A 57,671-nucleotide genomic window follows, 5' to 3' on the forward strand; every position below is an offset into this window, starting at 1 on the left:
ATCTCTCTCGTGGGATTGTAGGCGGATTGCTTGTAGCGGGCAGAAATTATGATGAACTGTTCGCACAGACCGTATCTAATCCTTGGACTGCTGTTATGGCGCAACTATCCTTCATGCTGATTACGATCGTCGTCGTAGGGCAGGGGATAAAGTCCGGGATTGAGCGGGCAAGCCGTATTTTAATGCCGGGTCTATTCATTTTGTTCCTTGTACTCATAATCCGTTCACTTACGCTTCCAGGGATGAGTGAAGGACTTGAATATTTCCTTAAGCCAGACTTTAGCAAGCTGACAGGACAAGCTATATTGAATGCCCTTGGCCAATCGTTCTTCTGTCTCAGTGTCGGTGTATCTGTAATGGTTACGTACAGCTCATACCTGAACAAGAAAGAATCTTTGGTAAAATCGGCGACTTCCGTCGTTATCTTGAATGTGCTCACTTCCTTAATGGCGGGAATTGCGATTTTCCCAGCATTATTCGCTTTGGGAATGAAGCCGCAAGAAGGTCCGGGACTGCTGTTTGGTACTTTGCCGGCTTTATTTGAACAAATGCCTTATGGCGGAATTTTTATTACATTATTCCTAGCGTTGTTTTTGTTTGCTGCATTGACTTCCGCGTTCTCGATGTTGGAAATATTGGTGTCAGGCTTCTCGGGAGGCAACAAAATCAATCGAAAGCGTTTGAGCGTCTTGTTCGGCTTATTGATATTTGTTGTTGGCGTCCCATCTGCGTTGTCCTTCGGCGTATTGTCAGAGATTCAACTCTTTGGTTTAACCATCTTTGAAATGGCGGATTTTGCGGTGACGAATATATTGATGCCGATTGGTGTACTGCTAATCGCTCTGTTCGTCGGTTATCGATTCCCTAAGGCACGATTGAAGCAAGAGTTCCGTACGGAAGCGGTTTGGTGGCAAAAGGGACTCGCAATGTATCTCATGCTGCTACGTGTGGTCATTCCAATTGTCATTGTGCTTGTATTCTTGAATCTTCTGCACATCGTATAAGGAATGTACAAAAATGTTACATGGATATAAGCTTTATCGATGGCATCTAGATTTAACAGCAGCTATACTTGCACCGCATAAAAGAGGTTAGCTAGAAGTAAAATCGAAAAAAGAGCAAACATGAAAAAATCTCCGGTTTTCCAGCCGGAGGTTTTTTGCGTAGGAGGCTATAGAAGACCGATCGCCTGCAGACCGTTTCGAATCCCATCTTCGTTGTGGGAAGTTGTCACTACATTCGCGTATGATTTGACATCGGGGGATGCGTTGCCCATAGCCACTCCTATGCCTGCGAATTGCAGCATTTCAATATCATTGGTGCCGTCGCCAAATGCACAGCACTGTTCACGTGAGAATCCGCCGTATTCAAGCATCTTTTGCAGACCGACGGCCTTTGAAATATTGCCATGCAGAAAATCTACCGCATTCGGATGCCAGCGGTGCTGCTGATAATCAGGGAAATGAACAGCATATTCCTTGCCTTCCTGTTCATTGCAGAACAGCAAAATTTGATAGACAGACTTGTCTTGATCGCTGGCCTGCCGTAAAGGCAAGCGTCCGATCTGGAATTGCTTAAGCGCATCACTAATGGAGTCCTGTCCCATGGAGGACTGCATTGCATCTGCCTGCAAATAGACAAGCGGATGATTGCGTTTCGTTGCCATATCGGTTAAGCGTTCAACCTCAGCGGCCGGCAGCGGATTATCATGGACGACCTTTCCTTCAAAGACGGCGTATTGTCCGTTCATAGAGACGAAGGATCGTATATTGAGTTCTTCGCATACCCATTGGAAGGATGCTGGACAGCGGCCAGTTGCAATGGCCGTATAGACCCCAGACTGCTGCAGTTGAGCAATTGCTTGCTTCGTCGAGGGATTTATTTGTTTTTCTCATTCAATAATGTCCCGTCTATGTCAAAAAATACGATGCTCCTAGTCATCATTATCTCTCCCTCTCTCATCGGCTGCGAGCCATCCTGCCGTAACGCCCTAGGAGATTGAAGCTATCGGTTTTCTCCGTGTGGTGCATCAGGTTACGCCAGCAGGTAACGGCTACAGTCATAACGTATCAGATGAAATGCTTTTCATAGCAAGAGCTTTTTACTTTTTTCAGACATCGGTTACCATACGGTATAATGAAGAAGCATTGGATGAATAGGGGGATCGCGATAATGGCGAATATTAAGCAGATTGCGGAGCTGTCCGGTGTATCTGTCACCACGGTATCCCGTGTGCTGAATAATCATCCTTATGTGAGTCAAGAAAAGCGGAAGGCCGTCATGCAGGTTGTCGAGCAGCTCGATTACACGCAAAACTTCAATGCGGTGCATTTGGTTAAGGGGAGAACCCAGCTTATCGGCATTCTTCTTCCTTGTATGGATATGCCGTTTTTCTCAAGCTTCATGACGGGATTGGCAGAAGAAGCGCTGCGACATAAATATAATCTTGTATTTTTTCAAACGGACTATAACGCGGAAGAAGAGCTGCGTGCGCTCCATATGCTGAAGCAGAGACAAATTGACGGACTGATTATTGTTTCGAAGGACTTGTCATGGGATACGGTTGAGGAATACACGCGCTACGGACCCATTGTATCCTTAGAGCATGCCGGCAATCGTCCGATAACTTCGATAAGCTTTGATTACTATGGAAGCTACAGCTATGCCATGCGCTATCTCATTGAGAAGGGACATCGTCGTATCGGGATATCGGTATGTAGAGAATATAGCTATAATAGTTCGATTCGCTTGCAAGCTTATGTGGATGCCCTCCGTGATATTGGCGTAACCCCTGAGGAGAACTGGATGTTCTATCGGAGCAGCAACATCCAGCATGGAGCGGAGCTGCTCCAGAGATGGATTGCAATGGAAAATCGTCCAACCGCTATCATTGCTTCTGGCGATGAAGTTGCAGCTGGAATGATATTGGAGGGACGGAAGCAAGAAATTCATGTCCCAGAGCATCTATCCTTAATCAGTTGCGAGAATTTCCCGATGGCTTCAGTTATCGGGGTGACTTCAATTGATTATCGCAATGAAGAAGCTGGAGCTGCTATGTTTCAGGCGTGCTTTACACGAATTATGAATCCTGAAGCAGTGCCCGAACAGCGAATTATGCGATTTGAGTTCGTAGAGCGGAGCTCAGTCGCGGATATCAAATAGGACAAGACCCAGGGATGCCCTGGGTCTTGTTCATGATGTGCTCATTACTTCTGATGATGTAGTCGGCAAAATGTATTTGTGACCATGATCTCTTGATGGTGTGGAACACGTGATTTCATTGGCACTACGGACGGAGTTCTGCACGGTTGCTGCCGTACAACGAGAAGCGAGTCCACAACGTATTAAGGAGCAGCAATATTCCTGACATAATAAAAATTCCTTCGATACCGATAACGCCCGAAAGCAATCCGCCGACAATCGGTCCAACCATGTTGCCCAGCGCTAAGGTGCTGCTGTTGAAGCTGTAAGCACGGCTTTCCATACCGTCAGGCGTAAATTTGCGGATAAGCGAATTAACGGAAGGAAGGAGTCCTCCCATGAAGATTCCGAGTGCAAACCGAACGGCGGCAAGCTGCCATACTTGCGTGACGAAGGCTTGTGGGATTAAGCAGCAGGCTGCACCGACTAGGCAAATGGTTAAGATGCGATGCGATCCGATTTTGTCGCTGATTTTGCCGAGTATCGGTGAACAGATCATATTAGACAATCCGGTCACTGCGCTTACGACTCCGGCTAGCAATGCCAGACCCTGCTGTGATCCATGGAGCTCCTGTACATACAGCGGCAATAACGACATGGGACTTAGCATGGCGAATTGCAGCAGGAAGGTAACAGCCAACAACGACTTCAATTGCGGGATGCGGGCCAATTCCTTGAAACCCTGCAGTACAGACATCTCAGACGTTTTGCTTACCTTCTCACGATCGAAGGACTCTTTCACCATGAACATTGTCAGCATGGTTGCCAGAAATAGGAGCGTTCCTGTGATGTAGAAAATAGGACGGTATCCGACCAAGTCGGCCAACACGCCGCCCATTAGTGGCCCCAAAATCGAGCCTGCAACGACCCCGGATTGAAGAACTCCCATCGCGAAGCCCATTCGTTCTTTGGGCGTCGTTGACGATACTAGCGCAACGGCAGCAGGGTTGAATCCGGAAATGGTTCCGTTCAGCATGCGCAGCAGCAATAGATGCCAAGGCGTCTGCGCTAACCCCATTAATGCGGTAACTGCCGCCATTCCGAATCCCGAGCGAAGCAGCATGACCTTGCGCCCGTATTTGTCAGCGAATTTCCCCCATATCGGCTGGAAAATAAATGAGGTGAAGAAATTCGCCGCAAATATGAATCCTGACCAGAGCGCGATTTGATGCGTATCGGTCAGTCCGATATCATGCTGCAAATATAAAGCAAGAAACGGGGTAACCATGGTCATTCCTGCCATGGCAAGAAATGAACCGAACCATAAAATGATGAGATTTAATTTCCATTGCTGCATATCTCTTGTTCACCACTTTCTTCGGTCACGGTCCGTCCGATGTGCCAGCAACTGGTACCAGTATACCATATTGTACTATAACAATGTTGTCATATTGGAAGGCAGTGATGCCAAGCATTGCTACACCTCATTGATTTTGCTGTACGTTACAATACAGCGAATGTTGGACTTCGCAAATCGTTCTGGCCATTCCTCGCCTTTATAAGCAGGATAACCGATCTTATTGCGTACATGTGCACCGATCCCGAGACAATCTGTCTTTTGCTCCTGAAGGAAGCGAATGACCTGCTCGTACTTGCGCTGCAACTGCTTGGTAATGTTGGAGGAGGTACCAACATTATTGTTGCCAAGCTCGTTCAATGATGAGGTGGTGGCTCCCTTGATGGACAGTGTGATTTCCACCTCTGGATAGGGATCCGTTCGGATAACGCGGATTTTCCGTTTGACTTGAGCATTTTCAATAATAAGCGGTTGTTGTTTGTTCATCCGTTCCTCTGGGATATACAGGAGCGCCGTCATTCGGTTGCTTCGTAAAGTGAGCATGAAATTGACATCCTCCTCGGGCAGGGTCGCGACCCAGCTTCCGTTCCGAAACAATGCCATTCCGTGAATTCGAACATCGTTTTTATTAAAACTGGCAATGGAGCAGACAGGCTCAATCCCATCATCGAGATCGTCTCGAATAAAGTTGAAGAGTGAAGATAGGGTCAAGTTTTTATTTTTATGAAGCTTCATCAGCAATTGATACAGGGCGAGGTTCAACTCCCCCTTGGGCGCTTGGAAAATGCCGCTGGCCTTGCCTTTCACCATAAGCAGGTTGGAGGTCAAAGGGAACTTCGAGTCATAGACAAGATGACGGATGGCATTTACCGGTTGCCTCGCAACCTCTTCCCCGAACAAAATGTTGCGCAGTTGTCCAACCACGAGTTGGGATTGTGTCTGCAGATTGAAATGATTCATAGCCCCCTGGAAATCTGGCGCCTCCAGGATAGAATGCCAGATGAGTGTCTTGTTGCCACTAGACTCTTGCGGAAAGCTGATGCCGTATTTGAATGGGTGTTTCTCCCCAACATCGACCGTAATGGTTTGAATGAAACCTGCCTCATTCACAATAATCTTTTGCTGGCATCCGGTTATAGCGATAATGGAGATGATCCATACTCCGGTTAAGAAGAGCTTTCGAATGGATGTATCCTTCATGACACAACCTCCTGTTCACGTTTGCGGTCAGGCGGATTCTTGTATGGACGTATCTTCGCGCTTAGCGGCCGATTGCTGATCAGCATGGACTGGGAGAATCCAATACAGACTAATGAGGATCAGAATGAGTATCCAGTCTCCATATGCGACAAACTCGCTTATCTTGCCAAATTGCTCAACAGTGATGGAAGCAAGCAGCGGTATTGAGCATAATACGCAAAGAAGTACAAAAACAGGCGCTTTGGGTGCTTGATGCCGAATATGCATGACAGCTTGCGAAGCACTCCATATGTACAAGGAAGCAGAGATAACGGCAGAGAACATCATGAAGATGAACAGCAGGTCGGTAATATTCTCAAGCGCTGTCAATCTGGAGCCTCCGTACAGCCGCAGAACCGGGTAAAGGATCGTGCTGGACTGATGAATCGGAAGCATGCCTTGAACAAGCAAACAGTACATCAAGTAGTAGGCGGCAGCGATTCCGTTGAACAAGAGTACAGTGCGGAACCATTTCGTCTTTTTGTCCAATAGCGGAGCCAACATCATCAATAGCTCAAAACCGAAAAAAGAGCTCATGATTTCTGAGATGCCGGCTGCCGTTGGATGGGCTTGATAAAAGAAAAAGGGTGTAAGCCGAGTGAATTGGAAATCATTGAATTGCAGCAGCTCAAGGCCAATGGACCAGAATGTCAAAACAAAAAACAATAGAGGACTTCGCCATTGTGTAGGGGCCTAGCCATGCACAGTACAAAGCTGTTCCTAAAATGATAATGCTCAGCGTATGAATGTTTACTGAGGTATCATTTGTATACTGAAACACCAGCGTATAGGAATGTATCACGGTATATACAATCCCGATGAACTGAATGCCAATGAAGCTGAGGAGAGGAACAGCTGCATATGCCGGAAGTCTCTCCGATATGAGTTGTGGAATAGACTGAAATCCATGTCTTCGCATCCCGTAATACATCACAATAATGTGGAGCAGTGAAAGAATATAAAAAACAGGGATCATAACCCAACTGTTGGTGCCAAATTGCTGTGCCATAACATTGGGCAATTGAAAAAACAAAGCTCCCCGTTGTGTCATATAAATGAGGATACCTACTCCCCAAGCTTTGCATGTTGGTGACAAGGCCGCACCTCCGATGTCATCTCTTGATGGGTTCCGACGGTTATATTTGTCGACGGATGCGTTACCGATTGAGGCACTCGGTTTTGTTTTAAAAACAGATAAAAAGGCACATCATCGATGTAGATATACTCCCGATTGATACTTCGTAAATGGCATAAATGCATAATAAATACAATCAAAAACAACATGAGCCCAAAGTAACCGAGAAATCCGGCTAACAATATCGACATGAAGCGAAGCAGGCGCAATGAAGTTTCCATGGTATAGTTCGGCACGATAAAGGAGGAAAGCGCTCCTGCAGCTACAGATACGATGAGAACATTCCCTGCTAATCCAGCCTGTACGACTGCTTGTCCGATGACGAGACCGCCTACGATGCCGATCGTTTGTCCAATCTTCGTTGGAAGCCGAACCCCTGCCTCGCGCAGCAACTCAATGACGAACTCCATCAGCAGCGCTTCGATCATGGGATCGAATGGAACAGAGGAACGAGAGCTCACAATGGTTTTCAGCAAGGTGGCCGGAATGAATTGATAGTGATACGTAGTGACGGCTACGTAAAATGCACTGAACATAATAGAAAGCATAAAGGCTGCTAATCGAAGCAAGCGGATAAAAATACTGAAATGCCATCTTTCATACATATCCCCTGTTGAAGCGAAAAACTCCAAAAAACGGGCAGGGGCAACCATTGCAGAAGGGCTGTTATCTGTAATAAGCGCTATTTTGCCCAGTGTAAGAAGGTGAACAACTGCGTCAGGCCGTTCTGTGTCATACCACTGTGGAAAGATGGAGAACGGCGAATTCTCCAAATATTTTGCTACTGTATTTCCGTCCAGCACTTCATCGATATGGAGAAGCTGAATCCGACGGTTAATCTCATCAAGTGCAGATGCATCGACTTTTTCTTCTAAGTAAACGAGGTACACAAATTGAGAGTAGCTGTCTCCTACATCTACTTTTTTACTTTAAGATCCGTGGTTCGAAGTCGCCGGCGCAAGAGTGACACATTGGTGCTCCAGCCTTCTGTGAAGGCGTCATGCGGTCCGGTTATTAACGTTTCTTTTTCAGTTGCTTCTACTGATCTGGTGGATCCGCTCCCAGATGACACGGTATACAGTTTCGAACGATACACTGCGCCGATGCGGCCTTTCAAGATATCAGTAATGAAGCTGCGTTCACTCGCGGCTGGACTAGGCTCCTGGATAGCTTGCCAAGTGGATAGCATGCGCATTATGCTCACATCAGTCGGGTTATCTTCGAAGAATGACGTGACAATTTGTTGGAATTGGGCTCCGTCCAACAGGTGATCGAAATAATAAAGGGTCACCTCTCCGTCAGCATAGGAGCGTACGGTTAAGTCATCGCATTCGCGAAATGAATGTGTAAGCTGCTGTTGCAAATCCATGATGCGCGAAATCCTCCTGTTTGTCCCTAATCCATGAGCATATGATGCGCAACATCATAAATTTTATGATGGGGTTTGAACAATATAAGGGCGCATTATCGGCAAAGAAGCGGGTTGTATGATAAAATGTCAAAGTCTGCTCATTTTTGGACTTGGATTGTCAACAGATTGTCATAGCTTCTGCAGATGGTCTGGTTGTGGTCGTTCTGGAAAACGGGCATAATGGAAGCGTTAGGTTGTAACAAATTGCACAATACCGTTCGTTTGGAGGGTATATATGACTTATAATGATCGTTTTATACGTGCATGCCGCAAGGAGCCGGTCGATCGGCTTCCGGTATGGTACATGCGCCAGGCGGGGCGCTATGATCCGGAATATCGCAAGATTAAAGAGAAATACAGCTTGCTTGAAATATGCCGTCAGCCTGAATTGGCTGCGGAAGTGACGATGATGCCGGTGAAGAAGCTGGGCGTCGATGCAGCTATTTTATATTCAGACATCATGAATCCTGTTGCGTCGATTGGAATCGACTTTGATATTGTCGCTCAGGTTGGCCCAGTGATTCATAATCCAATCCGCACGGCTAAGGATGTTGAACGCTTGAAGCCGGTTGATCCAGAAGGGGATTTAGGACATATTCTAGAAACCATTCGGATACTGGATTCTGAATTAAACGTACCGCTGATTACGTTTGCGGGAGCTCCATTTACGATTGCCAGCTATCTGATTGAGGGGCATCCATCGAAATCTTATATACGTACGAAAACGATGATGTACGAAGCGCCAGAGGTATGGTTCGCACTTATGGACAAGCTCGGCGATATGGTCATCCGTTATGTTCGCGCTCAAATTGCGAACGGCGGGAAAGCGTTCCAATTGTTCGATAGCTGGGTTGGATCGCTGTCTCCACGTGATTACGTAAGATATGTTCTCCCTGTGATCGAGCGGATTTATGATGAGCTGTCTGATCTCGGTGTGCCGAGCATTTACTTCCCAGGGGTTAGCTCAGGCGAGCTGCTTCCGTATCTGCATGTCTTGAAGGCCGATGTGATAGGACTGGATTGGCGGGTGTCTATCGCAGAAGGACGGAAGCGCCTAGAGGGCAAATATGCAGTTCAGGGCAATCTTGATCCATTTGTACTTACTGGTCCTATGGACATTATCCAACGTGAAGCGGCTCATATTATAGATGAAGGTGTGAAGGAGCCTGGATATATTTTCAATCTAGGACATGGACTATTCCCAGAGGCATCGCTGGATAAATTGAAGCAGTTGACGGAATTCGTTCATGCCTATTCATCAGAGGCAATTGCTTCCCGCAAATAAAGGCTTAGCAGCAATCTTGATGGAGGTGGCGCATGAGTAAGAGAAAAGTAGGCGTTCTCGTCATGTCCTATGGGACACCATGCAGTATGGAAGAAATCGAGCCGTACTACACGCATATTCGCAGAGGGAACCCTCCTTCTGCCGAGCAATTGGCGGAATTAAAAGAGCGCTATGAAGCGATTGTAGGTGGAGTATTTCCACTTCGCGAAAATACAGATCGTCAAGTTGCAGGGCTGCAGCATACCTTGGATCGTTTAACCGCAGGTATGGATGTGCAGTATGTGTGTTACCAAGGTCTGAAGCATGCTCAGCCATATATTGAAGACGGCGTGGCGGCAATGGCGAAGGATGGAATAACGGAAGCAGTCAGCATTGTGCTCGCTCCGCATTATTCTGTGATGAGCGTTGGCGGCTATAATAAGCGTGCTCAGGAAGAAGCGGCTAAGCATGGCATTCAGATGAAATGCGTCAACAGCTATCACCTGCATCCGGAGCTTATAGATGCGCTGGCTAAGCGTGTAAATGAGCAGCTGGAAGCCTTCGTGACTGAGGGAGCGGTGCGTGGTGAGGTTGAGGTGCTATTTAGTGCACATAGCTTGCCGGCGCGCATATTGGAAATGAATGATCCTTATCCGGACGAACTGAATGCTACGGCAGCAGCTGTAGCCAAGCAGTGCGGGTTAAAGGGCGGACAATGGCGCTTCACTTGGCAAAGTGCGGGCCAAACTGCAATGCCATGGCTCGGCCCAGATATTTTAGATACATTAGCTGCAGTTGCAGAAGAAGGCGCGAAATGGGTACTGTCTGCTCCAATCGGGTTCGTGTCGGATCATTTGGAGGTTTTATATGACTTGGACATTGAAGCACTTCGCACTGCAGAGCAATTGCAAATCGGCTTCAAGCGTATACGGATGTTGAATGACGATCCACAATATATGTTGGTGTTGGCCGACACGATTATGAAGTTGGATCAATAGGGAGCTAGAGAAAGAAGGGGCGTAACATGAACTGTTCGCGGGATCTGGTCATCATCGGCGGGGGGATAACGGGGTTGTCCGCCGCTTACTATGCAGCGAAGAAAGCGGAGGAGAACGGACAGACGCTGAGGATTGCTATCATTGAGCAAACCTCTCGGCTAGGCGGCAAGATTGAAACCTTGCGCAAAGACGGGTGCGTCATCGAGAAGGGGCCTGATTCCTTTCTCGCCCGCAAGATGCCGATGATCGATTTAGCGCGCGATCTCGGACTGGAATCGGAGCTTGTAGCAACGAATCCACATGCCAAGAAGACATACATTGTAAGAAGAGGTGTCATGCATCGCATGCCTCCGGGACTGATTCTCGGAATTCCTACCGAGCTGGCTCCATTCGCGAAGACAGGGCTTATTTCGGTCATGGGCAAGCTGCGTGCATTAATGGATTTATTCAAGAAGCCGCGCATGTCGACCGAGGATGAATCGCTGGGCTCATTTTTAGAACGGCGATTAGGTCATGAAGTTATGGAGCATATTGCTGAGCCGCTGCTGGCTGGGATTTACGCAGGGGATATGAGCAAGCTAAGCCTGCAGCAAACATTTCCGCAATTTGCAGAAGTGGAACGAAAATATGGAAGCTTGATAAAAGGGATGATTGCAAACCGCAAGGCGGGGCAGTCTTTGCCCGGATTGCCGGACGTTGCGCGGGGTTCAACCTTTTTGACTTTCCGCAGCGGTTTGACCTCTCTTGTTGAACGTTTGGACGATGTACTGCGAGAAGCGAATGTAGACATTGAACTAGGTGTTGGAGCAGAACGATTCGAGAAGCTGGCAGATGGAGGGTATCGTATTTATCTCGATAATGGCAATACGATGGAGACGCCATCCATTGTGGTGACCACGCCTTCTTATCACGCCTCCACTTTCTTGAATGATCATGTGGACACCTCTGGATTGGAAGCGATTGAGCATGTGTCGGTTGCCAATGTAGTCAGTGTGTTTGAGCGGAGCGTAGTGACGAAGCCGCTAGATGGAACGGGCTTCCTTATCTCGCGGAAAGAGAAGCGGGCCATTACGGCATGTACGTGGACATCGATCAAGTGGCCGCATACGTCAAGAGGGGACAAGCTTATCGTCCGCTGCTATATTGGGCGCGCAGGCGATGAGGAGCGGGTCGAATGGCCGGATGAGGCGCTTAAGCGCACGGTTCGCAATGAATTGCGGGATCTTATGGGCGTTACCGCTGAGCCTGAGTTCGTAGAGATCACGAGACTGAAGCGCTCGATGCCGCAGTATCCTATTGGTCATGTGCAGGCCATTCAGCGACTGCGTGAGCAAGTCGGCAAGGAGCTTCCGGGTATATATCTCGCAGGTCAGCCGTATGAAGGGGTTGGCATGCCGGATTGTATCCGCAGCGGTCGAATTGCTGGCGAACAGTCCATTGCATTTTTGGCAGACATGTGTTCGGCAGAAGAAGATAAAAGTGGAACATTCGCAGGATAATCCCCTACCATTTCTTGCAGATAAAGTGAAGCATCATGATGAGTTGAGGCAAACCGTGATGTTGAATTCAATGACTTGAAGAAGAGGCCGTGCTCGGACACGGCCTCTTTTTTGTATGAACTTGTTTGGAAAATTGTGCAAAAGCTTCTTTGCCCACGTTATTGTTCACTTGTTATAATGGAAGCAGCGTATATTTCTTTCGAGCAAGCATACCAAAATAATGATAAGAAGGAGAGCCTATGGAGTTATCGAGAACGGAACGACACAAGCAGCGGCGCGAGCAGCAACAGCAGCGGAAACGCAAAGCAGTATGGATATACGTTGTATTCGGAATTATCGTTATTTCAGCAGCGTTATTTGCTTGGCAGGGGAAGTTGTTTGATTTAGGCGGGACAGAAGCCAAGGATGGAATAACGGCTCCTGCAGGAGATAAGTCAGCCGTAGGAGATCAAGAACAGAACGGAGAGGGCGCGAACGACTCTAAGGGTACTAAAGATGCAACGGATGCAAATGACGGGACAACTGTTCCAGAAAACAAGAAGGAGGCCACGGTTCGCTTGACGTTCGTCGGCGATATGATGATGTCAGGTCGAGTCGAGGATGTAGTCAAGGAGAAGGGATATGATTTCCCTTATTATTATGCGAAGTCTCTGCTACAGGATGCGGATCTTGCGATTGGGAATCTGGAGACGCCCTTGACTATAGGCGGAAAGCCAGCAGACAATAAGCTGTTCGTGTATAAGTCCTCCCCGAAGATGGCCCAGGTAATGGCTGATGCTGGAATCGACATCGTCAACTTGGCGAACAACCACTCGATGGATCAAGGTGAAGAAGGGCTTTTGGATACATTCCAAGCATTGAAAGCAGCAAATGTCAGCTACATAGGAGCCGGGAAGAATTCAAAGGAAGCTTATACGCCGTTAATCGTAGAGCGCAATGGGATTAAGCTGGCATTTTTAGGTTTGAGTCGGGTTATTCCCGATGATAGCTGGTATGCGTGGAAAAACAAGCCTGGAGTAGCGACTACCTATGAAGGAACGAAGGAGCGGGCGGCAGAAGCGATTAAGGCAGCGAAGAAGGAAGCTGATATTGTTGTCGTCATTGCGCATTGGGGAGAAGAACGGACAGATGAACCAAATGCGAAGCAGAAGGAGCTGGCGAAGCTGTTCGTGGATTCCGGCGCCGATCTCATCGTTGGCGGACATCCACATGTCGTACAAGGGTTTGAACAGCAGCAGGACAGTTGGATTGCTTACAGTATGGGCAACTTTATTTTCACGCAAGCGGAAAATCCGAAAACGTGGGAGACAATGGCGCTTCAAGCAGAATGTAAGAAGGACGGCAAGTGTGAGCTTAAAATGACACCGTACTTCACAGATGTAGGACAAGCAATCCCGTTAGAGGGTGAGCGAGGACAAAAAGTAATGAAGCGACTACAGGAAATATCGTCAGGCATCCACATTGATCAAAACGGAAACATACGCAAAAAGCAATAATTCATACGTAATCATACTGACAGGAAGACACCGAACAATTGATGGGGGAGAAAGGTATGAATCCACATTTGAGAACGCAAAGCTTGGATAAAAGTAATCATTCCTTCATTCGAAATGTATATTGCATAGGCCGCAATTATCGTCTGCACGCTGCTGAGCTTGGCAACGAAGTTCCTCAGGAGCCGATGGTTTTCATGAAGCCCTCTCACGCGGTTGCGCATATTTCAGAGATGATCGATCTGCCGCTTCCGCTTCATCTTGGATCCGTGCATCATGAAATCGAGCTTGTGCTTCGAATCGGGAAGCCTGTTCAGAAGGGAATGACCGCTGACGAGGTTGTTGATGCCTACGCCTTAGGAATTGATTTTACGCTGCGTGATGTACAGGATATGCTCAAGCGTAAGGGGCATCCTTGGATGGCTGCAAAAGGAGTCTTGAATTCTGCGCCGATTACGTCTTTCCGTCCTTTTCCAGGAACAGAGGCATTGTTGCATTCACCATTTAGCCTGCTTAACAATGGCAAGGAAGTGCAATCAGGTTCGGCGCATGATATGATCTTCTCATTTGATACGCTTATTACCTATATTGCCGATCATTATGGGCTTGGGGTAGGAGATCTGTTGTTTACTGGAACGCCTGCAGGTGTGGGAGCTGTACAGGTTAATGACGAGCTGTCGCTCATAATGGATGGTGAAATGCTTGGCAGATGCCGCATATGTGCTATGGAAAAGGTCATTTAAACGATTGTGGATGTTACCTCGATTTGTTGAAAATAGCATGGACAAAAACCATATTTAGTTTCATTTCTTTAAGCCCGTTTTCGGGCTTTTTTATTATATTTGGGAGAATAACATGATATTTTTTTACGATTAAAAGAAGGATTCGACAATATCTTGGATAATATTTAATTTATATAGAAAAGGAGGAGATTGCATGAATGTTTGCAAGATTGAAGAGCAAATGAATACATAAAGATGTAGTTACATTAACTACGCCTCGAGTAATTTCCAGCAACGACACCGCAGAATAATATCAACAAACTTCACTAATGAGCTCTCTTACGAACTAGACATCTAGATATCATATGTGTTGAGTTATCGATTTCGCAAATAGAACGTCTTATCTGTGTCCTTCATTTTGGAGGAGATTCGTGCAAATACCGTCATGATAAATTTAGGATTTCATATGTTGTGAGGGGGCTAAAAATGAAATGGTATGCATTAAGTGTTGAAACGGGCTGTGAAGAGACTGTTCGATCAATTATACGGCGTGATTTTGATCCGTCCATATTACATGCGATTGTACCTAAGCGAAGATTATGTGAAAAAAAACAAGGCCATATTCATTATGTTGTCAAAACGATGTTTCCCGGTTATCTTCTCATACGAACTACGATGAATACAAAAACCTACTACAAGCTTCGAGAGGTACCGAAGGTCTACAGTATTCTTAATAATTTTCAAATACAACATAAGATATATAAAAACGATGATATTGTTTCTATTTCTAACATTCCTGAAGAAGAAGTCTCTATGTTATTTCAATTGCTTGATAGAAATCATATTATCAATTTATCGGGTGCAATCGTCATAAATTCACGAGTTCAAGTAAAATGTGGCCCACTAAAGGGGATGGAAGGAATTATTCGGAAAGTGGACAAACGGAAAAATCGTGCTAAAATCTCATTAAGTTTTCTTGGATGTGAAAAGCTTATCGATGTAGGAATAGAAATACTTCAATAATAGGTCGATTTTTAATCAAAGGGTTATGTCATTTCTGTTTTTTTAAAAATAATATGTTTATATCGTAAATTTATAGACATTGTCTTAACATGGAAAATGTCATTCCCCCTTCAATTGGGGAATGACATTTTATACGCGTGAGGATCAGTGTAATATTTGTATATATTTGTCAATTTATGAAGCGAAGAATTGTTGAAAATCAACCGTTGTTTCGGCACGTTGATAGATAGGCAAATAAGATAAAGGAACCTAAACAGGGTATTTCGTAATTTGGTATCATTTTTACATCCTCGTATAAGAAAATATCCCAAGATTTGCGATTCTCGTCATATTTGACCGAGGTACGCCTTCTCATTTCCTGGTACCAGGGGAAAAGGTTCAAAACTATTACCGAGCTGTTTCGCATTCTTTACATAGGTCTCCCAAGCATTGTTCATTGGCATGCACTCCTCCTAACATATACTTTATTCACTTAGAGTACTACTATATACTATTTTTACATAGATTTATTACCTACCTTCTAGGTTGTCAGGGATTTGCAAAATAAGGAATATTATTGAGTTCGTTGTGGTAAAATTGGGCACGGACGAAAGGAGGAGAGCCACAATGCTTGCTAGGTGGATAGAAATGATAGATAGCCTAAATCCGTGGCTGATTGGCTTTGTAGGAAGTGCTGTCGTTGCGGGAGCTGCACTTTGGAAGCGTGCCTTGACACGATCCGGGGCAGCAGCCGCTGTGGTCATGGGAACAATTTATTATGGAAGCGGCAACGTAGTCTGGTTTGGGTTGCTGCTTGCCTTTTTCATCACGTCGACCTTCTGGTCGAAATGGAAAAAGCGGAAGAAATCCCACCTTGATCATATTTATGAAAAAACAGGTGAACGCGATGCTGGTCAGGTATTTGCAAATGGCGGGATTGGCATGCTGCTTTGTATGGCGAATGCAATATGGCCAAGCTCTGTATGGCTGTGGCTGTTCATCGGGGTGATGGCGACAGTCAATGCGGATACATGGGCAACGGAAATTGGCAGTTTGAGCAAGCGGCTGCCTCGCTCACTGCTGAACGGGAAGCAGGTAGCGGCCGGTACGTCTGGGGCGATATCGCCGCTTGGCACGTCCGCTTCAGTGGCGGGAGCACTTACGATAGGCTTTGCGGCAGTCGGTTTGATGGTGCTGCAGGATTTAGTGGCAACTCATCCGGCAGGTGACGGATTGAGCTGGATCACTCTCCTTATTGTGATCGTTGCTGCGACAATTGGCGGAACAGTGGGAGCATTGTTTGATTCCCTGCTGGGTGCCACTGTGCAGGCAGGGTATCAATGCAGAACTTGTGGAGTATCCACGGAGCGGTTATTGCACTGCGCAGCAGCGACGAATCATATTCGCGGCCTCGCTTGGTTAAATAATGATCGTGTCAACTTGCTTGCTTCATGTATCGGCGGAATTGTCTCACTTCTTGTCGCTCTGCTTCTGTAGTCGGAAAGAGAGCTTGAATTGTCACGCAATTGAAATCGACAACATTCCTGACTCATGTTATAGTCGAAGCAGAATGTTAGTCTATTTGTTGGGCAGCAGTGTACAAGGAGGTGAACCGAGTGAGTTATGGACAGAGTGACAAGCTGCAGCTAATTATGAACGCAGCTTATGAACTCTTCGGTTCTAATGGTTTTTATGAAACGAAAATGTCGGAAATAGCTGACAAGGCTGGCATAGCCAAAGGAACGCTATATTTATATTTCGAGAGCAAAGAGCAGCTATTTGCGGCTATAATTATGCGCAGCTTCGAGCAGTTTCTGCAGGAGCTGGATCAAGGGCTTCTTGAGCGTGACACCTTCGAAGGAAGTCTTACCTTCATAGCTGAACATCATTTGGAGCATTATTACAAGCGCAGGGAATATACGAAGCTGTTCTTCAAAGCGCCGAATAAGGATCCGGAAATGATGGGAGCGCTGTGCAATTTCATGCAAAGCTATGTGCAGCGGATTGCAAGTACAATGGAGAACTTTGATCTACCAGATCCCCTACTTCACGCCAAATCCTTTATCGGGATGCTTGATATGCTCAAGATGGACATTTTATTTGATCCGACCTTCTCCATTCATGATTTGCGGCGGCGAATTCAATTCGCATCCGAATTATTTCAGAATGGATGTAAGCAAGGCATGCCGCTCTCTTAGCTGCATGAATGTTTTATTCAGAAGGGGAACCGATACAATGGTTCTCCTTTTTCGATGATGGAAAGTGGAAACGAAGGGGCACATTAGTGACCCCTTCGTTCTTTTGCAGTTTGTATTCACCTGAATGGACAAGATCTGTGCATATAAGCTATCGTCTATTGTCAATGAAATGTTATGATAAGGAATAGGTAAAGAAGTAGATTGGAGATGCAGTTGGATTGCGCTGCAACTTCGTTATAGATGGGTTGAGCTTGATTGGAGGAACGGAAATCATGCATGTAATGACGATCGAACAATTAGGTAAAAGTTATGGGGATAAAACGCTGTTTAAAGATGTATCATTTGGAATCGAAGCGGGAGATCGTATCGGTATCGTAGGCGTGAATGGTACAGGTAAATCTACGTTCCTTCGTACGATTATGGGCTTGGAGCCGATAGAAGAAGGTAAGATTATGGTTGGAAACCGTGTTCGCGTGCAATATGTGCCGCAGGAGCCGGAATATGATCCTAACGCTACTGTTTTGGATCAGGTGATGGGCGGGGATGCTCCTGAAATGGTTGCCATTCGAACATATACCGAGAGCTTGGAATCGGCCGCAGCTCATCCCAATGATGAGCAAGTCCAGCAAAGACTTGTACGAGCTAGCGATGATATGGATCGTCTTCAGGCTTGGCAGCTCGAGAGCGATGCCAAGACAATTCTGTCCAAACTTGGCATTCATCGCTTTGACGCCCGTATGGGTGATTTGTCAGGCGGTCAGCGCAAGCGTGTAGCGCTTGCCTCAGCACTGATTCACCCTTCGGACTTGCTGATGTTGGATGAACCGACGAACCATATCGATAATGATACTGTTGCATGGCTGGAGACATTGCTCCAAAAGCGCAGTGGTGCATTAATCATGATTACGCACGATCGCTACTTCCTAGATCGCGTAGCCAATCGTATGATCGAGCTGGATCAAGGTCGCGCTTACTTCTATGAAGCCAATTATACGCGCTTCTTAGAGTTAAAAGCAGATCGGGAGGCGCGTGAAGCTGCGTCAGAGGATAAGCGTCAGAATTTGCTGCGAAATGAGCTGGCTTGGATTCGGCGCGGGGCGCAAGCAAGATCTACGAAACAAAAGGCGCGGATTCAACGCTTCGAGGAATTGCAGACAAATAACCCGCTTGCGAAAAATGGACAAGTGGAAATCTCCGCAATGTCTGCGCGCCTAGGAAAGAAAATTATGGAACTGGATGCTCTTGGATGCTCGATTGATGGTCGTGAGCTGTTCAGGGATCTTAGCTATATTACTGTACCGGAGGATCGTATAGGCATCATTGGGCCGAACGGGAGCGGAAAATCGACACTGCTTCGTGTCATTGCAGGCATGCGCGAGCCGCAACAAGGATCCATCGTGTTAGGGCCAACGGTTCGCATTGGATTTTTCACACAGGAACATGAAGAAATGGATGAGTCGCTCCGTGTCATTGAGTATATACGCGAGGGAGCAGAAACCGTTAAGACTGCTGAAGGGCATACAGTAACGGCTGCACAAATGTTGGAGCGCTTCATGTTCAGCCCAACGATGCAGTGGACTTTGATTGGCAAGCTGTCAGGCGGAGAGAAACGGCGGCTTCAGTTGCTTCGAATCTTGATGGAAGCCCCAAATGTTTTGCTGCTTGATGAGCCAACCAATGACCTGGATGTACAGACGCTTGCAGTGCTGGAGCAGTATTTGGATGATTTCCCCGGCGTTGTCATCACGGTATCTCATGATCGTTACTTCTTGGATCGTGTAGCAGAACGTATCTGGTCATTTGAAAATGGTCATGTCAACCAGCATGTCGGCAATTATTCAGAATATATGGAGTGGCAATCCAAGCATGGAAATTCGACAAATTCGGAAAGCAGCGTAATTCAATCCAAGGTAGCGACTGATGCCACAGAGCCTGGCGGCAAACCAGAACGCAAGCCTAAGCTCAAAATGTCATACAAAGAAGAACGTGAGTATGAACAGATTGAAGAACGCATTATGGAAGCGGAGAGCAATATTGAACGAATCCAGCAGGATATGGAGCAGGCGTTCAATGATTCTGTACGCTTGCAGGAGCTGATGAAGGAAGATGCCGAAGCCCAGAAGCTGTTAGAGCATTTGATGGAGCGATGGACCTATTTGAGTGAGCTTGCCGAGCAAATTGAGGCGGAGAAATCAAAGTAACATTAGTGACATATGAGTTGACATGAAAGTATGAACGATACAGCTAATGAATAACAGCGATGTGAGGGGAAGCGTTCGTATTATGGGGAAGTATGAACCGGTATCACAAGATATTGTTATTTATCCTAGTAAGCGAAAATTAATCTTATTATGTCTATGTTCTCTCATTTTCATTGCAATTGGAACAGCACTGTTAGGAACGGATAAAGGGATTTATGTAATCCTTGGAGCGATAAGCATTGCATTTTTTGGACTTGGCTGTCTGTACAGCATGTACCGCATGCTCATTCCTAAACCTGCAGTAATCCTGACAGTGGAAGGATTCTATGATCAAGCTTCGCTTGGGGCGGCGGGGAAAGTGTTTTGGTCGGAAGTTGAGGAGATTAAGATTTATGAGATGATGGGGCAGACTTTTCTTGGTGTGAGGGTAGTGAATCCAGATCAGTTCCTAGCTCGCTGCCCAGGATGGAAGCGTTCAGCTATGTCAGCAAATCAGGCATTTGTGGATACACAGATTAACATTCCTAAGATTGGAATACGTGGCTCGATTGAGCAGCTTGCACAGGATATGCATGTGCGCTGGGAGCAAGAGAAACTGAATCAGCACTAATATAAAGAGCAGGAAATCTTACTTGAACTGTACCTCCAATCGCTAGATGGTGTCTAACAATTGGGGGGCAGTTCAACTTGGTTCCTGCTCTTTTTCTATGATTTGCTGCTTATCAAATCATGAATGACGAAAGTGCTTGCTATCTATATATCTATCCAAAGCCAATACCATTCTACTCATTGTCACCTATCTTTACGATGGCACGACCATGCGATTTGCCATGAAGAAGCTCAGTGACATAGGCAGGGACTTCTGACAACTGCAATTCACGTATCCAATTCGGGGTATCGATGAATGACTTCCACTGTTTTCCGATTCGCGACCATAAACGCATACGATCCTCATTCGAGACGAATACCGAATCGATGCCGTACAAGGTTGCACCTCTCAAAATGAAAGGAAAGACAGAAGCAGGTAATGCCCCGCCTGCGGTCATCCCGGCTGCAGCTACAGCTCCGCCATAATGCAGAGAAGACAGGACAGAGGCAAGGATAGCCCCGCCGCATACGTCGATTGCACCTGCCCAGCGCTGCTTATCGAGCGGCCTTGGCCGCTCAGGCAGAAGCTCTCTGCGTGCGACAATGTGCTTGGCGCCAAGCGTATAAAGCAGTTCTTCATATTGTGCCTTGCCTGTTGAGGCGACAACCTCATACCCCAGATTGGCAAGCATGGATACGGCAATAGAACCTACGCCTCCCGTTGCGCCGGTTACGAGAATAGGCCCTTGCTCAGGTGTTATTCCGTGGCGTTCCAAGCGTTCAACGGCGAGTGCAGCCGTTAGACCTGCTGTACCGAAAATCATGGCTTCCCGCAGACTGAGCGAATCTGGTAGCGGAACGATCCACTCGGCAGGGACACGGACAATTTCACTGAGCCCTCCCGTATGGGTCACTCCCAGCCCATAACCCGTTACAAGCACACGCTGGCCTGGCGAGTATCGTTCATCCTCAGACTGCATAACGACACCAGACATATCAATCCCTGGAATGAAGGGATATGACTTAACGATGTTGCCTGTAGGCGAGCAGGCAAGTGCATCTTTGTAGTTTAAACCTGAATAAGCAGTGCGAATTGTTACTGTGCCCGCTGATAGTTGATCCGGTGTACATGGCTGAACTTGTATATCTAATGCTCCGTCTGACTGTTGTTGAATCCATAACGCTGAAAATTGCTGTTGCTGTAGCATCTACCTTCGAGCCTCCCTTCTTATTCACTGTTGCACAAGCTAAGATATGTGGAAGATAGGACAAAATCACTCCCATTAGGGAATAAAGTGATTAACAGCATTAATTATATCTGTTCTTGCTCTTATTCCTCTGTGATGTATGCTGCAATCAAGCGTGCTGTGTTCATAACTGCACGTTGATGAGTGCGTTCCATCGCATGTGAGGCATGAACACCTGGACCAATTAGCGCAGCTCGAATGTTGTTGCCTCCGCGAAGTGCCGCAGATGCATCTGAACCGTAGTGTGGGTAAACATCGACTGCGTGTTCGATCCCTTCACGTTCTGCAAGTGCAATCAGTTGGCCTGTCATCATATAATCATACGGACCGGATGAATCTTTCGCACAAATCGACACGTCTGTTTCTTTACATGACAAATCATCCCCCATAGCACCCATATCAACGGCAAGCAATTCTGTTATTTCCTGGGGAATGAATGACGCTCCATGTCCGATTTCTTCATAATTTGTAATAAAAATGACAATATCATGCATTGGCTGCCAAGCATGGCGTTTCATGCTTTCCAGCAATCCGAATAATGCAGCTACACTAGCCTTATCATCTAGGTGGCGAGACTTAATTAAACCGTTTGGCAGGTGTACGGGACGCGCATCAAAGGAAACGTAATCTCCTGTACGGATGCCAAGCGCTTCGGTATCCTTCTTAGAGTGCACAAGCTCATCAATTCGTACAATCATATTTTTCTCTTCGCGTGCGTATTCTCTTGCATCGCTGTATACGTGAACAGAAGGATGATTCGTCATAATTGTACCTGTATATGTATGACCGCTGCGAGTATGAATTTGGCAGTATTCGTTTTCCATCGAGCCAGACATATACCCGCCAAGGGAAGTTAAGCGCAATGTTCCGTCAGTATGTATCGAACGTACCATAGCTCCGAGTGTGTCTACATGGGCGGATAATCCAATGACTTTTTTCGAGCTGCGATTCGTACCGGCTACCTTAATGACGCCACAGCCTTTTTGCGTCAGCTCAAATGAATATCCTAGCTGTTCTGCTTCTTGTCCAATCCGGTTCATAATATGGTGGGTATAGCCTGTCGGACTTGGACTTGATAGCAGTTCCAGCAGGAAGGCTGTTACATAGGTTTCGTCAATTATTGCATGAAATGGTTCAGGTGCGATTGTTGGATATGCAGATGTGGTCATAGGTTACGTTCCTCCTCAAAATCGTTTGTCCGTATATGTATCGTGCATGTGTTGGTGCCATCTTGCTTAATGCTCAGTCTTATTAACGCTGGATGTTGTTGTGAAGCCGGTGAGATCTTCAGTTGAAGGTTCTCCGTTAGGAAGTAAACCTTCTTGGTCACTTAGAGATTCATGGCTCTCTAGCATAGATGAGCCCTCCCCAGTAAGCTGCGCAAGCTGAAGCTCCAATTGCTTAATCTTCTTCTGGGAACGGAACTGTAAGTAAATGCTGTATGAGCCTACAATTACTGCGCCTAGCAGCGTGCAGCCCAAAATAAGTAGAATAAGCGGTACATCGAATGTGCCAAACAGCAGGTTAACTTGAACTGGATTTACATTGATAACGGCAAATATCGCTGTAATCAGCGCAAAAATGAGCCCTGCCAGCAAGGACCATTGAATTCGCATTGCAGGTAGCCTCCTTACCTTTATTTTATGTATCTAATCTCAGTATAATGTTCGACTTCATTCGCCACAAGTTGAATGGTTTCTCCATTTTAAATTCTTTATTGTGGAATTAATATTCATAATAGAGGGTTGCCATGGTATGATCATGGAAAGGGGTTATTTGGAAATGGTAAGGGAGGGATATTCATGAATACGATGAAGTCAGACGTTGTGATTATCGGCGGCGGACTTGGGGGAACACTGGCAGCGTGGACATTGATCAATCGCGGCCTGCGAGTAATCATGACAGAGGAGACGGACTGGATAGGCGGACAGCTTACAAGTCAGGCTGTTCCACCAGATGAGCATCCATGGATTGAACAAACAGGCTGTACTGCTGCTTACCGAACATTCCGCAATCAAATCCGCAGTCACTATGCTTCATTAGTGAAGCCGGAGCTGCTGCAGGATCGATACGCCTATGACAATACATTCAATCCAGGCAATGGATGGGTGAGCCGGCTATGCCATGAGCCGAATGTAGCACATCATTTATTGCTGTCATGGCTTCGTCCGCATGTAGAAGAAGGGCGATTGCAGATTCTGTATCATACGGTACCCATTCATGCGGATACACATGGGGATGCGGTAACGAAGATTGTGGTTCAAAATCGGATTACGCTTGAGAAGTCGGTACTTACAGGCGCTTATTATGTGGATGCAACCGAATGCGGAGATGTGCTGCCATTGGCAGGAATTGAATACGTGGTTGGGGCAGAGTCACGTGCAGTGACAGGGGAGCCTCACGCGTTGGAGGAAGCGGATCCAGCTGATTTGCAAGCGTTTACGGTTGTGATGTCCCTAGAGAAGCTGGATGCGGAGGCTGCTGCGAACAATAAGCCGATCCCTAGACCGGACAGTTACGAACGATGGAGGAGCTTTCATCATGAGGGATCGCCTTATCCACTGCTTAGCTGGTGGGATACGAAGCCAAATGCGACTCATGAATTTCGCAAGTTCATCTGCTTGCCTAACGATGTAGACCCAATGCCCCTATGGACTTATCGCCGTACAATTGATGCCTCGCAGTTCCAGGGTGGAATGTATTCTGGAGATTTGTCTTTAATCAACTGGCCGCAAAATGACTACTCGATTGCATCTCCCGTTGAAATGAGCTATGAGGAACGGGATGCGCTCATCGCGGAAGCAAGGCAGTTGAGCTTGTCTCTGCTCTATTGGCTTCAGACAGAGGCGCCTCGTGAGGATGGGGGAGCAGGTTACCCTGAATTTCGCTTATACGGTCCATCTGTCGGTACAGAGGATGGTCTCGCCAAGTCGGCCTATATTCGTGAATCGAGAAGAATCCAAGCGATGTATACGATTACGGAGCAGGATGTCAGTAAAGAGCTTCGCAAAGCGCAGGGCTTGGGCATACGCCGATATGAGGACAGTGTGGGAGTGGGGAGCTACTCCATGGATTTACACACAACAACAAAGACCGGAAGAAGCTGCTACATTCCAACAATGCCTTATGAAATACCACTTAGTGCCTTGATCCCTAAGCGGGTAATCAATGTTCTGCCTGCCTGCAAAAATATCGGTACGACCCAGCTTACCAATGGATGTTATCGTCTCCATCCAACCGAATGGAATATAGGAGAGGCAGTCGGCCATCTGATCGCTTATTCCATCGCACAGGGTGTCATTCCACGCAGCGTCTATGAAGATAAGCAGCATTTGAAGGCATATCAATCTGAGCTGGATGCGGCGGGTGTGCAGCGTTGCTGGCCGTTTGACGGGGTGGAGTAACTAGAGTGAAGAATAGTGATGATGCCACTTTTATGGATGCTCATCAATCGACTTTGCAAGACTAAAAAGACGCTCGGCAGTCAAGAAAGCAGACTGTCGAGCGTCTTTTTACATTTATTTTGCAAGCTGCTCCATCTCTTCAATGAGGGATTCAAGCAAGCTCATGCCTTCCTCGATTGGCTTAGGTGTGGACATATCAACGCCGGCCTTCTTCAAGATATTAATAGAGAAGTCGCTGCCGCCGCTCTTCAGGAAGCCTGTATAGCGTTCGACTGCCGGTTGTCCTTCTTCGAGAATTTGCTTCGCGAAGCTTTGCGCTGCCGAGAAGCCTGTTGCATATTTGAATACGTAGAAGCTCGTATAGAAATGAGGAATACGCGCCCATTCCATTTCGATATCCTTATCAATGACCATATCATCGCCATAGTACTTTTTGTTCAAGTCATAGTACACGTCACAGAGCAACTGTGGTGTTAACGCTTCGCCTTTTTCTGCACGATCATGGATGATCATTTCGAATTCGGCAAACATCGTCTGACGGAATACCGTTGTACGGAACTGATCGATGTAGTATGCAAGCAGGTACATCTTTTCTTTCTTGTCCGTAGTCTTCTTCAACATGTAGTCCATAAGCAGTGCTTCATTCAGCGTAGACGCAACTTCAGCGAGGAAGATCGTGTATTGTGCATCGCGGTATGGCAAATTATTGTCTGAATGATACGAATGCAATGCATGACCCATTTCATGAGTCAATGTGAACATGCTGTTCAAATTGTCTTTGTGGTTCAACAGCACATAAGGGTGAGTGCCGTATGCGCCCCAGCTGTATGCACCTGTGCGTTTGCCTTCATTTTCGTAAACATCAATCCATGCGTTATCGAATCCTTCTTGAAGCACTTTCAGATAAGATTCGCCAAGCGGTTTCAAGCTTTCTTTCACAGTAGCCTTAGCTTCCTCGAAAGTAATATTCATATCGAACTCTTCGACGACCGGAGCGAACAAGTCATACATATGCAGTTCCTTCACGCCAAGAAGCTGCTTGCGGAGCTTCATATAACGGTGCATAAGCGGCAAATGCTTGTGAATCGTATCAATCAGGTTCGTGTAGACTTCCTTCGGAATGTTATCGCCGTACAAATACATTTCCAATGTAGAAGGGTATTTGCGTGCACGCGAATAGAACAAGTTCTTCTGCACATTTGCATTCAGTGTAGAAGCAATTGTATTGCGTTGCTTGCGATAAGTGCCGTATACACCTTCAAATGCAGCCTTGCGAACCTCGCTGTTGCGGCTTTCAAGGAATTGAATGTAACGGCCATGTGTCAGCTCCACATCGTTGCCCTTTTCATCTTTAATGGTCGGGAATTTCATATCCGCATTATTCAACATGCTGTAAATGGTCTCAGGTGCCTTGGACATGCTTCCGACTTGCGCGAGCAAGGCTTCTTCTTGCTTCGTCAGAACGTGTGCTTTTTGACGCTTCATTTCCGTCAAGGTGAAGCGGTATGCAGAGAGCTTCGGATCCTCGATGAAAGCATTCAACTGTTCGTCGGACAAGGACAGCACTTCGGGTGTAATGAAAGAGAGCGCCTCCCCAACCGTTACACTCAACTGCTTTGCCTTCTCTGACAAGGCTTGATATTTAGGCTCTGCCGTATCTTCATGATGGCGCATGCTTGCATACACGTACAGGCGCTCGGTATGTAGGGAAATGTCATCTTCAAGCTCGAAGCAGCTCTTCAGTACATCGGCCTCAGACAGCTTGCCTTGATATTGCTTCATCTTATCCAAAAGCTGGTTAACTAACGAATACTCTTTATCCCATTCAGCTTGTGAACCGAATAAGTCTTCCAATTTCCAGCGCACATCTTGTGGAACTTCTGAACGTTTCAATACTTGTTGCATATGTACCCTCCTCATGTGTTGATGCTGCGATAATGGCTTAGCTACTGCATGCTTATGACTTGAGGCAGTAGTTGTAGAAGCGGGAAGCAGGCTGGTCGCCGTGATGGCGGTTGTAACCAGTCCGATCACCAATTGGCGTGTTGTGGCCATATTACCCCTCCGTAGGCACTCATAGTGGCTCTCCTATTGGGAGAGCTGCCAATAAATCTGTAGGGTAGTATGACCAGAGCAGCGCCAAACTATCTGCTGCGATCGGCTACGTTTGTTCTGAAAACAAGTCGCAGACTAAGTTCCGAGCGCTAAGAAGGAATATACGATCAGGAAGAAGGCAAAAACGATCATGCACAATGCAGTAATTGCCAAAGGCCTTTGCAGCTTATCAGGCAGCGTATCCCTCTTCCAAATCAGTATGACTCCTAATGAGAATGCGAGCAAAATGAAAATAAGGTTCGTTGATGAAAAATTCATATGCATCCTGCCTTTACACTTGCTTAAATCTGAGCATCAGCTCGTTCCATTCCTCTTCCTTGCCCACGAATTCCTCTTTAGGGAAGCGTTGTTCCGCCCAGTGCATCAACGCCGGACGGCTTAGGAAGTTATGACATTCCTCTCCCCATTGTTCGGATATTTCACGCAATACGATATAACGGCCCTGTACTTCAACCGTCAGCATATTCCAGTTATCCTTTTTATAAATAATGTGTTTTTTCATCATTTCAAAGCTACCTCGTTTCTTGGTGCAGGGCACCGTCAATCTAAGTTGTATACGGTATTGCCAAGCAGTTCGTCTTACCGATCATGATACCTTAGCAACTAGATGAAATCAAATCTGATTTCCCCAAAAACCGCAATATAGACGACTTTATTTGCAAGATCTTAAGAAATCTTTTTTTGTGGGAAAAGTTGCGTTTGACTTTTTGCTTAAGTATAATGTTACTATTCGCCTGTAAGGGCGAAGAAGTGAGGAGGTTTTGACCTTGAAAGGTACTGTAAAATGGTTTAACGCAGAAAAAGGCTATGGATTTATCCAAGTGGAAAACGGCGAAGATGTATTCGTTCACTTTTCCGCAATCCAAGGCGACGGTTTCAAAACACTTGACGAAGGCCAAGAAGTAGAGTTCGATATCACTGAAGGCAATCGCGGTGCGCAAGCAGCTAATGTCATTAAATTATAATGAGTTGTCCCGTTAAGGGCTGTCATTTATAAATAGTGCACTAGCAATGCCAAGCAGCCATGCTCCATGATGAGCATGGCTGCTTTTTTAGTAAGTCAGGTCAATACTCCATATCGTACGAGTCGAGCGAGCTGTATGGTGACAGAAACTCTGTGCTGATTTCCTTCTGGATGCGCAAGGATATGCAGGAAGACAAATCCGTTTCCGCGGAGTGTCATCCTGTTCGCAGGTAATACCCCACATGGAGACAGGTGCACCTAAGCGGAATGAGGTCATGATCATGACGGTTCCTTGCAATGCAAATGAAGAATCAACTGAGAACTATATACTGCGTCCTTCAATTGATGAAGTCGAGCTTGCCCATCACATGCTATACAACGATTGACGCATAGTAAAAGGAAAAGCCCCTTATGCTTCTCATTCGATGGAGAAGTGCAAGGGGCTTGCTTGGTTAGATCTGATAAACGTACATTCGTACATTATCGTGCTTTTTTAGTCGACGATTCGCAGGATGTCCTCGACAGGCTTGCGCGGCAGCTTGGCCGGCGTTTCGTGCGGATAGCCTAAGGCAAGCACCATGTTCACCTGACGATCTTCAGGAATTTCCAGTAAAGACTTGATTGCATCAGCTGCCAATAGAACAGGGCCGGTCATCGGACAACTAGCCAATCCTTGCGCATGTGCGGCTAGCATTAGATTTTGAATGGCCAAGCAGCTGCTCTTAATTCCTTCTTCTTCCCACACTGTATTTGGCACCAGTTGAATCGGATCGAAGATGCGCTCACGGAATTTCGAGGTATAAGGTGTTGCTAAGCATACAATGAGTGCTGGTGCGTCAGAAAAGGCTGTTGCATAAGGCCCGAAGGATTTGAGGAGCATTCTCGCTTCCTTGTTCAATCCTTGCTCCTCTGCAGTTTGTGCCCTGGCATGCAGCGCATCCCAAGTAAGCTGTTCAATTTGCTGAATGATGGAACGATTTACAATCGCAATAAATTCCCACGTTTGCGAGTTCGTATCGCTTGGAGCATAGCGAGCACAATCAATAAGCTCCTTAATGTCGTCCACAGACACGGGACGCTCATCGTAGCGTCGAACACTGCGGCGCCCATGAATGACTTCCTTTATCGTCTCATACGTAGTTGTCATATTGGTGACCCTCCACCGAACGAGTAGTATGATTCCTTTAAGACCTTGTATTAGGACCTACTACTATTATACGGTACACTTCAAAAAAGCAATTAGCTTCCTTTGCGTAAAGTCCGTCTTGAACCAGTTTCATTCTGGCGAGCGATTACGGCCATGGTCAGAAAGCCGAGACAGGCAACGAAGGAAAAGCCAGCCGCAACGTCATAGAGCACATCCTTGCCGAAGGACTGCATTAAGATCCCGCCAAAAGTACCGCTAATAAGTCCGGCAATACTTGACCACACGATTGTGTACAGCGCAAGCCCGGTAGAACGATATTCATCTGGGATGACGCGGCTTATATATCGAACTGCAACGAAATAAAAAATACCGAACGAAACGCTGTGCAGAAGCTGAGTGGATACGATCCATGCGGGATCTTGCAGCACGGCTATAAGCAAAAGTCGAATGGTATAGGTTAATCCAGAGAAAGCTAATAGCGGAAGCTCCCTGAATTTCTCCCCATAGGCATTCAATAGGAAGAAGATCGGGATTTCACTCAGCGCAGAGAGCATCCAGGCCCAGCCAACCAATGATTCATCTGCCCCAATTTGGGACAATGATAGTCCAAGGAAGGCTTCATTCAGCCGATGTCCAATCGCAAGCAGCAATACGAACAAGAAGAACAACAGCACTTCCCGCTGCCGCAGAACAACCCATAGACCGGATAGCTCCATCTTTTTCATAGAAGCTCGCTTATCTGTGAGCGGGAAGGCAAGTCCTAGTGACAGCACGCCTAATAGAACAATGATCCAAATGCTATATGAGGCTCCTATTGAGCGCAGGACAAAGCCGAATAGAAGCGCAGATACCGCAAATCCGATAGAGCCGAATACACGAATGCCGATGAAGCTTTTGCCTTGCGATTGGGCGGTCATGATCGAGAAACTGTCGTTCAACGGATAGATCGGAAAGTAAAAGAAATAAAAACAAACGAGAAGCAGTGCGACGACTCCGTACGATGAAGCTTGAGCAAGCGTCACGGACAGAATAATTTGGGCAATTAGCAGTGTGATGAGTACCTTTTTTAACGTGCCAAGCTTGTCGCTCATTACACCCCAAAACAGATTGGATACAATCGAAATGAGCGGGCCAATGGAATAAAGAAGTCCGATTTGCACACTTGTGAAGTGCAGTGATTTGTAATAAAGCGGCAAATACGAAACAACGACCGAAGAGGTCATGAAAATCATAAATGTAAAGGCGCGCAGCCAATGCGCTTCTGTGTTCCGGGGTGCCGGATGCGCCATGTGTGTTCCCTCCATGAAGTAGATGAATGTATGTATAGCGGAGTTGTCAACTGAGCAAGTATAAATGGCATAATCCCTAGTATAGCATGCTTCTTCTGGAATGGGACGGTTTCGTCATTTACATCCTCTTAAGCGGCATGGTACATTAACAGCATTAATGATGCATCCTATTTACCGGAGGTGTGGCAGCATTATGAATGATTGGTTCGAATTCGATGAACGGCTGGGTATAGAGGTGCCTATAGTAGAAGATTCATGGGACGGACTGAGCTGGGACGATCAAGTGCTTATTATGGAAAAGTGGGAACACACTCGAGGTAGGATTCCCGACCGTATTAAAGAACTGGAACGTACGATTATTAGGAAGCAGAATGCGCTGAACGAGGAGGAGCAATTTGAGGCTTCCTGCCGGCTGAATAGCGAGATCGCAGAACTGGCTTCCCAGATTATCGATCTGAATTTATGGTACCGGGTTCATCAGGACGTAGATGCCAAAAATCACCACTAGTGATTATCGCATGCAATCGTTTGTGCAATTAGTCACTTCGTAATATAATAGGTGTGGTTAAAATGAGTACGCAATAAGTGTCAGTAACATCCCGTAGAAGTTGACCTACACAGAGGACGGAGGATTTTCTTGAATCAGGTGAGGCAACGCCGTACGCGAGCTCCGAAAGAGCCGCTCGGACTCATGTACCGCGTGTATAAGTACATATTGCCGGAGGTTCGTCAATCATTGGCAAATTGGCAGGCGCGGGCTGAGCGTATTCCGAACGAGGAGCTGCGCAAGCAGGCGCTCGCGAGCATCGCTAGCAAGCAGTTTCATTGCGAGGGCGGTGCGGTGTACGCTGCGGCTAGGTTAGATGTGCGCCATATATTGATCCCGCTCATTGTTGCTTTTCAAACGATCAGTGACTACTTGGATAACCTGTGCGACCGAAGCACCTCGATGGATGCGGATGATTTTCGCCTGCTTCATCAGGCCATGCTGGATGCGGTCCAACCGGACGAACCTCTGAAAGATTACTATGCGCTCCGTGACGATCGAGAGGACGGGGGCTATTTGCGTGATCTAGTATTGACGTGCAGGGAGTGTATCGCTTCACTGCCGGCATATAAGGTTGTGCAGCCGCATATTGTTCGTCTTGTCGGACTGTATACAGACCTGCAAGTGTACAAGCATATTCACCCGGATTCTCGGGAGCAGGCACTGCTGGATTGGTGGAGTTTGCATGAATCGGCTTTTTCGGAGCTGGGCTGGAATGAATTCGCTGCGGCGACCGGCTCTACGCTAGGTGTGTTCCAGTTGTTTTTGGCTGCGGCAGACGAGAGACTGACGCATGCTGAGGCAGACCGCATTCTAGAGGCATATTTTCCTTATGTATGTGGGCTGCATATTATGTTAGATTATTTAATTGACCAGGAAGAAGATCGTAGCGGCGGAGACTTGAATTTCTGCAATTATTACGACGATCAGAGCTTGGTCGTGAACCGGATTGGCCACTTTGCAGACCTTGCAACGGAACGAGTTAGCTCGCTGCCGGATGGACGATTTCATCGTATGATTATAGAAGGGCTGCTAGCTCTATATTTATCAGATCCGAAAGTAAGGGAACAGGCCGCGGTTCAACAAGTATCCAAGCGTCTCATGCGAAATAGTCCGCTTATGCGGTTATTTTTCTGGATGAACAGCCTCTGGATACGCAAACATATGTATTGAGGATAATGAGGGAGGAAACAAATCATGACTGCTGTAAAAAAGATTGCCGTATTGACTAGCGGCGGGGACTCTCAAGGTATGAACGCTGCAATCCGATCAGTAGTGCGTGCAGCTATATTTAATGGAATTGAGGTTTACGGAATTCAACGCGGATATCAAGGGCTTTTGAATGAAGATATTCGTCCGATGGACATCCGCAGTGTTGGTGATATCATTCAACGTGGCGGTACGATTTTGCAATCTGCTCGCTGTCAAGAGTTCAGAACGCCAGAAGGCCAGCAAAAGGGTGCGGACATTTTGCGCAAGCATGGCATCGATGGCTTGATCGTGATCGGTGGCGACGGTTCTTATCAAGGTGCGAACAAATTGAGCAAGCTTGGCATCAAGACCATGGGTCTGCCAGGAACAATTGATAACGATATTTCCTTTACCGATCATACAATCGGCTTCGACACAGCTGTCAGCATCGTAGTTGACGCGGTTAACAAGCTTCGCGATACGATGAGCTCCCACGAACGTTCTTCTGTCATAGAAGTGATGGGCCGCCATTGTGGAGATATCGCGCTGTATGCAGGTCTTGCAAGCGGTGCGGAATCGATTCTTGTTCCTGAAGTTGATCATAACATTGATGAAGTTGCAGCCCGTATGAGAGAAAACTTCGAATGCGGCAAGCGTCACAGTATCGTTATCGTAGCGGAAGGCGTTGGACGCGGAGAAGATGTAGCGAATGCCATTATCGAACGCTGCCCTACTGTTGAGCCGCGCGTTACGGTTCTTGGTCATATTCAACGCGGTGGCGCGCCAACTGCATTCGACCGTATCCTCGCAAGCCGTCTTGGCGACTTTGCGGTTCGCAAGCTGATGGAAGGGGAATCCGGCAAGGCTTGTGGTATGATCAAAGGCGAGCTGGTGGCAACCGATATCGATCTTGTTGTGAACACGAAAAAGGAATTCAACATGGAGCTGTACGAATTGGCTACGCGTCTGTCTCAATAAGACGCTGCTTGTTCAAGCAGATTTGGATAAGCCCGGCTTGCCGCATCATGCGGTCGGCCGGGCTTTTTGGCATGTCATTTATCGACTCGGGTTTGGATTAAGATCGCGTTCGAAGATTGTACAGATCTTGACGCCTTATTCCGGTTTTTTGTATGATGTGCGATAGGGAAGGGGATGGAAAAATGTACATATATCGGTTGGAAGCGTCATCGATGCAAGGGACGTTCGTATGTGTGCTCACGGCGGATACAGAGGAGCAAGCGTTTCTGCATGCGGAAGCACATTTCGAGGGGGAGCTTCCTGGGCTGAAATGGGAAGAATTGACCTTGCTTGAGAAGAAGCGCTGCGTCAATGGCAGCGGTTATATCATCCCCGCTCGAGATTCATAGATGCTTGGCAGCCGAATTATGATAGAAGGGGAGTGCGATCATGCGTATCGTATGTATAGCAGGCAGCAATCGCAAGGAAGCGACAAGTGCGCAGCTTGTCCGTTATGTAGCGGCAAGTTTACAAGAAAGAGGACATGAGGCGAAAGTCATTGACTTATATGAGCTTCCGCTTCCTCTCTATTGCCCGGATGATGCAGAGGAGCATGAGAATGTGAAGCTGCTGAGAGAGTCCGTTCGAGAAGCTGATGCTGTCGTTCTGGCTACGCCAGAATATCATGGCAGCTTGTCTGGCGTACTGAAAAATGCAATCGACTATTTGAGCTTTGATTATTTCAACAATAAGGTTGTCTTGTCGATGAGCTCTGCCGGCGGTGCGGTTGGCGTCAATTCTTTAACGCACCTGCAGACGATTATTCGAAATGTACACGGTATTAACTGTCCAGAATGGATTTCTATCGGCGGAGATGCTAGACAGTTCACTGAAGAGGGACAGCCTGTACAAGAACAGGTGATTCAGCGTGTGCAGAAGACATTGGACTATTTCCTGAAACTGTCTAAGCATACACGTGATCTGGCATAACCGATACCGATACGGTTAAGGGGCAACTATAACAGTCCAGCTTTACAGGAAGAGAATTCGTCTTTTCGTTATGTCGGGGAGCAAGTGAACGCAAGGATCGCTTCTGATCACGGCTCCCTGATTAGATTAAGTCTTTCATTCATTAAATCCGCTTAAATACGGTTTTATGAAGTAGCGTTGCCTGACAAGAACATAAGTTTGCAAATAACGCAAGGAAAAAGGTCGAGTTCTAGGTGGATTGTAATCAGCCCCTGACTCGACCCTTTTCATATTTAAAAACGCCTCACAGGCAGTAAACAACCTACTTATAGATCCCCATTTTTCTGAAGAGTTAGCCTTTAGTTCTTAGCATCCTTATTTTTACATAAAATGAACCGTTTAATCGTTTATCTTTTAGATTCTCCGTTCTATTTTGCTCTTGAGGAGGTGAGGCAAGGTATTTGTCCTTAATTTTTCCATCAGCAATCAGCTTGCTGTGAATCTCAAAGTGAAAGGGATGAAAGAATGTACAAAACGAAGTCGCCGATCGGCATAAGAAAACATGCGATGCGGATTTTTCTTTTATTTGTCGTACTGCTTGTTATGATGAGTGCCTTATTCTGGCCGGGAGGAGGCTCCGGATTGGTGTCAGCCTTTTCTTCTGATCTCCCAGGCACAAAGGCGTCATCGTCTTATAAATCGGTGGCCTATTTTACATCATGGGGAATCTATGGCCGGAATTATCAGGTTACGGATATTGATGCTTCAAAGTTGACGCATTTGAACTATGCTTTTTTTGATATTTGCTGGAATGGTAAGCATGGCAACCCTTCGACCTCTTCGGATAATCCAAATAAGAAAACTTGGTCATGCACAGATCCTGGGGTTCCGCTGCAAAAGGGGAATGTCCCTACTGGAGCAATTGTATTAGGGGAACCGTGGGCAGATGTGAATACAAATTTTGGAGGCGCTCTCAATCTTCCTTATGAAGATTGCCAAAAAGGGAAGTGCGGAAATATCGCTCGTTTAAAACAATTAAAGTCTAAGAATCCGCACTTGAAAACACTTTTTTCAGTAGGCGGGTGGACCTGGTCCAATCGCTTCTCGGATGTGGCGGCAAATGAACAGTATCGCATCAATTTTGCTAAGTCTGCAGTCGATGCCATTCGCGAATACGGCTTTGACGGTATCGATATTGACTGGGAGTATCCAGGCGTGGAAGGAATTAAAGGCAACAGCTACAGTCCAAATGACAAATTTAACTTTACAAAGTTGCTCGCAGAGGTGCGCAAGCAGCTTGATGCAGCAGGAGCACAGGATGGCAAGCAATATTTGCTCACCTTGGCTACTGGTGCCTCGCAGCGGTATATTGATAATGCAGAGATGGATAAGGTGATGCAGCTTGTCGACTTCATCAACATTATGACGTACGATTTCCACGGAGGTTGGGAAAAAGCGACGAATCATACTACTGGCTTATATGAAGATCCACGTGACCCGGCAGCGGCAACCAAATTCTATGTTGACGGAGCGATTCAAGTCTATGAACGCGCAGGGGTGGATTTGAGCAAAGTCGTAATGGGGCTGGCGGTTTACGGTGTTGGTTGGAAAGGATGCGATCCGGGACCGAACAACGACGGCCTGTATCAAGCTTGCAAAGGGGGTTGGGATGGCAATGTGCGTCCTAACGGCACATGGGACAACTGGGAGTCTGGAGCTTCAGGAGTGTTTGATTACGGCGATGTAGCGGCCAACTATGTAAATAAAAACGGATATCAGCGCTATTGGAATGATTCCGCGAAAGTGCCGTACCTGTTCAATGCAGCAACGGGCGTATTCCTGTCCTATGACGATAACCAATCTATAGGGTATAAGACGAGCTACATCAAATCCAAGGGGCTTGGCGGTGCTATGTACTGGGATTTAAGCTCGGATTGCCGCACTAGCTCCAAATATACGTGCTCAGGGCAAAAGATTGTAGATAAAGTGGCAGCGGATTTGGGGATATCCGGCACTAACCCTGGCAATGAACCGCCTACAGTGCCGCAAGTACTATCGGTTGTGCAGGCAACGTATAGCTCAGTGACGTTCAAGTGGAATCCATCAATAAGCAATGTGGGGATTTCCGGATATGAAGCATACAAGGATGGAAACCTTGCACTGTCCACATCAAAAACAGAAGCGACGATTACGGGATTAACGGACAATACGGAATACCGTTTTACGGTGAAGGCGAAGGATACGTTAGGCAATCGATCCGAGGCGAGTGCTCCGCTGCTTGTGCGTACAGCCAACAAGCCTCCTGTAGATACGGATCCTCCAAGTGCTCCAACTCAAGTTGTGGTAACCGGCAAGACGGATACGACAGTGTCCCTATCCTGGTTGCCTTCGACGGGAAAAACGAGCGTGGATAGGTACGAGGTATGGCTGTCTGGAGGGACGGTTGCTCAAGCGAAGGGGACATCGGTAACCGTTACAGGTCTGACTCCTGAGACTTCTTATTCATTTACGATAACCGCCGTTGACACGTTGGGCTATCGATCCGAGCCAAGTCAACCGGTAACGGTCGTGACAGATAAGTCTACGAAGCCGGATGTAAGTTTTATCTTTACTGTTACGAGCGATTGGGGGAGTGGGTATAATTTTCAGGGGACATTGACCAATAATGGTTCCGCGGGAATCTCGAATTGGCACCTGGAATTTGACTACAGCGGCTCTATATCCCAGATATGGGATGCCAGAATTGTAAGCCGCAATGGCAATCACTATATTATTGAATCGGCAGGCTGGAATGACAATATACCATCGAAGGGGAGCATATCTTTTGGCGGTGGCGGAAGTCCGGGAGGAAACAGCTTACAGCCATCCAATATCGTGGTCACATGGAAATGAGCGTTCAAAGTGACTAAAGAAGGGGAGTTAATCCCCGTTCTGTTATGGAACGGGGATTGTTATGTTGCGAAGATTGCCAGTATGCAGGAGCACAGCAGCAGCGGAATTGAAAACAGATATAATATTTTACTGGACCATTGGTTTGAACGAATCAAGTCAGCATATTCATGCAAGGCCATTCTCTTTCGGGGCTGCCCAGCCAGCGATGCGTCGCCAGAATCGTAATGAAGCGCCTGTTCCTTTTCCTTCTGCTTGCGATGGAGGTGATAACTTAATGATTTAAAGAAGCCGATGTTCCGCACGTAAGTGAGCAAGGCGATTAATAGGTAGATAAGACCAATGATGAAGAACGAATTGGACAGGTTGATAAGCAGGGAATTGTGACCGTTCAAGATGGAATAACCAGCTGTAAATAAGAGGGTTACAAGAAGCAGCAGTCGATTCATGGCGAAACTCCTTTCTTTGTGAACTCGCTCGGTGTCTAGCTGTATAGGAGGCTTCTGGTGATGACGAGTGAGAAGATATTTTGGTGTAATGAATATGATAGATTCGTCATAATCTATCATATTTCCTCCTATTTCCGCATTTTCTCGAGTATTCTAAGGAATATTCTATGATTTATTTCTTGACTATAGGTATTTAGTTTGATAGCATTTATAAAAAACAATTACATAATTTACCTCATAAGTATGCATTTGATCGTTGTCGATTCGTGGTATATATGCATATCCAGTTACCGACGTGTAATGATCTTCCTCAATGAATCGGCTCTCTGTCTAGTTTCAAGCCTACAACAATGTCAACGCATTCATCCAATCCAAAGGCCCATTATTTCACAAGGTGTCAATTTTATTGGCGCATGCGGCCCAACGTTCTTTCTACCTTGTTACCCACATACTTTACATAATGAATTGAAAAAATGAGAAATCAGGAGGGGATTGTATGAAGCTGCCAAAAAAACCGTTCTTGGTTGTTTTGGCTATCATGATGATGCTAACGTTCGCGGGTTGCTCGGGCGGGAGCGGGAATGCCGGACAAGAGAATCAGGGGAGCAAGGAGAATGAAGGTAAGGTTGCGACCGATTCGAAAGGCACTGCAAGCGATAAGCCGAAAGTCTTGCGTCTTGCAACTATGGGTGCGGATACGTTCAACCAGCATACATCCGAAAATGCCACAAACTCGGATATGATGGAGTATATTTACGGAAATTTATTGGAGCTTATCTATGACGAAGCAACGGACAATATTAAATTTGTTGGCAATCATGCGGTTGATCTGCCAACCACAACAGATCATAAAGTATGGACATTCAAGTTAAAAGAAGGATTGAAGTGGACGGACGGCACGCCGATTACTGCGAAAACTTATGAATACTCCTATAAAATGCTGCTCGATCCGAAGCTAGCCAATAGAAATGCTTTCATATTGTTTGACAACATCCCCGTTGTAAGCGCTAACAAATATTTTAAGGGCGAGGCAAAATGGGAAGATGTCGGAATTAAGGCCAAAGACGATGCCACGCTGGAAATTACGTTGGAATCCGAAATGCCGGACATCGATATCTTAACTGTCTTTGCGGGCGGTGGATCGACATCCCCCGTTCACGAGAAATTGTACGAGGGCGGCATGAAGTCTGATCGCAGTGAAACGACGTATGGGACTACGAAAGAACTGGTGCCTTCTTCCGGGACGTATCGCTTGACCGAATGGGTTCGCGATCAGCATCACACGTTTGAAAAGAACCCGGATTCGCCATTGGCTGCAATTTATAAGCCTGACCGCATCGAAACCCGCGTTGTAACGGAAAGCTCGACCCGTGTTCAATTGTGGGAAAAAGGTGAAATTGACTCCGTATCGATTAGCGGCGAACAATTCGATAAATACGGCGAGGATCCGCGGGTCGTCTATACAGAAGCAGATGGAGTTTGGGGCTTCTATGTGAACTCCGAATCGGACAGCAACCCGATCTTGAAAAACAACGATTTCCGCAAAGCGCTATACTATGGAATCGATCGCGATAAAATTGCCAAAGGCATTTTTAAAACGTTCAAATCGGCACCTTATTACATTTCGTCAGTTTGCATAGTTGGAGATTACAAAGAGGGCAAGCGCTATCGCGATTCTGAAGAAGCAAAGTTAGCAGTAGCTCCAGGAATGGGATATGAGCCAGATAGAGCGAAGGAATATTTTGAAAAAGCGTATCAGGCGAACGGCAACAAGAAAATCACGGTTGAAATCACATACTTCGATGCGCAGGAAACGATGAAACGCACAGCAGAAGTGACGCAGGAAATGTACGAAAACCTGTTCGGTAAGGATAAGCTTGCCGTTAAGCTTAGAGCGATGCCGCCGAGCTCTGCTTATGACGCTTACAAAGAAGGGAAATACGAATTGGGCATCGGCTCCATGACCCAAAATGCGTTCAATCCGTGGAGCAGCATGAAGGTATGGAGGGAGGACTTCCCGAACCGTAGCCATCGCTTCGCCAGTGACGCATTCGATGCATTGCAGAAACGGACTACGACAGGCGATTTGCTGTTGAAGCCGGAAGAACGGTTAAAGGCATTAGGCGAAATGGAGAAAATGCTGGCTGATTATGTGCCACAAATTCCGCTTTTCCAAAACAACAATGCAGTGATCTATCAAGATCGAATTCATTTGGCCACAAAAGGAAAATACCTCCCGGGAGTCAAGTTTGCCATCCTGCAAGCTGACATTGTGGACTAATACCAGAACTAAGGAGACCTTGTGGTAACGCAAGGTCTCCTACCTTGCGGAAAAGGAGTCCCAGGCTTATGTTACGATACATATCGCAAAGACTGATTGCCATGGCTATTACTCTATTTCTGATCATTAGCCTATTGTTTTTTTAATTCATGCCATGCCTGGCAGCATCGTAAATGATCCGCTGCTGCCTACGGACGTTCGGGAACGGATCGAAGCCAAATATCATTTGGACAAGCCGCTCATTGTCCAATATGGATATTTCCTAGGGGATTTCCTGACATTTGAATTCGGGGATTCGCTTAAAGTGCAGCCGAAAGTACCAGTATTCAATATTATTAAGGAAAAACTTCCAATCACGATCCAGTTAAATGTTATGGCGCTTCTATTTACGCTGCCAATAGGTATTATGTGCGGAATTATAGCAGCATTGAAAAAGAATACGATGACCGATCACGGGATCAACATGATGGTCGTGCTGTTCATATCCGTTCCTTCCTTCGTATTTGCAGCATTATTGCAATATGTAGTGGCTTACAAGTGGGATTTGCTGCCGATCTTGCTATCGACGGATCAAGGGATTACCTGGGACAAGTTTAAATCCATGATTTTGCCGGTGCTGGCGTTGTCCTTTGGCGAAATTGCGATTATAACACGGTATTTGCGGGCTGAATTATGCGAAACAATTAATTCTGATTATATGCTGTTGGCAAGAATGAAGGGCCTATCGCATATGCAGGCCACCGTGCGCCACGCGATTCGCAATTCGTTCATTCCGCTCTCGAATATTATTATTCCGATGATTTTTTCCATATTGTCGGGAGCGATCGTAATCGAGAATATTTTCAGTGTGCCTGGGCTTGGCTCTCTGTCTGTGAACTCCATTAACTCATTGGATCATCCGCTTACGATTGCCGTCATGTTCTTCTATTCTTTAATTGCTTTAATCAGTATTCTGATCGTGGATTTATCATACGGAATTATTGACCCGCGCATTCGAATGGGAGGGAAGAAATAATGAAGATAAGCCGGAATACAGATAACAACACGGAGCGGAACCCATTCGAATTCGTCCAACGGGACAAGCCAATCGCGGATGAGAAATTTGAAGGAAAGGCGATTGGATTTCTACAGGATGCGATGCTGCGATTCCGCCGGAATAAAGCTTCCACCATAGCGGCAATTGTGATTGGCATTATCGTACTTCTTGCTATAATTGCTCCAATGATCAGTTCTTATTCCTATCGGGAACAGCATATAGAATGGAGCTTGCTGCCCCCGCGCGTCCCGGTGCTGGAGAAGCTGGGAATATGGGATGGAACGAAAGTTATGGACGTGAAAAAAACGAGCATGGAAGAAAAATATAAAGGCTCGATCGTGAAAGTGCTTAAAGAATACGAACTTGATTACCGCGGTAATAAAATTCCGATGGTACAGGCCAAAGTAGATATTTATCAGTTAAAAGAGGCGAAGGATAAATATTTCTGGATGGGCACTGATGCATTGGGGCGCGATCAATGGACGCGTTTGTGGAAAGGTACCCGCATCTCGCTGTTGATCGGATTTATGGCCGTGCTCATTAATATGCTGATCGGCGTCACGTATGGTTCGATCTCCGGTTACTATGGCGGTGCGGTCGATATGATCATGCAGCGAATTATAGAGATATTGAGCGGTGTACCTGGCTTAGTCGTCGTAATCCTGTTTGTTATGCTCATGGGTGCAGGCATAACGCCGTTTATATTAGCGATGGTTGTTACGGGCTGGATTGGTATGAGCCGCATGATTCGGGCACAATTCTATAAATATAAAGGTCAAGAATATGTATTGGCATCCCGTACGATGGGAGCGCGGGATCGTCTCTTGATATTCCGGCACATTATGCCGAACGCAATCGGTCCGATCATTACACAAGCGACGCTCGCAATTCCAGGTGCTATTTTTACGGAATCATTTCTTTCCTATTTGGGACTCGGCATTGCAGCCCCTGAACCCTCCATCGGCGTCTTGCTGTCGGAAGGTCAGAAGGTGTTGCTCGAACATCCTCACCTAACGCTATTTCCTGCAATTATCATTTCGATCTTAATGTTGTCGTTCAATATGTTCGGAAACGGCTTGCGGGATGCATTCGATCCGACTTTAAGAGGCCAAGAATAATAGCGAATAGCGGGGGGAGTTAGGATGACGACACACAACGATATGATTCTTCAAGTAAATGATCTGCATATCTCATTCAATACATTTGCGGGAAAGGTGCAGGCCGTCCGCGGGGTCGACTTTGAATTACGCAAAGGCGAGACACTGGCTATCGTCGGTGAATCAGGCTCGGGAAAATCCGTAACGAACAAAGCGATTGTCGGGATTTTATCAAAGAATGCCGTTATCGAACGCGGCAGTATCAAGTATCATGGGCAAGATGTAACGAAGTATACAGAGAAGCAATATACGGAAATCCGGGGCTCTAAAATTTCCATGATTTTTCAGGATCCGCTCTCTTCTCTAAATCCGGTAATGAAGATCGGCAAACAGATTATGGAGGCACTTCGTTCACAGCAGCTAAGCAAAGCGGATGCTAAAGCCAAAGCGCTGGAGCTGATGGAGGCTGTAGGCATTCCGAATGCGGAGAAGCGATTCCATCAATATCCGTTCCAGTTCTCAGGAGGAATGCGTCAGCGTATCGTTATCGCGATTGCCCTTGCATGCGACCCGGAGGTATTGATATGCGATGAGCCGACGACGGCGCTTGATGTTACGATTCAGGCGCAGATTCTCGATCTGATTAAGGAGATCCAGAAGGAACGGCAGTTGTCCGTCATATTCATTACGCACGATCTTGGGGTGGTGGCTAACGTCGCGGATCGTGTGGCCGTGATGTATGCGGGCAAAATCGTCGAGCATGGAACGGTGGACGAGATTTTCTACAACCCGAAGCATCCTTATACTTGGAGCTTGCTTGTGTCCATGCCTGATCTGGGGACGAGCGCATCCGACGAATTGCTCGTTATACCGGGCACGCCTCCTAATATGCTGCATCCGCCCAAAGGAGACGCCTTTGCTCCACGCAACCGATATGCGATGAATATTGACTTTGAAGAAGAGCCGCCCATGTACAGAATAAGCGACACGCATTATGCCGCGACGTGGCTTCTCCATCCGAATGCACCGAAGGTGGAGCTTCCGGATGTATTGAAGAGACGAATTGAGCAGCAAACGGAAAGGCTGGTGCGATAAGATGACGAATGTAATCACTCGCGATCCGGTGTTGGAAGTTAAGCATTTAAAGCAATATTTCAGCAGCGGTTTTGGCAGAAAGAAAACGGTGGTCAAAGCAGTCGATGACATTAGTTTTACGGTGTATCGCGGCGAAACGTTTGGGCTTGTAGGTGAATCCGGCTGCGGCAAGACAACAACGGGCAGAACGATTATCCGTCTGTATGAGCCTACGGACGGAGAAATTTATTTTAATGGCACGCTCATTTCAGGAGCCTTGACCAAGGAGCTCAGAAAAGAAGTAACGCGCGGCATGCAAATGATTTTTCAAGATCCAATCGCATCACTGAATCCTCGAATGACCGTGAAGGAAATAATTGCGGAGGGCTTAAAAATTAATAAGCTTTGCCGCAGTGAGCAGGAAAGTGTAGATATGGTCTATGACATCCTAGAGACAGTTGGATTGACCCGGGAGCATGCAAGTCGATATCCGCATGAATTCTCAGGAGGACAGCGGCAGCGCATCGGAATTGCTCGTGCGTTAATTACAAGCCCTGATCTGGTAATTGCAGATGAGCCAATATCCGCACTCGATGTATCGATTCAGGCGCAGGTATTGAATTTGCTCAATCGGCTTCGTAAGAAGCTTGGACTTACGATTCTATTCATTGCACATGATCTGTCCGTCGTTAAATATTTCTCTGACCGGATTGGCGTGATGTACAATGGCAAGATTGTGGAGTTGGCCAAGGCAGATGATTTATATCGACAGCCAATTCATCCTTATACGAAGTCTTTGCTTTCTGCCATTCCGCATCCAGACCCTCATCACGAACGGAATCGCAAACGAATCTATTATAATCCAGGCGTACATAATTATAGTGCAGAGAATCCAAGCTTGGTTGAAATTATGCCAGAACATTATGTATATGCCTCTCCATCTGAAGTCAAAAAGTATAAGCAGGAAGCTGGAAAGTAAGGCTCTGCATCGTGTTTGCTCTCATTCGCATCGCACAACAAAGCCCGTCCATTTACGCGGACGGGCTTTGTTGTATTGCTGACAACGATTCATATGCATATGTACGGCTTGTACAGCTGGTAACTCAATAGCCTATCTATTCTTTGGCCTTCGGAAATTGCCAATGACCCCGACAGTTTCAACAATATTAACAAAAGCCTTTGGGTCATTTTCGCGTATAACCCGTTTCAATTCCGTCAATTCATAGCGTGTGGTCACTGTCATTAGCATATCCTTCTCAATATCCGTAAATGCACCTGTGGTTTTAATGACGGTAACTCCGTGCGGCAAGGACAGCAGCTTGTTGATCAGAGCCTCTTTATTTCGCGTAATTATGAATACCGTTACCTTATAGTGGTTAATATAGATGGTTCCAATCACTTTTCCGGTTGTGAAAATAGAGACCATGGAGTAAAGTGCCAGTTCCCATCCATTCGATAAATATCCATGAGTTACGATTACAGTTGCGTTCATTCCAACCAAAATGTTCGAAATTGAGAAATCGCGATATCTGGTTACAATAGAACCGATAATGTCGAATCCACCTGATGAGCCGCCTACTCGTAGTGATATTCCACTTCCTATTCCGACTAATGTTCCCCCAAAGACCGCGGATAAAAGCGGTTCGTTGGCAACAGCTTTTACCGGAAATATAGAAATGAAGTAGGTTGTCGCGACAACACTTATCAAACTGTAACTGATAAAGCGCTTGCCAAGGACGAACCAGCCCCATATGATAAGCGGTAAATTATAGGCGAAATACAAAAAGCTCGGATTCCACTTCGTTAAATAATTTGTAACGAGCGACAATCCAGATACGCCGCCACTAAGCAAATGGTGGGGCATTAAGAACAAATTGAATGATGCAGCGATGAGCGCTGCCCCGGCAATTAACAAGATAATATCCAATATGCGTTTCAAGCAATGTCACCTCAAAACGTAGTATAAGTTAGTTCGCATCTGGTATTCTTCAATATTTATGTGTTATAATATGCTGGATATTCTTGAGTAGGCTTTAGTTACCAACGATGTACATGAATTTGACGCGGAGCTCACGCTACACAATAAGAGTGTCCCTCCGCATTGTATATGAGAAGACGGTTGACTGAAAGTGCCATTCGTCACCATTGTCGCGCTACTTAAGAATACAGATAAGGCTGTGGATTGTCCACAATGAAGGAGTATGAATATTTTGAAGACATTTGCAGAATTTGGCTTGGAGCCGAAAGTGCTTCAGGCGATTACGGAATTAGGGTTCGAAGAATCGACTCCAATCCAAGAGAAAGCGATACCTGTAGCGATGACCGGACGAGACCTTATCGGACAAGCGCAGACGGGTACGGGGAAGACGGCTGCTTTCGGTATCCCGTTGATCTCGAAGATTGATCCAACTGAAGAACGTGTAAAAGCTTTGATTATGACACCAACTCGCGAATTGGCGATTCAGGTTGCTGATGAAATCGGCAAATTGACTCGCTTCAAGGGTGTGCGTTCATTGCCGATTTATGGCGGACAAGATATTGGACGACAAATTCGTGCTTTGAAAAAACATCCGCAAATTATTATCGGTACACCTGGTCGTTTGCTTGATCACATCAACCGCAAGACAATTCGTCTTGATGATGTAGCAACCGTTGTATTGGATGAAGCAGATGAAATGCTTGACATGGGCTTCATGGAAGATATTACTTCCATTTTGAGCCTCGTACCTGAACAACGCCAAACCATGCTTTTCTCCGCAACAATGCCACCGAACATCCAAAAGCTTGCTAATCAATTTCTGCGCGAGCCAGAACATGTATCGGTAATGCCTAAACATGTGAGTGCACCACTCATTGATCAAGCATACATTGAAGTCCCTGAGCGTGTGAAATTCGACGCATTAAGCCGCTTGCTCGATATGGAATCTCCAGAACTTGCTATCGTATTTGGACGTACGAAGCGTCGTGTAGATGAATTGTCTGAAGCATTGCAAAAACGTGGATATTCTGCTGACGGGCTGCATGGTGATTTGTCCCAGAATCAACGTGATACAGTTATGCGCAAGTTCCGCGACGGCAGCATTGATGTTCTCGTTGCAACTGACGTAGCTGCGCGCGGATTGGACGTATCAGGTGTAACACATGTTATTAACTTTGATTTGCCGCAAGATCCGGAATCTTATGTACACCGCATTGGTCGTACTGGCCGTGCAGGTAAAGAGGGAAGTGCATGGTCCTTTGTAACGCCTCGTGAGATTGATCATTTGCACTTCATTGAGCGCGTTACTCGTCATCGCATTCCTCGCAAGCCGATTCCTAGCCTTGCAGAAGCGATTGAAGGAAAGCAGCGCATCATTGCAGATCGCATTCTTGATGTACTCAAGGATGGAGAACTGAATGAGTACAAAAGCATCTCCATCGAATTGTTGGAGCAGTATGACTCCGTACAATTGTTGTCTGCAGCATTCAAGATGCTGACAGGCGATAAGAAGGATGTAGCGATTTCCTTGACACCGGAAGATCCAATCCGCGTGAAGCGTCGCAAGCCGGATCTTCGTTCCAGCGGACGCAAGATGTCTGCGCCTTACAACCGCAATGGACGTTCCGGTGGCGGACGCGACTATCGTGGCGGACGCGATGGTGGCCGAGATGGCAACCGTGGCGGTTACAATCGTGACGGACGCGGTGAGCGCTCTGGACGCAGCGATTCCCGTGAGCGTAACTACAGTGGTGGAGATCGCCGCCCAAGACGCTTTAACAATGAGGAAAACCGTAACAAGCGCGACGAATAGGTAAGGCAATGAATGGAATGGTGAATGTGTTTCGTTGATCGTAGAGACCGCCCCGAATGGAGCGGTCTCTTTTTGCTTGTACATAGACAATTCAGGGGTGAGGATGGCTTTCTATACCAAAAGGTTAGATCCAAGCACGACCAACAATAACTAACAAAATGAACAAGACAAGAATCACTCCTGTGGATGTAAATCCAAATCCACCACAGCTACCTCCGAAACCTAATTGACCCATACAGGGACCTCCTTTAACGCTGCATTGTTTGGTGTTGTCACGTTAATATCCTATGCGAAAAACCTTATATCGCTGTGGACACCAACCTAATCCGCGCCAAAATAGGCACTGGCACTAAGGTGGCAATTTGTATTATAGTAGAAGAGACAGGATGATGAGGAGGAATGACCTTTGGAATTTCGAGGGATTATGGGCGGCTTTTATCGCATTTCAGAATGGATAATGCGTTTTTCGGTTACGAACATATTATGGCTGATCTGTTCGTCGCCTTTTTTATCTTTTTGTTCGTGAAATTACTAGTCGATCAACAGAACTTTGTAAATGAATCCATTACGATGAATTGGGCAATGGGACTTGTGGCACCGTTTACATTGTTCCCAGCGACAGCCGCGATGTTCTCCGTAACGCGAAAATGGATTATGGGGGATACAGATGTCAAACTGCTGCGCACATTCTTCAAATCCTACAAAGACAATTATAAGCAGGCGATGGTAGGTGGAATCTTTTACACGCTGCTGTTCGCCATTATGTATATCGACTACTACGTGTATATGACAGAATTGAAGTCGATGCAATTCATCGGATACGCGATGCTCGGCTTGCTGATTTTGTTGTTTGTTTCTTTGTTCAACTTTTTCTCTATGGTGGCTCATTTGCAAGCGAAGACAACACATATTATGAAGAACAGCGTACTGTTGACGATTTTTACTCCAGTTAGCAGTGTAGTTACAATTGTGTTAAGCTGCATTATCTTATACTTTAGCTTAACGAAGTGGCCGGTTCTATTGTTCTTCTTCTCAGGTTCATTAATCGCATACTTATCTTATTTCAATTTCAATAACGCATTCCAAAAAATTCAGGACAAGTACCAGCGTATGGTAGCCGCCCAAGAGGGTGACGGAGAAGAAGCAGAAGTCAAAGATAAAGTTGAAGCATCGGAATCTGGGAAATCGGGCGAACAACAATCGGAAGATAATTCCTTTACACGATAGCTCAATCAGACTTGCACTGCTTTAGGAAAATATGATATGATGTTGTTCCTAACAAATGAAGCGTAGTTAACGGTTGCGTATCGTAGCCTTTCATTTGACCATTATAAGTAGGCAATTTGCATGGTTTACTTTGCGTGAACAACACAGTATAATAAGCAATACATCCTGCGATGTACGTGTAGGCTTACGTTGTTTTGAACCAATGTTTGTTTCTAGGGAGTTCAACATCTAAGCATTGCTGGCAAGCCCTCTCCGAAGGGACGTCAAATGTGCTTATGTGGACACCCACCTGCGAGAGCGGGTTCAGAAGCATAGGAGCTGAACGGCATAGGCGGGTTTTCTTCTTAGCGAATCACCTTCTTTCATGAATGACTTCATGGGAGGAGGTGTTTTCTTTTTCTATGTAAATTCTCTTTCGTTCGATCACGAACAATGATACACTATAGATAAGTGAGCATCGGCTGTCTAGAAAAAGGAGGAACACACTCTTGTCACTGAAACGTGTACTGGTCGGTATCGTTCGCAGTTTTGAATCGAGCGGCGATCGTGCAAAGGACCCTAAATTGAAAACGCATTATTATCAAATGTCCCGAGAGAAAGCTTGGGGAGAAGTCACATCCACACTAAAGAAAATTCAAGGGTACAAAGTGCTGCATGAGGTGTCTTCTGTAGGCGAGATTACGCTAGAGAAGAGAACAATGACAGGACGGACGATGGATATAACCGTCTCCGTTATTAATGTAGGGCCAAATAAGACTGCAATCGATATCTATTCTGCTTCTCGTGGCGGACTTGGTGATTTTGGCGCGAACTACCGAGTTATTCTCGATCTGTATGCCATATTGGACAAGAAGTTGGCATCTTATAAAATGAATAGCTAACGAACTTGGAGCGAAGGTAGTAGCGGGTGCCGTGCGGAAATAGAATACTCGTTAATGAAATCAAGAAGCGAGAGAGGAGCCTTCACTCTTCTCTCGCTTTTACTCTAGTTGATTGGTATCGTGGTGTTACAGAAGCGCTTTTACAGCTGCCAATGCTTGCTCATAATTAGGGTGTTCTGTCATCTCGCTAACATATTCAACGTAACGAATCGTATTATCGGCATCTACTACGAAGATAGAGCGCATATCCAAATGCAATTCCTTAATAAGTACACCGTAAGATTTACCGAAGTTGTTGTCCTTATAGTCAGACAGCATCACGACATTGTCTACACCGGCTGCTCCGCACCAGCGAGCTTGTGCCATTGGAAGATCAACACTAACAGTAATCATTGCGGCTTGTTCGCCAAACTTGGAAGCTTCCTCGTTAAAGCGACGTGTTTGTGCATCGCATACACCAGTATCGATAGACGGAATAACACTGATCAGCTTTACTTTGCCAGCGAATTGTTCAAGTCCAACGACATCAACGAGCGATTTATTCAATTGAAATTCAGGCGCTTTATCGCCTACTTTAAGTTCGGGGCCGATCAATGTGATAGGATTTCCCTTTAATGTTGCCACACCTGTACGTTCTGCGGACATGGTTGGTAGCCTCCTTCTTACATATCATGCACATAATTGGTAAACCTATTGTCCATTATACGGTTTGCATATAAGGTTGTCCAATGTCGCTTCGTGATGAATTCACTTCATAATTGAGAATGATTTCAAGTATGCGATAATATGGGTACAAAACAGTACGCCTATGTATGTAAGCCAGCAGATGAAAGTGAGGAGACCTAATGATTTTTATTCGGTATGAAAATTGGCGTACCTATGTCAAAAGCTACCCCATAACCACATTGCTTATCATCGCTAATGTGATTATGTTTATCGTGTTGTTGATTAGCGGCGGTACGAATAGCGAAAATTTGTTTCGGCATGGAGCGATCTATAAGGAAACACCCTATATTCAGGAAACATGGCGCATGGCCTCTGCTATGTTCCTTCACGGTGGATTCGAGCATTTGCTATTTAATATGTTCGCCCTATTTGTGTTTGCACCACCACTTGAAAAGATGATGGGATCGTTCAAATATGCCGTCCTCTATATATGCAGCGGTTTGTTAGGGAATGCTGCTGCGCTGTGGCTGTCTGAATGGGGGACGCTTGCGGTTGGGGCTTCAGGTGCGATCTATGGCATATACGGTGCATATTTGTTTATTGCTTTGTTCCGTCGCCAAACCCTTGATGAGGCATCCCGAAGCACATTGTTAATTATATTAGGGATTGGTATTGTACAATCTTTCGTCATTCAAGGAATAAGCTGGAGCGCCCATTTGGGGGGATTGGCTGCAGGATTTGCAGTATATGGTATATTACGGCTTATCCGTTGAATGATGCTTGCATATGATGATTAGGAAGTAAAATCAACCCTTTTTATAGAAGGGCATGATTGCAAGTGAAAATGAAATAGCATAATTGACAGAACGGAGCGAGAAGTCGTGGAACTTAGGCAATTGCACTACTTTGTGAAAGTAGCGCAAAAAGAGCATGTCACGCAAGCCGCTGAAGAATTGCATGTGGCGCAATCCGCCGTTAGCCGGCAAATTCATCAGTTGGAAGAAGAGCTTGGTGTTAAGTTATTCCTACAGAAGGGTCGGAACCTCCAGCTTACACCGGTAGGTCAGTTGTTCTGCAAGCGAGCGGAGGAGATTTTGAAGGATCTTGATCGTGCGATTCAAGAAGTACAAGAGTTTATGGATCCTGAGCTGGGGGAAGTTCGAATTGCGTTCCCTCACAGCCTAGGCGTGCATTTAATTCCGAGTATTGTAGCAGAATTCCGTAAGCGTCATCCGAATGTGAAATTTCGATTCAAGCAGGGCATGTATCCGTCGCTTATTCGGGATGTCATTTCCGGCGAAGTGGATCTTGCGTTCATTTCTCCATTCCCAAAGGAATGTGAGCATGTAACGGGGGAAATTGTACTGACCGAAGAATTATATGCAATTTTGCCTCCGCATCACCCGTTATCGACTGAAGAGGAGATCTCTTTGACTCAGTTGAAGGAGGATGCTTTTGTACTGTTTAGTCAAGGGTATTCCCTGCGGCCAATTGTATGGGATGCCTGTATCGAAGCTGGCTTTACACCGCGTATTGGCTTCGAAGGTGAGGAAACAGAAACAATAAGGGGACTTGTCGCTGCTGGCATGGGAGTAAGTTTGTTACCTGATATGGCCCTCCAGCATACCTCAGAGCTGCAGCCTGCGCGAGTGCGGGTTGTGAACCCGGAAGTAACGAGGACAATCGGCATCATTTATCGTTCAGGTGAGAAATTACCGTTAGTTGCTCATACATTTCATGCATTTTTACTTCAATATTTTGCCCAGCACGATTTGCAGCAGCTTGCTAAGTCTACGAAGGCTTCATCTTCTGCTACCTTATCATGATTAAGTCTGTTCACAGAAGAACCCCATCCATGCGGGAAAGCATCGGAATGGGGTTCTTTGAATTACGGTGCGTGAAAGCTAATTCATTTTTATTCGTTGCGATTATTTGTAAATATCATAATGTACTTCAAAAGCTCCAGCACAGAAATGGCTGCCGCTGCAACGTATGTTAATGCTGCTGCATTAAGTACTTTCGCTACACCGCGCTCTTCCTCATTCGTTACGTACCCTTCAGCAATCATCAGATCGCGTGCGCGTCTACTTGCATCGAACTCAACTGGCAAGGTAACAAGCTGGAACAATACGGCTGCAGAGAAGAAAATAATCCCTAACAGAATCAGGTTGCTCCATTGGAAAAGAAATCCTGCAATCAACATGAATGGTGCGATACCGGACGAAAAGTTAACTATCGGAAACATGCGGTGGCGCAGAACGAGCATCGGATACGACTGCTGGTGCTGAATCGCATGGCCAATTTCATGGCAGGCAACTGAGATTGCTGAGATTGAATTTTCATAATAAACAGGCTCTGACAACCGTACGACACGGTTGATTGGATCGTAATGGTCGGTAAGCGCACCTTGAATCGGTTCGATTGGAACATCATGAAGGCCGTTTGCATCCAGCATTCGACGTGCTGCTTCATAGCCGGTCAAGCCACTCATAGCTCTTACTTGAGCAAATCGTTGGAAGGTTCCTTTAACACGGAACTGCGCCCAAATTGATAATCCAAAAGCGATTAGAATCAAGAAATCCATCGGGTGAAAAAATAGCATGTTCAAACCTCCCATTTAGACATCAAGAGTACGGTCTAGCGGCAATTGTTGTATTACATCATAAAGTGATTGTTGCCCTTATCGATTAAATTGAGCAATACCTCCACACAAGCTGCACTCTGAGCAGCAAGACGATTGAACAATGACTGTGCTTGTGTTGGTTTTAACTTATCCAGCATTGGACTAAGCTCTTTTGCTTCACGTTCTAGTTTTTGCAGATGAATTTGCAAATCAGTTAGTCGTTCTTCCAATTCACGCTCGGCAGTAACACTGTTCAATTGCGAGAAGTAAAGCTTGATTTCATCGAGACTATACTTTTCTTGTTTTAATTGATTAATACGTTCGATTCGTTCAATCGTTTCATGACTGTACAGACGATAGTTTGTATTTGTGCGCTTCACCGGTTCAATCAGGCCTATCGTCGTGTAATAGTCAATTGTTCGTTGACTTACATTCGCGGCGCGAGCCAGCTCTCCGATTCGTATTAACTTGTTAGTAGCCCCCATCGTCATCACCTCACTTATTCATCTATGATACTAGATAGCAAACCATACAGTCAAACGTTATGGTTCTGAATAATCAGTCCAAACATGACATTTATATGACTTTTACAACCTTTATGTATTAGGGGTTAAATGGATTAAAGGAGCGGACAATGATGCTGTCTGCTCCCAGGTCGGAAATAATTTGTATAGGATCTTCACTATTGCACCTTTGCATCTGGCTTAATGAACAGGCAGACGAGTATAAGCGCAATAATAGATAAAGCCGTCACACTAATAAAAATAATTTGATGTGACTTCTCCATCATCCAGGTGAACAGTGGCGGCCCAAGTGCAACTCCGAAGAAGCGCAGACTGCTGTACAAAGACGTTATCATCCCACGCTCTGCTTTTTCCACACTTCCCGTAATCATCGTATTGAGGCAAGGAAGAAGCATTCCCGTTCCGATGCTGCTAATCGTAATTAAGGCAATGAACCACACGATCTGCTTGTGGAACATGATCGTAAGACCGAGTGATAGTGACATGCAGACAAGTCCGATTATCATCATACGCCGAATGAGAATACCGTTTTTCTTAATTAAGCTACCTGTAATGAAGGCGGTGGTTACAATGCCAAGCAGCGGAATCGCGAGCACGAGACCTTTCACGACACCTTTAATGGAATATGGCTTTTCCTCTAATATATCGGATAAATAAATCAAAATGCCGAACAAAATGAATAAGGCGAGCGAGCCTGCAAAAAAAGCGGGTATTAGCCAACGCCCCATTTTTTTGAATATTTCGGCAACATTGTGCAAGTACGTTTTCAACGGAGTAGGCTCCTGCTTGCGTCGAGGTTCCTTGATTAGCCAAATAATCGCTACTAGCGACAAAGCGCAAAAGCAAGGAAAAGCAAAAAATGGGGCTGTCCATGTCCACAGCGCAAGCGCGGCTCCAAGGATTGGACTAATGACTTTGCCGGCTCCATTCGATGCTTCAATTAGTCCCATGGCTTGACTCTCTTCTGCTTCCTTATATAAATCACCGACGAGAGCCATGGCAATTGGAGCAGTTCCTGCAGCACCTAAGCCTTGGATAGCCCGGGAGCTAATAAGCAGCGGGTACGAATTCCACAGTGCGCCCAGCCCGGTAAATACCCCGGCTGCTCCGTAAATAATAAGTCCCGGGATAATAATTTTTTTGCGCCCAAATCGGTCGGACAAATATCCTGCGACCGGGATAATAATGGCGGCAGATAGCGAGAACAAAGTAATAATGAGGCTCGTCTGAAGGGAAGTCAATCCAAGATGTCGCTTGACTTCGGGCAAAATCGGGACAAGCATGGAATTTCCCAGTACCATAACAAGGGGGACGGTTGCCAGAGCTGCATATTCAAGCCATAGTGGCCGAGATTGTTGTGATGACATACATTACCTTTCCTTCGTGTAGTCTTTGAGTCAGTTCGTCGTTACTGTACCCGCATAACTCGGTTGGCATACGTGAGCAGGTTAGGAAAGGTGATTGTCGGAAGGGAATCGTATTTTTACTGGAAAAAGGGTACAATATGAACACGGAACAAGATGCGAACAAGGAGAATATAGGATGAAAAAAAGTTTACTATTGCTTGTAGTGAGTGTGCTGCTCATTGGAATTGCGATATGGAACAATCAAGATAAGTCGACATCTACAGTCAGCAATAATGGAGCTCCGACCAAAATTGGCGGGCAGGTTGGGGACTTGGCGCCATCGATTTCATTGAATGTGCTAGGGTCTGAGTTGAAACCTATTACGGTAGGCGGGAAGCAAGACAAGCCGATCTTTGTTAACTTTTGGGCTTCCTGGTGTGATCCGTGCAAGGCTGAAGCGCCTGATTTGGTGAAGCTGCACGAGAAGTATAAGGATAAGCTGTTAATGGTATCGATTAATGTAACCGCTCACGATACAGAAGAAGGAGCCAAGGAATTCGTTGCGGCCTATGGTTTAACGAATCCGGTTCTTCTGGATAGTAGAGGGCAGGCGTTCAAAGCGTATAATGGAATTGGCTTCCCAACGAATGTACTGCTGGATAAGAACGGAGTAATTCGTCAGCGTTATGATGGTATCAGGCCACCTGCTGAATTAGAACAGGCCATTCAACAAGTCATTGCAGAATAACGAACTGAAGTAAATAGAGCCATGACCACTTATCAAGGAGGTCATGGCTCTATCTCTATGAAAGAATATTTGCATTACGTTAGTGATTGACGAGTCCAACCTGCTCTTTGCGCTCGGTGGACGTAGCCACCTTCTCTTGACCTATTAACGCGTAACGAATACTGTCGATAAGTGCTTCCCAACTGGCCTCAATAACGTTGCTGGAGACTCCGACTGTACTCCACGTATTGTTGGAGTCTGTTGATTCGATCAGCACTCGTACCTTGGCTGCTGTCGTATTGTTCTCATCGAGTACACGAACTTTATAATCGGTGAGATGCATGTCTGCGATAGAAGGGTAATGGCGACTAAGTGCTTTGCGCAGCGCACTGTCTAATGCGTTCACAGGGCCGTTGCCCTCAGCGGCCATATAAATGGACTCGTCATCTACTTGCAGCTTGACGATTGCTTCAGATACAACGGATTGCTGTGATGATTTTTCTACCAGTATTTTAAACGACTCAAATGTGAAAGGATCCTCGGCTTGCCCTGTAGCCTGACGCAATAAGAGCTCCAGAGAAGCGTCCGCGCCTTCGAATTGATAGCCCTGATGCTCAAGCTCCTTGATTCGATCCATAATTGCTCTCGTTTCAGGCTTCGTAGCATCAAGTTCGTACCCTAATTGCTGTGCCTTTGAAAGAACGTTGCTCTGGCCTGCTAATTCAGATACAAGTATCCGTTGTTTGTTGCCAACCAATTCAGGGACGATATGCTCATAGGTACGAGAATCCTTCATGATCGCAGAGACATGGATGCCTCCCTTATGTGCAAAGGCTGCGTTGCCTACATAAGGCTGATTGACAGGCATAGCTACGTTGGCGATCTCGCTTATATATCGAGCAGCCGGTGTTAGCGCTTGGAGCTGGCTATCTTCAACACAGGAGTATCCCATCTTCAATTGAAGTGTCGGAATGATGGAGCATAGATTGGCGTTGCCGCATCTTTCACCATATCCGTTGATTGTGCCTTGTACTTGTGTGACGCCTGCTTCTACCGCTGCAAGTGTATTCGCAACAGCGAGCTCACAATCGTTGTGTGTATGAATGCCAAGCTTCACTTGCACATGGTTGCGAACATCTCGAATGATGGTGCCGATTTCGTTAGGCAGTGTGCCTCCATTGGTATCGCACATGACGACCCAGTCAGCGCCGGCTTCTTGCGCCTTGCGCAGTACTGCAATCGCATATTCCGTGTTGTTTTTGTAGCCGTCAAAGAAATGCTCTGCGTCGAGCATCACCTCAAGTCCTGCTTGCTTCAGATAGGCGATAGAATCATAGATCATGGCTAAATTTTCATCCAGCGTCGTTTGTAGGGCGGTATGGACGTGGAAGTCCCATGACTTTCCTACAAGCGTTGCGGTAGGAACGTTCGCTTCAATAATGCGATTTAGGTTGGCGTCCTGTTCGGCGAGTGAATCTTTGCGTCGGGTACTGCCGAATGCCGTTAGTTTCGCATTCCATGAATAAGCAGCTACTCTTTTGAAAAATTCAATATCCTTGCCGTTGCTTCCCGGAATGCCGCCTTCAATGTATGTGACGCCAATCGCATCAAGTTTGCGCGCGATTTTGATTTTATCGTCCGCGGACAAGCTAATTCCTTCGCCTTGGGTGCCATCGCGAAGTGTTGTGTCAAAGATAGAGATGAATTTTGACATTCTAGGAACCTCCTTAAGTTATGCAAGGATGAATATGGAAATAACTATTTCCCTATTATAGCACTGCTTTCTTGCTTGTATAGTCGAAAATCATAATCGTATACTTGATTTTTTAGCAAAGGAAGTTGGTATTCATGCTTGCAACGGATTGTAGTAATCAGTAAGCTTATAAGAGAATAGAACAATTGTTCGAGATAACTTGGTAATATATAGAAATAAAGGGATCGTTGTCTTGCGTAGTTAATTAGGCTGTATGAATACAATGAAGCTGTTAGGAAGGGGGCAGTATTATGAATGAGAACGAAACTTCGCGCAACTACATACAACAATATTATCCGACCAAGGGTCGAGTCATATTGCATCTCGACATGAATGCTTTTTATTGCTCTGTACATGCAGCAGAAGAACCTGAAAAATATCAAGGCCAGCCAACGGCGGTGGCTGGCAGCATGGAATTGCGCAAGGGTATCATTGTTACTTGTTCTTATGCTGCCCGCAAGCTTGGCATTCGCACAGGAATGCATGTGAAGGAGGCGATGCGGCTGTGTCCCCACTTGATTGTCATTCGGCCTGATTTTTATTTATATCGCAAATATTCAAGAGCCTTTATCGAAATCGCGCGCAGCTATACCCCGCTAGTAGAGGTCGTTTCGATTGATGAGTGTTATATGGATATTACAGGATCCAAAATATTTGGCACACCGCTCGACATTGCTAATGAACTGCAGACGAGGATTCGAGAGGAATTGAGCTTGCCTTGCTCAGTTGGCATAGCACCGAATAAGCTGCTTGCAAAAATGGCGTCTGATATGAAAAAGCCAAATGGGATTACCATCCTGCGAATTCGGGATATGTCGAAGCAATTGTGGCATAAACCGTGCGGCGAGTTGTTCGGGATTGGTCGCAAAACTGCTGATAAGCTGTCCCGCGCGGGAATACGCACTATTGGAGAACTGGCGCATACCGATGAAGGGCGGCTCGTGTCATTGTTCGGCATACAGGGGCATTGGATGAAGCAGGCAGCCAATGGCATCGACGATTCGCCAGTGAAAGCAGAGCGTGAACAGAACAAATCAATCGGCCATACGACGACCTTGCCGAAGGATGTGGAGTCGAAGGAAGAAGTAAGAAGAATTTTGTTGAACTTGGCAGATCAGGTGGCGCGCCGGATACGAAAGCAAAAACTGATGGCACAAACTGTACAGCTTACTATTCGTACTCCGGATATGAAGACGATAACGCGGTCAAGCACACTCCAGAGACCCACA

Annotated in this window: 52 protein-coding genes, 1 other RNA gene and 2 pseudogenes (2 of these 55 only partly in view); 34 read left to right on the top strand and 21 right to left on the bottom strand. The window is 46.1% G+C overall.

Annotation, left to right across the window (positions count from 1 at the left end):
• Positions 1–1,004, top strand: partial view of a sodium-dependent transporter gene (locus PAV_RS10810; protein WP_005546007.1) — the 3' portion only. Its footprint begins 337 nt before the window's first position; 1,004 of the gene's 1,341 nt are visible here — the last part of the coding sequence; the start codon falls outside the window, past its left edge; its stop codon occupies positions 1,002–1,004.
• Between the two features lie 167 nt (positions 1,005–1,171).
• Here the strand turns inward: PAV_RS10810 and PAV_RS10815 are convergent, their stop codons facing one another.
• Entirely contained in the window at positions 1,172–1,882 is a 711-nt protein-coding gene (locus PAV_RS10815) for a Cof-type HAD-IIB family hydrolase (RefSeq protein WP_081505718.1), read from the bottom strand.
• A gap of 290 nt (positions 1,883–2,172) precedes the next feature.
• Between PAV_RS10815 and PAV_RS10820 the strand changes: the two genes are divergently transcribed.
• The gene (locus PAV_RS10820) at positions 2,173–3,162 is read left to right on the top strand and encodes a LacI family DNA-binding transcriptional regulator (RefSeq protein WP_005546012.1); all 990 of its coding nucleotides are present in this window, start codon (positions 2,173–2,175) and stop codon (positions 3,160–3,162) included.
• Between the two features lie 124 nt (positions 3,163–3,286).
• Here the strand turns inward: PAV_RS10820 and PAV_RS10825 are convergent, their stop codons facing one another.
• The 4 genes and pseudogenes from PAV_RS10825 to PAV_RS32305 form a co-directional block, all read right to left on the bottom strand.
• The gene (locus PAV_RS10825) at positions 3,287–4,498 is read right to left on the bottom strand and encodes an MFS transporter (RefSeq protein ID WP_040735795.1); all 1,212 of its coding nucleotides are present in this window, start codon (positions 4,496–4,498) and stop codon (positions 3,287–3,289) included.
• A 120-nt stretch (positions 4,499–4,618) separates the two neighbouring features.
• The gene (locus PAV_RS10830; protein ID WP_005546019.1) at positions 4,619–5,698 is read right to left on the bottom strand and encodes a Ger(x)C family spore germination protein; all 1,080 of its coding nucleotides are present in this window, start codon (positions 5,696–5,698) and stop codon (positions 4,619–4,621) included.
• 27 nt (positions 5,699–5,725) lie between these two features.
• Positions 5,726–6,788: pseudogene (locus tag PAV_RS37550) on the bottom strand (GerAB/ArcD/ProY family transporter).
• Positions 6,789–6,802: 14 nt separating this feature from the next.
• Positions 6,803–8,241 (bottom strand): annotated as a pseudogene (locus tag PAV_RS32305) (spore germination protein).
• 277 nt (positions 8,242–8,518) lie between these two features.
• Here PAV_RS32305 and hemE point away from each other — a divergent pair.
• From hemE to PAV_RS10895, 10 genes are all read left to right on the top strand, one after another.
• Complete coding sequence (hemE, locus tag PAV_RS10850; RefSeq protein ID WP_005546030.1) at positions 8,519–9,568, top strand: uroporphyrinogen decarboxylase; 1,050 nt, start codon at positions 8,519–8,521, stop codon at positions 9,566–9,568.
• 32 nt (positions 9,569–9,600) lie between these two features.
• Positions 9,601–10,545: a ferrochelatase gene (hemH, locus tag PAV_RS10855; protein ID WP_005546031.1), complete on the top strand. Its 945-nt coding sequence runs from the start codon at positions 9,601–9,603 to the stop codon at positions 10,543–10,545.
• Between the two features lie 26 nt (positions 10,546–10,571).
• The gene (gene hemG, locus PAV_RS10860; protein WP_005546032.1) at positions 10,572–12,044 is read left to right on the top strand and encodes a protoporphyrinogen oxidase; all 1,473 of its coding nucleotides are present in this window, start codon (positions 10,572–10,574) and stop codon (positions 12,042–12,044) included.
• A 239-nt stretch (positions 12,045–12,283) separates the two neighbouring features.
• Positions 12,284–13,540, top strand: coding sequence for a CapA family protein (locus PAV_RS10865; RefSeq protein ID WP_005546033.1), 1,257 nt, complete (start codon positions 12,284–12,286; stop codon positions 13,538–13,540).
• A 56-nt stretch (positions 13,541–13,596) separates the two neighbouring features.
• The gene (locus PAV_RS10870) at positions 13,597–14,280 is read left to right on the top strand and encodes a fumarylacetoacetate hydrolase family protein (RefSeq protein WP_005546034.1); all 684 of its coding nucleotides are present in this window, start codon (positions 13,597–13,599) and stop codon (positions 14,278–14,280) included.
• A 465-nt stretch (positions 14,281–14,745) separates the two neighbouring features.
• The gene (loaP, locus tag PAV_RS10875) at positions 14,746–15,282 is read left to right on the top strand and encodes an antiterminator LoaP (protein ID WP_005546035.1); all 537 of its coding nucleotides are present in this window, start codon (positions 14,746–14,748) and stop codon (positions 15,280–15,282) included.
• A 606-nt stretch (positions 15,283–15,888) separates the two neighbouring features.
• Positions 15,889–16,758, top strand: a complete 870-nt coding sequence (locus PAV_RS10880) for a DUF92 domain-containing protein (protein WP_005546037.1) — start codon at positions 15,889–15,891, stop codon at positions 16,756–16,758.
• Between the two features lie 119 nt (positions 16,759–16,877).
• Positions 16,878–17,459 (top strand): TetR/AcrR family transcriptional regulator, encoded by a 582-nt coding sequence (locus PAV_RS10885; RefSeq protein ID WP_005546038.1) that lies wholly within the window; start codon positions 16,878–16,880, stop codon positions 17,457–17,459.
• Between the two features lie 272 nt (positions 17,460–17,731).
• Positions 17,732–19,660 (top strand): ABC-F family ATP-binding cassette domain-containing protein, encoded by a 1,929-nt coding sequence (locus tag PAV_RS10890; RefSeq protein ID WP_005546040.1) that lies wholly within the window; start codon positions 17,732–17,734, stop codon positions 19,658–19,660.
• Between the two features lie 82 nt (positions 19,661–19,742).
• The gene (locus PAV_RS10895) at positions 19,743–20,270 is read left to right on the top strand and encodes an STM3941 family protein (RefSeq protein WP_005546043.1); all 528 of its coding nucleotides are present in this window, start codon (positions 19,743–19,745) and stop codon (positions 20,268–20,270) included.
• Positions 20,271–20,442: 172 nt separating this feature from the next.
• On the opposite strand, the gene PAV_RS10900 is transcribed toward PAV_RS10895, so the two are convergent.
• From PAV_RS10900 to PAV_RS10910, 3 genes are all read right to left on the bottom strand, one after another.
• Entirely contained in the window at positions 20,443–21,456 is a 1,014-nt protein-coding gene (locus PAV_RS10900; RefSeq protein ID WP_005546045.1) for an acrylyl-CoA reductase family protein, read from the bottom strand.
• 122 nt (positions 21,457–21,578) lie between these two features.
• Positions 21,579–22,664, bottom strand: a complete 1,086-nt coding sequence (locus tag PAV_RS10905) for a M42 family metallopeptidase (RefSeq protein ID WP_005546046.1) — start codon at positions 22,662–22,664, stop codon at positions 21,579–21,581.
• 66 nt (positions 22,665–22,730) lie between these two features.
• The gene (locus PAV_RS10910) at positions 22,731–23,111 is read right to left on the bottom strand and encodes a LapA family protein (RefSeq protein WP_005546047.1); all 381 of its coding nucleotides are present in this window, start codon (positions 23,109–23,111) and stop codon (positions 22,731–22,733) included.
• A gap of 186 nt (positions 23,112–23,297) precedes the next feature.
• Here PAV_RS10910 and PAV_RS10915 point away from each other — a divergent pair, with 186 nt between their 5' ends.
• Positions 23,298–24,899 (top strand): FAD-dependent oxidoreductase, encoded by a 1,602-nt coding sequence (locus PAV_RS10915; protein WP_005546048.1) that lies wholly within the window; start codon positions 23,298–23,300, stop codon positions 24,897–24,899.
• 114 nt (positions 24,900–25,013) lie between these two features.
• Here PAV_RS10915 and pepF read toward each other — a convergent pair whose 3' ends face one another.
• The 3 genes from pepF to PAV_RS10930 form a co-directional block, all read right to left on the bottom strand.
• Positions 25,014–26,804: an oligoendopeptidase F gene (gene pepF / locus PAV_RS10920; RefSeq protein ID WP_040735798.1), complete on the bottom strand. Its 1,791-nt coding sequence runs from the start codon at positions 26,802–26,804 to the stop codon at positions 25,014–25,016.
• Positions 26,805–27,089: 285 nt separating this feature from the next.
• Positions 27,090–27,272 (bottom strand): hypothetical protein, encoded by a 183-nt coding sequence (locus PAV_RS10925; protein WP_040735799.1) that lies wholly within the window; start codon positions 27,270–27,272, stop codon positions 27,090–27,092.
• 13 nt (positions 27,273–27,285) lie between these two features.
• Positions 27,286–27,519: a hypothetical protein gene (locus tag PAV_RS10930; RefSeq protein WP_005546051.1), complete on the bottom strand. Its 234-nt coding sequence runs from the start codon at positions 27,517–27,519 to the stop codon at positions 27,286–27,288.
• 262 nt (positions 27,520–27,781) lie between these two features.
• Between PAV_RS10930 and PAV_RS10935 the strand changes: the two genes are divergently transcribed.
• Together PAV_RS10935 and PAV_RS34595 are read left to right on the top strand one after the other, a co-directional pair.
• Positions 27,782–27,979, top strand: coding sequence for a cold shock domain-containing protein (locus PAV_RS10935; protein ID WP_005546053.1), 198 nt, complete (start codon positions 27,782–27,784; stop codon positions 27,977–27,979).
• A gap of 241 nt (positions 27,980–28,220) precedes the next feature.
• Positions 28,221–28,364, top strand: a complete 144-nt coding sequence (locus tag PAV_RS34595; protein WP_157266775.1) for a hypothetical protein — start codon at positions 28,221–28,223, stop codon at positions 28,362–28,364.
• A 107-nt stretch (positions 28,365–28,471) separates the two neighbouring features.
• Here PAV_RS34595 and PAV_RS10940 read toward each other — a convergent pair whose 3' ends face one another.
• A complete protein-coding gene (locus PAV_RS10940) occupies positions 28,472–29,125 on the bottom strand; it encodes a nitroreductase family protein (RefSeq protein ID WP_005546055.1) in 654 nt (217 codons plus the stop codon).
• Positions 29,126–29,217: 92 nt separating this feature from the next.
• Positions 29,218–30,414 carry an MFS transporter gene (locus tag PAV_RS10945; protein WP_005546057.1) on the bottom strand — a complete coding sequence of 399 codons (1,197 nt, stop codon included), beginning with the start codon at positions 30,412–30,414 and terminating at the stop codon, positions 29,218–29,220.
• Positions 30,415–30,607: 193 nt separating this feature from the next.
• On the opposite strand from PAV_RS10945, the gene PAV_RS10950 reads away from it, so the two are divergent.
• The 6 genes from PAV_RS10950 (at position 30,608) to PAV_RS10975 (ending at position 36,970) form a co-directional block, all read left to right on the top strand.
• A complete protein-coding gene (locus PAV_RS10950; RefSeq protein WP_005546058.1) occupies positions 30,608–30,922 on the top strand; it encodes a hypothetical protein in 315 nt (104 codons plus the stop codon).
• Positions 30,923–31,051: 129 nt separating this feature from the next.
• Complete coding sequence (locus PAV_RS10955) at positions 31,052–32,134, top strand: tetraprenyl-beta-curcumene synthase family protein (protein ID WP_005546061.1); 1,083 nt, start codon at positions 31,052–31,054, stop codon at positions 32,132–32,134.
• A 24-nt stretch (positions 32,135–32,158) separates the two neighbouring features.
• Positions 32,159–33,130 carry a 6-phosphofructokinase gene (gene pfkA / locus PAV_RS10960; RefSeq protein ID WP_005546063.1) on the top strand — a complete coding sequence of 324 codons (972 nt, stop codon included), beginning with the start codon at positions 32,159–32,161 and terminating at the stop codon, positions 33,128–33,130.
• A 182-nt stretch (positions 33,131–33,312) separates the two neighbouring features.
• Positions 33,313–33,519, top strand: coding sequence for a DUF3906 family protein (locus PAV_RS10965; RefSeq protein ID WP_040735800.1), 207 nt, complete (start codon positions 33,313–33,315; stop codon positions 33,517–33,519).
• A 40-nt stretch (positions 33,520–33,559) separates the two neighbouring features.
• The gene (locus tag PAV_RS10970) at positions 33,560–34,099 is read left to right on the top strand and encodes an NADPH-dependent FMN reductase (protein ID WP_005546067.1); all 540 of its coding nucleotides are present in this window, start codon (positions 33,560–33,562) and stop codon (positions 34,097–34,099) included.
• Between the two features lie 504 nt (positions 34,100–34,603).
• Positions 34,604–36,970, top strand: coding sequence for a glycosyl hydrolase family 18 protein (locus PAV_RS10975; protein ID WP_005546068.1), 2,367 nt, complete (start codon positions 34,604–34,606; stop codon positions 36,968–36,970).
• A 59-nt stretch (positions 36,971–37,029) separates the two neighbouring features.
• Here PAV_RS10975 and PAV_RS10980 read toward each other — a convergent pair whose 3' ends face one another.
• Entirely contained in the window at positions 37,030–37,416 is a 387-nt protein-coding gene (locus PAV_RS10980; RefSeq protein WP_040735801.1) for a DUF3899 domain-containing protein, read from the bottom strand.
• 496 nt (positions 37,417–37,912) lie between these two features.
• On the opposite strand from PAV_RS10980, the gene PAV_RS10985 reads away from it, so the two are divergent.
• From PAV_RS10985 to PAV_RS11005, 5 genes are all read left to right on the top strand, one after another.
• On the top strand, positions 37,913–39,697 hold the full coding sequence (locus PAV_RS10985) for a peptide ABC transporter substrate-binding protein (RefSeq protein WP_005546072.1): 1,785 nt from the start codon (positions 37,913–37,915) through the stop codon (positions 39,695–39,697).
• Positions 39,698–39,851: 154 nt separating this feature from the next.
• Entirely contained in the window at positions 39,852–40,712 is an 861-nt protein-coding gene (locus PAV_RS10990; RefSeq protein WP_005546073.1) for an ABC transporter permease, read from the top strand.
• The gene (locus PAV_RS10995; protein ID WP_005546075.1) at positions 40,712–41,851 is read left to right on the top strand and encodes an ABC transporter permease; all 1,140 of its coding nucleotides are present in this window, start codon (positions 40,712–40,714) and stop codon (positions 41,849–41,851) included. The genes PAV_RS10990 and PAV_RS10995 overlap by 1 nt, the downstream gene beginning before the upstream one ends.
• Before the next feature lie 24 nt (positions 41,852–41,875).
• Positions 41,876–42,925, top strand: coding sequence for an ABC transporter ATP-binding protein (locus PAV_RS11000; RefSeq protein WP_005546076.1), 1,050 nt, complete (start codon positions 41,876–41,878; stop codon positions 42,923–42,925).
• A 1-nt stretch (position 42,926) separates the two neighbouring features.
• On the top strand, positions 42,927–43,883 hold the full coding sequence (locus PAV_RS11005; RefSeq protein WP_005546078.1) for an ABC transporter ATP-binding protein: 957 nt from the start codon (positions 42,927–42,929) through the stop codon (positions 43,881–43,883).
• A 132-nt stretch (positions 43,884–44,015) separates the two neighbouring features.
• On the opposite strand, the gene PAV_RS11010 is transcribed toward PAV_RS11005, so the two are convergent.
• A complete protein-coding gene (locus PAV_RS11010) occupies positions 44,016–44,843 on the bottom strand; it encodes a YitT family protein (protein ID WP_005546080.1) in 828 nt (275 codons plus the stop codon).
• Positions 44,844–45,114: 271 nt separating this feature from the next.
• On the opposite strand from PAV_RS11010, the gene cshA reads away from it, so the two are divergent.
• Positions 45,115–46,695 (top strand): degradosome RNA helicase CshA, encoded by a 1,581-nt coding sequence (gene cshA / locus PAV_RS11015; RefSeq protein WP_005546081.1) that lies wholly within the window; start codon positions 45,115–45,117, stop codon positions 46,693–46,695.
• 124 nt (positions 46,696–46,819) lie between these two features.
• Here cshA and PAV_RS33320 read toward each other — a convergent pair whose 3' ends face one another.
• On the bottom strand, positions 46,820–46,930 hold the full coding sequence (locus tag PAV_RS33320) for a YjcZ family sporulation protein (RefSeq protein ID WP_005546083.1): 111 nt from the start codon (positions 46,928–46,930) through the stop codon (positions 46,820–46,822).
• Between the two features lie 164 nt (positions 46,931–47,094).
• Here PAV_RS33320 and PAV_RS11020 point away from each other — a divergent pair, with 164 nt between their 5' ends.
• The 3 genes from PAV_RS11020 to PAV_RS11025 all read left to right on the top strand — a co-directional run bounded on the left by PAV_RS11020 (position 47,095) and on the right by PAV_RS11025 (position 48,803).
• Complete coding sequence (locus PAV_RS11020; protein ID WP_005546084.1) at positions 47,095–47,922, top strand: YesL family protein; 828 nt, start codon at positions 47,095–47,097, stop codon at positions 47,920–47,922.
• Between the two features lie 159 nt (positions 47,923–48,081).
• Positions 48,082–48,264: non-coding RNA, 6S RNA (gene ssrS / locus PAV_RS33325), on the top strand.
• A 146-nt stretch (positions 48,265–48,410) separates the two neighbouring features.
• Positions 48,411–48,803 (top strand): DUF1499 domain-containing protein, encoded by a 393-nt coding sequence (locus PAV_RS11025; RefSeq protein ID WP_005546086.1) that lies wholly within the window; start codon positions 48,411–48,413, stop codon positions 48,801–48,803.
• A gap of 126 nt (positions 48,804–48,929) precedes the next feature.
• Here PAV_RS11025 and tpx read toward each other — a convergent pair whose 3' ends face one another.
• The gene (tpx, locus tag PAV_RS11030; protein WP_005546087.1) at positions 48,930–49,448 is read right to left on the bottom strand and encodes a thiol peroxidase; all 519 of its coding nucleotides are present in this window, start codon (positions 49,446–49,448) and stop codon (positions 48,930–48,932) included.
• A gap of 200 nt (positions 49,449–49,648) precedes the next feature.
• Between tpx and PAV_RS11035 the strand changes: the two genes are divergently transcribed.
• The gene (locus PAV_RS11035; protein WP_005546089.1) at positions 49,649–50,242 is read left to right on the top strand and encodes a rhomboid family intramembrane serine protease; all 594 of its coding nucleotides are present in this window, start codon (positions 49,649–49,651) and stop codon (positions 50,240–50,242) included.
• A 108-nt stretch (positions 50,243–50,350) separates the two neighbouring features.
• On the top strand, positions 50,351–51,295 hold the full coding sequence (gene gltC, locus PAV_RS11040; RefSeq protein WP_005546090.1) for a glutamate biosynthesis transcriptional regulator GltC: 945 nt from the start codon (positions 50,351–50,353) through the stop codon (positions 51,293–51,295).
• Between the two features lie 89 nt (positions 51,296–51,384).
• On the opposite strand, the gene PAV_RS11045 is transcribed toward gltC, so the two are convergent.
• The 3 genes from PAV_RS11045 to PAV_RS11055 form a co-directional block, all read right to left on the bottom strand.
• A complete protein-coding gene (locus PAV_RS11045; RefSeq protein ID WP_005546092.1) occupies positions 51,385–52,071 on the bottom strand; it encodes a zinc metallopeptidase in 687 nt (228 codons plus the stop codon).
• A 53-nt stretch (positions 52,072–52,124) separates the two neighbouring features.
• Positions 52,125–52,577: a helix-turn-helix domain-containing protein gene (locus tag PAV_RS11050; RefSeq protein WP_005546094.1), complete on the bottom strand. Its 453-nt coding sequence runs from the start codon at positions 52,575–52,577 to the stop codon at positions 52,125–52,127.
• 197 nt (positions 52,578–52,774) lie between these two features.
• Positions 52,775–53,983: an MFS transporter gene (locus PAV_RS11055; protein ID WP_005546095.1), complete on the bottom strand. Its 1,209-nt coding sequence runs from the start codon at positions 53,981–53,983 to the stop codon at positions 52,775–52,777.
• 175 nt (positions 53,984–54,158) lie between these two features.
• Here PAV_RS11055 and PAV_RS11060 point away from each other — a divergent pair, with 175 nt between their 5' ends.
• The gene (locus PAV_RS11060; protein ID WP_005546097.1) at positions 54,159–54,710 is read left to right on the top strand and encodes a TlpA family protein disulfide reductase; all 552 of its coding nucleotides are present in this window, start codon (positions 54,159–54,161) and stop codon (positions 54,708–54,710) included.
• A 79-nt stretch (positions 54,711–54,789) separates the two neighbouring features.
• Here the strand turns inward: PAV_RS11060 and cimA are convergent, their stop codons facing one another.
• Positions 54,790–56,403 carry a citramalate synthase gene (cimA, locus tag PAV_RS11065; RefSeq protein WP_005546099.1) on the bottom strand — a complete coding sequence of 538 codons (1,614 nt, stop codon included), beginning with the start codon at positions 56,401–56,403 and terminating at the stop codon, positions 54,790–54,792.
• Positions 56,404–56,693: 290 nt separating this feature from the next.
• Here cimA and PAV_RS11070 point away from each other — a divergent pair, with 290 nt between their 5' ends.
• Positions 56,694–57,671, top strand: partial view of a DNA polymerase IV gene (locus PAV_RS11070; protein ID WP_005546101.1) — the 5' portion only. 327 nt of this gene lie beyond the right edge of the window; the window shows 978 of its 1,305 coding nt (coding positions 1–978); it begins with the start codon at positions 56,694–56,696; its stop codon lies beyond the right edge, outside the window.

The sequence above is a fragment of the Paenibacillus alvei DSM 29 genome, from assembly GCF_000293805.1.
Classification (GTDB): domain Bacteria; phylum Bacillota; class Bacilli; order Paenibacillales; family Paenibacillaceae; genus Paenibacillus_B; species Paenibacillus_B alvei.

Coding starts and splice junctions, on each gene's coding strand:
- PAV_RS11050 (WP_005546094.1), bottom strand. CDS start 52,577: ATGGGGGCTACTAACAAGTTAATACGAATCGGAGAGCTGGCTCGCGCC.
- PAV_RS11060 (WP_005546097.1), top strand. CDS start 54,159: ATGAAAAAAAGTTTACTATTGCTTGTAGTGAGTGTGCTGCTCATTGGA.
- PAV_RS10830 (WP_005546019.1), bottom strand. CDS start 5,698: ATGAAGGATACATCCATTCGAAAGCTCTTCTTAACCGGAGTATGGATC.
- PAV_RS10910 (WP_005546047.1), bottom strand. CDS start 23,111: ATGCGAATTCAATGGTCCTTGCTGGCAGGGCTCATTTTTGCGCTGATT.
- hemE (WP_005546030.1), top strand. CDS start 8,519: ATGACTTATAATGATCGTTTTATACGTGCATGCCGCAAGGAGCCGGTC.
- PAV_RS10990 (WP_005546073.1), top strand. CDS start 39,852: ATGCCTGGCAGCATCGTAAATGATCCGCTGCTGCCTACGGACGTTCGG.
- PAV_RS10880 (WP_005546037.1), top strand. CDS start 15,889: ATGCTTGCTAGGTGGATAGAAATGATAGATAGCCTAAATCCGTGGCTG.
- PAV_RS10890 (WP_005546040.1), top strand. CDS start 17,732: ATGCATGTAATGACGATCGAACAATTAGGTAAAAGTTATGGGGATAAA.
- PAV_RS10895 (WP_005546043.1), top strand. CDS start 19,743: ATGGGGAAGTATGAACCGGTATCACAAGATATTGTTATTTATCCTAGT.
- PAV_RS10950 (WP_005546058.1), top strand. CDS start 30,608: ATGAATGATTGGTTCGAATTCGATGAACGGCTGGGTATAGAGGTGCCT.
- PAV_RS10980 (WP_040735801.1), bottom strand. CDS start 37,416: ATGAATCGACTGCTGCTTCTTGTAACCCTCTTATTTACAGCTGGTTAT.
- PAV_RS11005 (WP_005546078.1), top strand. CDS start 42,927: ATGACGAATGTAATCACTCGCGATCCGGTGTTGGAAGTTAAGCATTTA.
- pfkA (WP_005546063.1), top strand. CDS start 32,159: ATGACTGCTGTAAAAAAGATTGCCGTATTGACTAGCGGCGGGGACTCT.
- pepF (WP_040735798.1), bottom strand. CDS start 26,804: ATGCAACAAGTATTGAAACGTTCAGAAGTTCCACAAGATGTGCGCTGG.
- PAV_RS10930 (WP_005546051.1), bottom strand. CDS start 27,519: ATGATGAAAAAACACATTATTTATAAAAAGGATAACTGGAATATGCTG.
- PAV_RS11055 (WP_005546095.1), bottom strand. CDS start 53,983: ATGTCATCACAACAATCTCGGCCACTATGGCTTGAATATGCAGCTCTG.
- tpx (WP_005546087.1), bottom strand. CDS start 49,448: ATGTCCGCAGAACGTACAGGTGTGGCAACATTAAAGGGAAATCCTATC.
- PAV_RS10825 (WP_040735795.1), bottom strand. CDS start 4,498: ATGCAGCAATGGAAATTAAATCTCATCATTTTATGGTTCGGTTCATTT.
- PAV_RS10905 (WP_005546046.1), bottom strand. CDS start 22,664: ATGACCACATCTGCATATCCAACAATCGCACCTGAACCATTTCATGCA.
- PAV_RS10940 (WP_005546055.1), bottom strand. CDS start 29,125: ATGACAACTACGTATGAGACGATAAAGGAAGTCATTCATGGGCGCCGC.
- PAV_RS10915 (WP_005546048.1), top strand. CDS start 23,298: ATGAATACGATGAAGTCAGACGTTGTGATTATCGGCGGCGGACTTGGG.
- PAV_RS10820 (WP_005546012.1), top strand. CDS start 2,173: ATGGCGAATATTAAGCAGATTGCGGAGCTGTCCGGTGTATCTGTCACC.
- PAV_RS34595 (WP_157266775.1), top strand. CDS start 28,221: ATGGAGACAGGTGCACCTAAGCGGAATGAGGTCATGATCATGACGGTT.
- PAV_RS11035 (WP_005546089.1), top strand. CDS start 49,649: ATGATTTTTATTCGGTATGAAAATTGGCGTACCTATGTCAAAAGCTAC.
- PAV_RS10900 (WP_005546045.1), bottom strand. CDS start 21,456: ATGCTACAGCAACAGCAATTTTCAGCGTTATGGATTCAACAACAGTCA.
- PAV_RS10970 (WP_005546067.1), top strand. CDS start 33,560: ATGCGTATCGTATGTATAGCAGGCAGCAATCGCAAGGAAGCGACAAGT.
- hemH (WP_005546031.1), top strand. CDS start 9,601: ATGAGTAAGAGAAAAGTAGGCGTTCTCGTCATGTCCTATGGGACACCA.
- PAV_RS10985 (WP_005546072.1), top strand. CDS start 37,913: ATGAAGCTGCCAAAAAAACCGTTCTTGGTTGTTTTGGCTATCATGATG.
- PAV_RS10965 (WP_040735800.1), top strand. CDS start 33,313: ATGTACATATATCGGTTGGAAGCGTCATCGATGCAAGGGACGTTCGTA.
- PAV_RS10870 (WP_005546034.1), top strand. CDS start 13,597: ATGAATCCACATTTGAGAACGCAAAGCTTGGATAAAAGTAATCATTCC.
- PAV_RS10945 (WP_005546057.1), bottom strand. CDS start 30,414: ATGGCGCATCCGGCACCCCGGAACACAGAAGCGCATTGGCTGCGCGCC.
- PAV_RS11045 (WP_005546092.1), bottom strand. CDS start 52,071: ATGCTATTTTTTCACCCGATGGATTTCTTGATTCTAATCGCTTTTGGA.
- hemG (WP_005546032.1), top strand. CDS start 10,572: ATGAACTGTTCGCGGGATCTGGTCATCATCGGCGGGGGGATAACGGGG.
- PAV_RS10925 (WP_040735799.1), bottom strand. CDS start 27,272: ATGAATTTTTCATCAACGAACCTTATTTTCATTTTGCTCGCATTCTCA.
- cimA (WP_005546099.1), bottom strand. CDS start 56,403: ATGTCAAAATTCATCTCTATCTTTGACACAACACTTCGCGATGGCACC.
- PAV_RS11000 (WP_005546076.1), top strand. CDS start 41,876: ATGACGACACACAACGATATGATTCTTCAAGTAAATGATCTGCATATC.
- PAV_RS10865 (WP_005546033.1), top strand. CDS start 12,284: ATGGAGTTATCGAGAACGGAACGACACAAGCAGCGGCGCGAGCAGCAA.
- PAV_RS33320 (WP_005546083.1), bottom strand. CDS start 46,930: ATGGGTCAATTAGGTTTCGGAGGTAGCTGTGGTGGATTTGGATTTACA.
- PAV_RS11020 (WP_005546084.1), top strand. CDS start 47,095: ATGACCTTTGGAATTTCGAGGGATTATGGGCGGCTTTTATCGCATTTC.
- loaP (WP_005546035.1), top strand. CDS start 14,746: ATGAAATGGTATGCATTAAGTGTTGAAACGGGCTGTGAAGAGACTGTT.
- PAV_RS10995 (WP_005546075.1), top strand. CDS start 40,712: ATGAAGATAAGCCGGAATACAGATAACAACACGGAGCGGAACCCATTC.
- PAV_RS10975 (WP_005546068.1), top strand. CDS start 34,604: ATGTACAAAACGAAGTCGCCGATCGGCATAAGAAAACATGCGATGCGG.